Origin of the sequence: uncultured Phenylobacterium sp. (assembly GCF_902826855.1) — a bacterium.
Lineage (GTDB): Bacteria > Pseudomonadota > Alphaproteobacteria > Caulobacterales > Caulobacteraceae > Phenylobacterium.
In genome coordinates, this window is the sequence record NZ_CADEGK010000005.1 from 1 (window position 1) to 54990 (window position 54990).

A 54990-nucleotide genomic window follows, 5' to 3' on the forward strand; every position below is an offset into this window, starting at 1 on the left:
CGAAGTCTTCGCCGCCCAGGAAGGTGTCGCCGTTGGTCGACTTCACCTCGAAGACACCGTCGCCGATCTCCAGGATGGAGACGTCGAAGGTGCCGCCGCCCAGGTCGTAGACGGCGATCTTCTTGCCGTCGTTCTTCTCCAGGCCATAGGCGAGCGCGGCCGCAGTCGGCTCGTTGATGATCCGCAGGACCTCGAGGCCGGCGATCTTGCCGGCGTCCTTGGTCGCCTGCCGCTGGGCGTCGTTGAAGTAGGCCGGGACGGTGATGACCGCCTTCTCGACCTTCTCGCCGAGGTGCTGCTCGGCGGCTTCCTTCATCTTCTGCAGGGTGAAGGCGGAGATCTGCTGGGGCGAATAGTCCTTGCCGTGGGCGCGCACCCAGGCGTCGCCGTTCGGGCCCTTGACGATCTCATAGGGCACCATGCCCTTGTCCTTCGCCACCACGGGGTCGTCGAACTGACGGCCGATCAGCCGCTTGATCGCGAAGAAGGTGTTGGTCGGGTTGGTGACCGCCTGGCGTTTCGCGGGTTGGCCGACGACACGTTCGCCGTCCTCCATGAAGCCCACCACCGAGGGCGTGGTCCGCGCGCCTTCGGCGTTCTCGATCACTTTGGGCGTCTTGCCGTCCATGATGGCCACGCACGAGTTGGTCGTGCCGAGGTCGATGCCGATGATCTTGCTCATGCCTTGGTCTTGCTCGCTCCTGATTGGCGGACGCCGCGGGTGGGCCTTCTAGTGAAGCGCCCGAGGAAAAGCGACGCCCCCGGTTAGATGGAGATTCTTGCTGGCTCCGCTTTCCCTTCACGGAAGCCAGCGTCGAGAGCCGATATGGGGGAATTTGCCGGGGCTGCAAGGGTGAATGTCCCCAATCGTAGCAGGGACATGCTCAGCGGCGCCGCCGCCAATGGACGCTGGCACCGTCGTAGAGCTCCGGCGGGTGCGGCGCCACGCCGCCGCGGGAAAGCCGGAACGCGTCCTCCACCACCATGGCCTGCTGCTCGATGTTCATGGCCGGAAACGCGAGCCCGCTCGTCAGGTCGTAGGCATAGGACGCGGCGCTGTCGCCGGCCATCAGCTTGGCCAGCAGCAGCGCGACCCCGTTCTGCGCCTGCCAGACGTGAGTCAGCTCATGGACGAAGGTCGCCTGATCGTCGAGCGGCGTGGCGGGATCGGCGAAATCGGTTCGCGCCGCCGGGGCCGGCCAGACCATCAGCCGCCTGCCCGGCACGAACGCGCGGCCCCAGGCGGGTATGGCAAGAATCCAAACGCGGGCCGCGTCCAGCCCGCCCGCGAACACCTCTGCGGCCAGGGCGCGCTCGCCGGCCGTCAGGCGACGGAACGACATGGGCGGCATGAGGCCTGTCAACGAGGTCTCCGGGATATGGTCATCCGCGGCTCGGTGGCGCGGTAGCTACAAGGCGACGCCGCTAGAACACCGGCTCTTCCACCTTCGGCGGCGGAGGTGGCGGGGTCGCTGCGGCGGGCGCTTCGACCGCGGCGGGCGGGGCGGCGCTTGTGGCGGGCGCGACGGGCATGACGCCGGCCGCCTCGGCCTTGGCGATGGCGGCGGCCTCCTTGGCCTCCTTCTCCTCCGCCAGCCGGGCCTTCTCCTCGTCGGAGACCTCGGGCGGCGGGGGCGGTCCCTCGATCCGCTCGTCGGTAAGCGGGGTCGCGTCCTGGGCCTGGATCACCTGGCTGGTCACCCCGGTCGCGCGTTCGCCAGGCAACTTGCCGCGTGACGGCGCGGTGGCGACGCCGAGCGCGAAGGCGCCGACGCAGATCGCCACCAGGACGGCGGCGACCACCTGCAGGACGGGGCGGGGCATGGACCAGTTCATGGGCGGGAACCTAGTCCGCCTGCTTCCCCCGCGAAAGGTGCAAGCCGCGGCAGGCAATCACGGTAAACGCATGATTAACAGTCGCTGGCCCAGGATGGCCGGATCAGTGCTTCGGAGAGTGTGACGGATGGCGCGGGCGGCGCGGAAAACCGGGTGGGAGCTGGCCGCCCACATCGCCAAGCTCGCCTGGAGCCACCCGGCCACGGCGCGCCTGCGCGGGGGCGTGACCGCGGCCTTCGGCGCCGCACTCGCCGCCGCCTTCGCCACCTACGATCCCACCGACGCCAGCCTGAACGCCGCCGGGACAGGCGCGCCGGGCAACGCCCTGGGCGGGGCGGGGGCGGTTCTGGCCGACATGGCCATCCAGTCCTTGGGCGTGGGCGCAGGCCTGGCCGCCCTCCTGATCGTCACCAGCGGCCTCAGCCGGGCCGCCGACCCCGAGCCGGACGTGAACCGCGGCCGCCTCCGCCGGCGCGCCGCCCTTGGCGCCCTGGGCGTCCTGGCGCTGGCCGGCGCCCTGGCCTGGGCCCCGCCGCCGGCGGCCTGGCCGCTGGCCCGCCGGCTCGGGGGCTTCTGGGGCGACGCGCTGCTCTCGGGCCTGGGCGGCCTGGTGGAGTATGCGCGCCTGCCGTGGGGGGTGATCATCGCAGGCTCGATCCTGACCTTCGCTGGGATCCTGGCCTACGGCTATGGGCTGGGGCTGTCCCGTGTCGACCTGCGCGGCATCGCCAACGGCATGACCCATGCGCTGACGCCGAAGCCCAGGCTGAAGGCCGCCCGACCGGAGCCGCGCACCAAGGTCGGCCGCCGCAAGGGACTGGATCCCGTGATTCCCGAGGCTGCCCTTGATCCGGAGCCCGCAGTCACAACTGAGGCGGCAGGCCCCACTGTAAAGGCGCCCAAGTTCGCGCCCAAGGAGAGCGTGCGCGAGCAGAAGGAAGCCCAGTCCACCTTCGCCTTCGCCCAGGAGGGCGGCTTCAAGCTGCCGGAACTGGGAATGCTGACCAAGGCGCCGGCCCGCGCCGCCCAATACGACGAAGGCGCGCTGCGCCAGAACGCCCAGTTGCTGGAGAGCGTGCTGGCGGAGTTCGGCGTGCGCGGCCAGGTGGACCAGATCCGCCCCGGCCCGGTGGTCACGCTCTACGAGCTGGTCCCGGCCGCCGGCGTGAAGTCGGCCCGGGTCGTGGCGCTGAGCGACGACATCGCGCGCTCCATGAGCGTGGCCTCGGCCCGTGTATCGGTAGTGCCGGGCCGAAACGCCATCGGCATCGAGTTGCCCAACCAGCGCCGCGAGACGGTCTACCTGCGCGACCTGCTGGCGGCGCCGGAGTACGAGCGCGGCGGCCAGTCGGTGCCCGTGGCTCTGGGCGAGACCATCGGGGGCGAGCCCTACATTGCCGACCTGGCCAAGATGCCTCACCTGCTGATCGCCGGGACCACCGGCTCGGGCAAGTCGGTGGGCGTCAACGCCATGATCCTGTCGATCCTCTACAAGCTGCCGCCCGAGCAGTGCCGCCTGATCATGATCGACCCGAAGATGCTGGAGCTGTCGGTCTACGACGGCATTCCGCATCTGCTCGCGCCGGTGGTCACCGACCCCAAGAAGGCCATCGTCGCGCTGAAGTGGACGGTCCGCGAGATGGAGGACCGCTACCGCCGGATGTCGAAGATCGGCGTGCGCAACGTGGCCTCCTACAACGAGCGCGCCCGCGAAGCGCTGGCCAAGGGCGAGCACTTCGAGCGGACGGTCCAGACCGGCTTCGACGAAGCCGGCCGCGCCACCTATGAGAGCGAGAAGATCCGGCCCGAGCCGATGCCGTACCTGGTGGTGATCATCGACGAGGTCGCCGACCTGATGATGGTGGCCGGCAAGGACATCGAGGGCGCGGTCCAGCGACTGGCGCAGATGGCGCGGGCGGCCGGCATCCACCTGATCATGGCCACGCAACGCCCGTCGGTGGACGTGATCACCGGAACGATCAAGGCCAACTTCCCGACCCGGATCAGCTTCCAGGTCACCTCCAAGATCGACAGCCGCACCATCCTGGGCGAGCAGGGCGCCGAGCAGCTGCTGGGCCAGGGCGACATGCTCTACATGGCCGGCGGCGGGCGCATCACCCGCCTGCACGGCCCGTTCGTCAGCGACGGAGAGGTCGAGGCGGTCGCCAAGTTCCTGCGCGACCAGGGCACGCCCAGCTATCTCGACGAGGTCACTGCGGGCGGCGACGAGGAGGACGGCGACGAGAGTGCGTTCGGCGCGGGCGGGGACAGCGACGCCGGCAACGACCTCTACGACCGCGCCGTGGCCGTCGTCACGCGCGACGGCAAGGCCTCGACCAGCTACATCCAGCGCCGCCTGCAGATCGGCTACAACCGCGCCGCCTCGCTGATGGAGCGCATGGAGCAGGAGGGCGTGGTCGGCCCGGCGAACCACGCCGGCAAGCGCGAGATCCTGGTCTCGGCGGCGCCCTGAGGTCCTGTAGGCTAGCGCTTGCCGCGCGCTGGCTTGTGTCCGGTGGTCATCGGGTCGGGCTTCTTCGGCAGGCGCCGACGCTGGTCAGCGCCGACGTATCGCTCCTGGCTTGAGCCCAGGCCCATGCGGCCGGGCTGCTGCTCGCGCAGGTTCGACTGGCCGGTCCGAATCCGCTCGATCGCATCGCGTAGCAATTCGGCGGTTTCCGTGTCGCCGGCCTCGGCGGCTTCGCGCATCCGGCGCTGCAGGTCCTCGATCATGGCTACGGGAACGTCCCTCCGCGCCGCGGCGTTGCCTTCGGCCCTATTGCCGCCGCCCTGGCGCGATAGGTTAGGGACGGGTTACGGAGCAAGCATGAGCCTTACACGACGCAGCCTCGCCCTGGCGCTGGCCGCCGCCCCGGTAGCGGCGCCCGCATGGGCGCAGGCGGGGCTGACGCCGCAGGAGCAGGCGTTGGTCGCCCGCGCGGTAGCCTATCTGGAGGGCCTCACGGAGGCGCAGGCGAAGTTCGTCCAGACCGACGCACGCGGCCGCTCGACGTCCGGCCAGCTCTACCTGAAGCGGCCTGGCAAGGCCCGGTTCGCCTACGACCCGCCCTCGGGCCTGCTGGTGGTGTCGGACGGCGGCCTCGTATCGGTGCAGGACAAGCGGCTGAAGACCTTCGAGTCCTATCCGCTGGGCGTCACGCCGCTCAGCCTCTTCCTGGCCAGGACCATCCGCCTGGACAAGGGGGTGCAGGTGACCCGCGTGGCGCGGATGTCCGACGGCTTCGCGATCACCGCCCGCGACGGCCGCAAGGAGACCGCCGGGACCATCACCCTGACCTTCACCGACAATCCGGTCGCCCTGGCCGGCTGGACAGTGACCGATGCCCAGAGCCGGCCCACCCGCGTGCAGCTGGTCGGGCTTCAACGCGCCTCGGGCCTCGATAAGTCATTGTTCGTGTTGAAGGACCCTCGCCCCAAGAATGTCGGCCGAGGAAAAGTCTAGATCGTCAAAAGTGTGCCATTCACACCACATGCAAGCTTAACTATGAAAGATCTTTGACAAAAGGTCTCTGTGTGGCGATATTGCCACTACGTCGTTCGCGCGCCGGTCGTGCGGACGGAATCCGTGCCGGACCCAATCCCCTCCCGGCGGCGGCATGAGAGACAACTAAAACAGCCCGGGCGCACCCATGCGCCCGGGCTTTCTTTCACTGGAGAGGCCCGTGGCGCGGAAGCGCGGCGGCTCTTCTTCGTCTAGACAGACCCATGCGTCTTCGAATCTGCACCTGGAACGTCAACTCCGTTCGCCTGCGCGCCGAGCAGGCCGCTCGCTTCGTGGCGGAGCAGGCGCCGGACGTGCTGTGCCTGCAGGAGATCAAGTGCCGTGAAGGCGAGTTCCCGGTGAACGCCTTCAAGGAGATGGGGCTGCCGCACCTGAGGATCGCCGGCCAGAAGGGCTGGCACGGGGTGGCGATCGCCTCGCGCCTGCCCCTGGACCCCGCCCCGCCGCTGCAGGTCTGCCGCGAGGGCCACGCCCGCTGCGTCGGGGCCACGGTGGCCGGGGTGGAGATCCACAACTTCTACATCCCCGCCGGCGGGGATGCGCCCGACCGCGAGGCGAACCCCAAGTTCGACCACAAGCTGGACTTCTACGAGAAGCTCACGGCCGAACTGTCCCGCCGCGACCCCAAGGCGCCCCTGGCCATAGTCGGCGATCTGAACGTGGCGCCGGGCGAGTTCGACGTCTGGAACCACAAGTACATGTCGCGGATCGTCAGCCACACGCCGGCCGAGGTGGCGGCGTTCCGCGCCCTGGAGGCGTCGCTGGGCTTCATCGACCTGACCCGGGCCATGACGCCAGAGCCGCAGAAGCTGGCCTCCTGGTGGAGCTACCGCGCCCAGGATTTCCGCCTGTCCAACCGCGGCCTGAGGCTGGACCACATCCTGGTGACGCCCGGCCTGCGAGACGCCGCCTGGCGCCTCGGCGCGCCGGCCAGCCGCGTCCACGACGACGTGCGCGCCTGGGAACGCCCCAGCGACCACGCGCCCGTGAGCGCGGACCTGGTGCTTTAGGGGGGTGGGTCTGGCTCGCGCGGAGCTGGCTGCGCGGTGCGCGCCGCAGGCGCTGCGTTTCAACACCAAGACCACCAAGACCACCAAGACCACCAAGCGATCGGGGCAGTCGTTGGCTGCGGAGCTTCCCCGGCCTCTTCGTGGTCCTGGTGGTCTTGGTGTTTCAATCGGCGAGCTCTCTGTGGTTCGAGTGCGACGCCTGCGGCGTGTCTAAGCGACCGCCATCTCCTCAGGGATCACGTCGACCTCGACCGTCAGGTTCTGGTCACGGGCGCCCAGGATGATGCCGTCGATGGGCGCGACGTCGGAGTAGTCGCGCCCGACGCCCAGCTCGATGTGGTCGTTCTGGGCGAGGATGGCGTTGGTTGGGTCGAAGCCGACCCAGCCGACGTCCTTGCCGCACCAGACGGTGACCCAGGCGTGGGTCGCGTCGGCGCCCTCCAGCCGCGGCTGGCCCGGCGGTGGGATGGTGCGCAGGTATCCCGAGATGTAGCTGGTCGGCAGGCCCAGGCCGCGCAGGCCGCAAATCATGATGTGCGCGAAGTCCTGGCAGACTCCGTGGCGGGCCTTGAACGCCTCCAGCACCGGGGTGGAGACCTCGGTCGCGCCGGGGTCGTATTTGAATTCGCGGTGGATGCGGCGCATCAGGTCCGAGACCGCCTCGATGATCGGCCGACCAGGCGGGAAGCTGGCGCGCGCATACTCGGTGATCTCGGCCAGCTTGGGGGTGCGCCGGGTCGGATAGAGGAACACGGCCGGTCCGTTGGCCTCCATGCCCGTCGAGGCGAAGGCCGCGGCGCGGACCTGCTCCCACGGCAGGCTGGCCGAGGCGTCGGGCAGCGGCGGCGCGTGGACGTCGACGCGGGAGTTTGCCTCGATGACCAGGGTCTCGTGGCGCTTGTCGATCAGCACCGTGACCATGACCTCGCCGAACGGGCCCAGGCGCTCGTCGCGCAGCGTGGGGGCCGGGGTGACGGTCAGCTGGGTCGTCAACACCGTCTGGCCGGGCGAGGAATTGGGGGTGAGCCGCAGGACGCAGCGGGCAAAGCTGACCGTGTTGCCGTAGTTGTAGGTGGTGCGGTGACGCAGGGTGTAGATCACGCGAGCCCCATCAGCTTGACGGTGGGAACGGCGGTGGCGCCCTGCAGGAAGAAGCGGTCTCCGATGGCGCCGGAGAAGGCCATCAGCGCTTCCTCCAGTTCCTCCACCTTGGCGGCGTTCAGCGCCGCGGCGTCGATGGTCTCCACCTGCGCGGCCAGCGGCAGCAGAATCCGCCCCGGCGCCTCCAGCATACCGTCTTCGTGCAGGGTCGGCAGGACGGCGAGGTGCTCCTTCAGCGCCTCGACCTGGAAGGCCAGGGAGCGGGTGTTGTACGGGTCCAGCATCACCATGTCGCGCACCGGCCCCAGCGCCAGGCCCACCAGGTAGCGGGCGCGGTAGCTGATCTGGCTGTCGGCCAGGTCGAGCAGGAGGTCCAGGTCGTCGGTGGTGGCGTCGTCATGGGCCAGCAGCCGGGTGAGCTGGCAGGTGTTCACGCCCCGCTCGATGCGCCGGCCCATGTCCAGGAAGCGCCAGCCGGCCACCCGGTTCATGTTCTCCTGGGTCATACCTGAGAGCGCGGCCACCACGCGCAGCGCGGCTTCAACGTGGCGCAGCGCCTGGGCCTCAGACGTGATCGCCTCGGTCCGGTTCGCGAGCGTCCCCTCCAGGTCGAGCAACAGGGCCCAGAAATCGGCGCTGAGCCGCTCGCGCATGGACGACGCGGTGCGCTGGGCCGAGCGCACCAGGCTGACAACCGAGCCCCAGGACGACGTCTTGAGCAGGGCGTCACGGGCGGCCACCGCGGTTGAACTGCCCGCCGCATCCTTTTCCAGGGCGCCCCAGTCGATCAGCACATGCTGCAGGTGGTCGTAGCTGTCGCCCGTGGCGCTGACGGCGCCCTCGGCGTCCATCAGGCTGGTGCAGAGCGCACGGACCAGGCGCAGGGTCGCCTCGGTGCGCTCCAGGTAGCGGCCCAGCCAGAACAGGTTGTCGGCGGCGCGGCTCGGCAGGTGGCCCAGGATGCGGCGGACCTTCACGTCCTCGCGGCTGGCCATCAGCGAGATGCGTTCCACCGGCTTGTCGTCGATCACCCAGACGTCGGCGGTGTTGGCGCCCTCGCCCATTGAGATGGCGCGCACGTCGAGGCGGTCGGAGGTTCGGCAGAAGCCGCCGGGCATGATCTTGATGCCCTCCGGCGTGAAGGCCGCGAAGACGCGCAGCACGAAGGGGGCCGGCTCGAGGCGGCCGTCGCGCAGCACCGGCATGGTCGAGAGCTGCACCACCTCCTGGCCTACGAAGTCGACGGGACGGTCGGCCATGCGGCTGCGCACGCCGTCGCGCTCCTCGGGCGTCATGTCGCTGGTCAGCTTCGAGGCGGTGAGGCCCGCGCCCTGGATGCCGTTGAAGGCGGGGCCGAGCGCCAGATTGTCGAACTCCCGCAGCACACGCTCGTGCTCCCCGGGTTGGCCGCACCACCAGGTGGCGATGTTGGGCATCTTCAGGTCCTCGCCCAGCAGGCGGCGGCAGAGGCGCGGCAGGAAGCCGAGCAGCGCCTTGGACTCGATGACGCCGGAGCCGGGCATGTTCAACACCGTCACCCCGCCCTGGCGGATCGCCTCGAGCATGCCGGGCGTGCCCAGCCGCGACTGGCTGTTCAGTTCCAGCGGGTCGAGGAAATCGGCGTCGACGCGGCGGAGGATCGCGTCGGCCCGCTTCAGGCCCGCGATGGTGCGGACGTAGACCTTGCCCTCCCGGGCCACCAGGTCGTCGCCCTCCACCAGCAGGAAGCCCAGGTAGCGCGCAAGGTGTGCCTGCTCGAAATAGGTTTCCGAGAACCGTCCCGGGCTGAGCACGCAGATGCGCGGATCCTCACGCTCCGCCGCCTCGGAGAGCCCGCGACGCAGGCCGTCGAAGAAGGGCGCCAGGCGGTGGACGTTCATGGCGTTGTAGAGGTTCGGATAGGCTCGGCTGAGCACCAGCCGGTTCTCCAGCGCATAGCCCGCGCCGGACGGGGCCTGTGTGCGGTCGTCCAGCACCCACCAGCGGCCGTCGGGCCCACGGCCCAGGTCTGCGGCGTAGACGCCCATGTAGCGGCCGCCCGGCGGCTTCACCCCGCGCATCGCGCGAAGGAAGTCGATGGAGCCGGTGAGCGCGGCGGCCGGCAGGGCCCCCTCCGCCAGGAGACGGCCCTCGCCGTAGATGTCCTGCAACAAGGCCTCGACCAGCTCGGCGCGCTGGGTGACGCCGGCGGCGATCTCCTCCCACTCCTTCTGGTCCAGGATCAGCGGCAGCGGGTTCAGCGGCCATGTGCGCTCGTTCTCCTCGCCGTAGATGCGGTAGGAGGCGCCGCTGTCGCGGATATGGCGGTTGGCGAGGCCGAAGCGGGTCTTGAAATCTGCCTCTGGGTACTCTGCGAAGTCACCCAGGAAGGCCAGCCAGTGGTCGCGCGGCCGCCGCCCCGGATCGAACAGCTCGTCTGGCACGCCCCGCAGGGGATGGTAGCCCTTCAGCCAGCCCGACAGCCGGTGCGCCGCCGTCGGCTCCAGGTCCGCCCTGCGCTGCACCGCCGTGGATGTCTCCGCCGCCACGGTGTCGCTCTCCCTCACCCGCCCGTGGGCACCATAGGCGCGCTAACGTGAATCGGTCACGTCCCACTTGCGGGAGCGGGACCACCAGGGCGCTTATGCGCAATCTCCTGGCCGAGGCAGACTGGTCCGACAACACGGGCCATGCTGTCATGCCAATGCGCCACACCTCTGTTGCGGAGATGCAACTGTTCCCAAGGAAGCGACCGGGTCCACCGCAAGCACACTGGATATGGTGACGCCGTAAGATATAGGCCTGCCCGCTAATTGGGCAGCGGCTCTCGCTGCAGTTGTACGGGGAGTCCACAGTGACCCAACGCAAGATCGTCCTTTCCGCCGGCGTAAGCGCCCTGGCCGTGCTCATGGCCCTCCCGGCAGGCTCCGCCATGGCGGCCGACGCCGAGGTCGAGGAACTGGTCGTCACCGCGCGCAAGCGCGACGAAGCGCTGATCGACGTGCCCTTCTCCGTGGCCGCCCAGAGCGAGCAGGTGATGCGCAACCACGGGGTCACCAACGTCGAAGAGCTCTCGCGCACCGTCGCCAGCTTCAGCGTGCAGAACCTCGGTCCCGGCCAAAGCCAGGTGGCCATCCGGGGCATCTCCGCCGGCCAGATCGTCCGCGACCAGCCGGGCGTCAAGGAACAGGTCGGCGTCTACCTCGACGAGAGCGTGATCTCGCTCAGCCTGTTCACGCCAGACCTGGACCTCTTCGACCTGAACCGGGTGGAAGTGCTGCGCGGGCCGCAGGGCACGCTGTACGGCTCCGGCTCGCTGTCGGGCACCGTGCGCTACATCACCAACCAGCCCACCACCGACGCCTTCAAGGGCGTGGTCGAGGCCACCGTCTCGACGGTGGAGGGCGGCGGTACGGGCGGCAACATCAAGGGCGCGGTGAACATCCCGGTCAACGACGGGATCGCCCTGCGGGTCTCGGCCTACACCGAGAAGTTCCCGGGCTTCATCGATGCGGTCCAGCCCGGCGGCGTCGACAAGGACGTCAACGATGGCACCCGCACCGGCGTGCGCGCTGCCCTGCTCCTCAAGGCGTCCGAGAACTTCTCGATCACGCCGCGTCTCGTCTACCAGAAGATCAACGTCGACGGCTTCAACCGCGTCGACATCTACAATGTCCTCGCCAACGAATTCACCACGACCCGGCCTGCGGTGCGGCTGGGCGGGTTGAAGCAGTTCACCCAGCTCCAGGAGAAGTTCGAGGACAGGTTCATCCTCGGTGACCTCACCCTGCAGTACGATTCCGGCGACCACCGCTTCACGTCCATCTCCACCTTCAGCGACCGCGATGTGCTGGTCGTGCGCGACGCCACCGCGCTGACCGGATCCGTCACCGGCGGTTCCATCGGCCTGGGCGAGCCGATCTACACGCTCGACGCGCCGCTGATCGACACCACCGACGTGAAGTCCTTCACCCAGGAGGCCCGCATCTCCACGACCGGCGACCAGCGCCTCCAGTGGGTGGTCGGCGCCTTCTACTCGCGGATCGAGCGCGACTATTCGCAGGACCTGCCGGTGATCGGCTTCACCGCGCTGAGCGGCATCCCGACGGTCGGCGCGGCCGCACCGACGGACCACCTCTACTTCTCGACCGTGCCGTACGAGCAGACGCAGATCGCGGTGTTCGGCGAAGGCACGTTCTCGGTCACCGACCGCCTGGATGTCACGGCGGGCCTGCGCTACGCCGACTACGAGGAAAGCCGGTTCCTGACCTTCGACGGGATCTTCGCGGCGCCCACCATCAACGTGCCGGGCAAGACCGACGCCAGCAATCTCGCCCCGCGCGTGATCGTGGCCTACGAGGCGACCGACGACATCACGCTGAACGCCCAGGTATCCAAGGGCTTCCGGCTGGGCGGGATCAACGACCCGCTGAATGCGCCGCTCTGCACCCCGGCCGACCTGGCTTCCTTCACCGCGCTCTCCACCCCGGGCTTCAAGAACGAAACGGTGTGGAACTACGAAGCCGGCGCCAAGGCGCGGCTGGGCAGCGCCGGGTCGATCACGGTCGCGGGCTTCTACGCCGACATCAACAACCTGCAGGCCACCATCGACGCCGGCAGCTGCTCGTCGCGGATCATCGCCAACGTAAAGAGCGCCCGCTCGGTCGGCTTCGACGTCGAGCTCGCCTACCGCCTGACCGAGAACTTCGACGTGGCGGCGACCGCCTCCTACAACGACGCCCAGCTCACCTCGAGCCTGCGCGACTCCGCCGGGGTCCCGATCCAGGGCCTGGCGGACGGCAACCGCCTGCCCACCGTGCCGAAGTTCCAGGCCTCGGTGAGCCTGGGCTACGAGCGCGAGCTCAGCACGGGCATGGAGGTGTTCTCGAACCTCACCTTCCAGCACGTCGGCAAGCGCTTCACGCAGATCTCCGACCAGGAGAGCAACCCGCGCACCGTGCCGCTTTTCCCCAATATGGGCGGCGGCACGGCCAACTCGCTGATCTTCCCGCTGGAGCTGCCGTCCTACGACATCGTCAACCTGCGGGTCGGCATCCGCGCCGACGGCTTCGAGGCCGCCCTGTTCGTGAACAACCTCGGCGACGAGCGCGCCAAGCTCTCGATCGACCGCGAGCGCGGCCTGCGCGCCCGCTACGGCTTCATCACCAACCCGCCGCGCACCTACGGCGCGACGGTGCGCAAGGAGTTCTAGGCCAACCAGGCGTGTCATCCCCGACGGCCCGACGGTTCGATCGGGGATGACAACGTTTGTAGTTTCCTGAATCCGCAGTACGTCCAGCGCGATGGCCAAGCTCTCGCACTGGGGATGGCTGGCCGGCCTGGGCGCACTCGCCTGGGCCGCCGGCGCCTCGGCCCACAACATCGGCGGTACGGACGCGGCCTTCGTGGCGGCGACGCGCGGGCCCGACCCGGTCCCGTTCATCTACCTCGGCGCCAAGCACATGGTGACCGGCTACGACCACCTGGCCTTCCTGGTGGGCGTCATCTTCTTCCTGTTCCGGCTGCGCCAGATCGCGCTCTACGTGAGCCTTTTCTCGCTGGGCCACTCGATCACCCTCCTGGCGGGGGTGTTCTTCAAGCTGCATGTCGACCCGCACCTGGTGGATGCGGTGATCGGGCTTAGCGTGGCCTATAAGGCCTTCGACAACCTCTCGGGCTTCAAGACCCTGGCCGGCGTCCAGCCCGACCCGCGCGCGGCGGTGTTCGGCTTCGGCCTGATCCACGGCTTCGGCCTGGCCACCAAGCTGCAGGCGCTGAACCTCAATCCCGAGGGCCTCCTGGTGAACCTGGTCTCGTTCAACGTCGGGGTGGAGGTGGGCCAGGTGCTGGCGCTGACCTTGATCCTGGCGGCCATGACGCTCTGGCGGCGCACCGCCGCGTTCGAACCGATGGCGAAGGGCGCCAATGTGCTGCTGATGCTGGCCGGCTTCGTGCTCGCCGGGCACCAGATCGCGGGCTACGTCTACGGCGGAGCGGTTTCATGAGCCTGAACGATCAACCCACCCGTCCGATGAGGAAGGGCCCGCTGATCGCCGCCACCCTCGGCGCGCTGCTCATCGCCGTGCTGATCGTGCTGGGCGCCATCCTTCCCGCGGAGTTCAACAGGGACCCGCTGGGCCTGGGCCGGCACAGCGGCCTGTCGCGGCTGTGGGCGCCGGACGACAAGACCGTCGACGCCAACGCCGGTGGGGTGGCCCGCGCTCGCGAGTACGACATCGCCTTCCGCAGCGACGTCGTGGAAATCCCGCTGGGCGGCTTCCTGGACGGCGCGGACAAGTCGCAGCTGGAATACAAGGTGCGGATGGCCAAGGACGCGACCCTGACCTACGCGTGGGAGGTCACGGGTCTCAGCGATGCCCGCGACTTCCAGTTCGACCAGCACGGCCACACCCTCGCGAAGGCCGGCGAGGGCATGACGGTGGCCACGTACCGGAAGGGCAATGCGCTGAAGCAACAGGGCGCGCTCACGTCGCCCTTCGCCGGCATCCAGGGCTGGCAGTTCACCAACCTTGGCGACGGGCGCGCCATGGTTCGCTTGCGGCTGGCCGGCTTCTACGAGCTGATCCCGGCCGGGCAGCCCGGCAACGAGGCGGGCGTCGTGGCCAACGTGCCGGCCGCGCAGGCCCGGCCCGGCCTCAGCCTGGCGCCCTGAGCCCTACTTCTTCGGCAAGGCCGGCAAAGGGTTGGCCTGAGCCGGTCCGTTGGCCTTGAGCTCAGGTTCGATGATGAACTGCTCGTGGCAGGCGACGCAGGCCTCGTAGATGCGCCCGCCCTCGTCGAACACGGCCTGCTTGTCATGCTTCTCGGCGGCCGCGCGGGCGGTCATCGCGCGGTCGCTCAGCATCTGGGCGTGCCTGTTCCAGTCGGCCGCCGGCTCGCGGACGCGGTGGGGCAGCTGCAGCATGTTGCCCGCCTCCACCAGCGTCGAGGCGCCGGTGACCAGGACATCCCAGCCCTCGTCCGTCGTCGGATAGCGGTCCTTCTCGCCCTCCGCGGTGATCACCGAGCCGGAGTTGTTCCAGTACAGGAAGGCGGCGGGGTCGACGACGTGTCCCATGAACTCGGTCATCGGCAGGTCGGTGTTGAACTTCACGGCCGCGGCCCCCGTCGTAGCGGCGGGCTTACCGGGCGAGCAGGCGGCGAGGAGGGCCGCCGCGGCGGCCAGCAGCATCATGCGTCTCAAGCGAGCGAACTCCGTCGTGGTGAGGCAGCCTAGCCGGACCGCGCCGGGCGCGCACCGTACTGAACCGTAGCGGATCGCGTTACAGATTGCGCCCCGCCGGCGAAATTCCCGCTGCAGGCGAACATGGTTCACGGCTCCGGGGCGCCGCGCTAAGGCTGCGCTTGATGTCAACTTCGCCCGCTGACACGGGGCCGGCGACTCCGTGGGAGTAGCTACGAATGCGACGTTACCTGCTAGGCGCCCTGGCCGCTCTGGCCGTGGGCGGAAGCGCCTCCGCCGCCGATTATTTCGTTCTCGATGTCGCCGGCACAGCCATGCCGTGGCTCTGGGAAGACGGCGGCCTCAACACCGACTACCAGTTCGGGACCCAGGACGGCAGCGGCCCTGCGGTCTTCGACTTTTCCAATCTCGGCATCGGCGCGGGGGATAGCTACGGCATCCTGTTCGTCGGGGGGCTCACCAGCGCATTCGCGACGGACCCTGTGGTCAACAACAACGGCTACAACGGGGACACGAGCCCGGTCTTCCTGGCCAACGGCGATCCCGGTGCGAGCGGGATGCTCTTTCCCAGCGCCTACCTGTATTTCGGTGAGCGCTTCGAAGATGACCCGATGGACGACCCGGACCTTGGCCCGATCCTGGTGGGCTACGAGGACGAGTACCTGAACGCCCTGGTCGGCGCGTTTACCGACAGCACGGGGAGCGTCGTCTCGCCGTTCTCCCTGGGCACCACCTATTCCGGCCTCGACCGCGTCCCGAACGGCACCCTGTTCGGTTTTTCCGCCAGTCTGGGCGCGGGTATCACCCACGTTCAGTTCGGCCTGAACGATGACATCTTCGCGGACAACACGGGCTCGTTGCAGGTCTGCGTCGACCGTGGCGACGACAGCTGCTTCAGGCAGTTCTACGGCGGCGGCGCTGGGCCTGTTCCGGAACCGGCCGCCTGGGCGATGATGATCGCCGGCTTCGGCCTGTCCGGCGCGATGCTGCGCCGGCGGCGCACCCTTTTCGCCTGAACGACCCGACGACCCGACGAGGGCCGGCGTCCAATGGGCGCCGGCCCTTTTCGTTTGTGAGGTGTTCCTGCCCTCATTCGCGGCCGCGGCGCAAAAGCATCGCGGCTTGCGCCGGTCCTTCGGCTGATGTCTACCTCCTCGGGCTGAACCCAAAGCAATCCGGTTCCGTTTGCGAAGGGGCGTTCCGTCGCCAGCCGCGAGAGACCAGACTTGACCAGCCAGCCCCTGCCGCCCCCCGCGGCCTCCGCCCTCGACCTGATCGGCCGCACGCCGATGCTTGAACTCACCGGCTTCGACATCGGTCCCTGCCGCCTGTTCGTAAAGCTGGAGAGCGCCAATCCCGGCGGGTCGATCAAGGACCGCATCGCCCGCTCGATGATCGAGGCGGCCGAGAAGGATGGCTCCCTGAAACCCGGAGGAACCATCGTCGAGGCCACTGCCGGCAACACCGGCCTGGGCCTGGCGCAGGTGGGCCTGCTGAAGGGCTACAAGCTCCTGCTGGTGGTGCCGGACAAGATGGCGCGCGAGAAGATCCAGCACCTGCGGGCCATGGGGGTCGACGTTCGCATCACGCGCTCCGACGTCGGCAAGGGTCACGCCGAGTACTACCAGGACATGGCCCAGGCGATCGCGGCCAAGCTGCCCAACGCCGTCTACATCAACCAGTTCTCCAACCCGGCGAACCCGCTCGCCCACGAGACCACCACAGGCCCCGAGATCCTGGAGCAGATGGAGGGCGACGTGGACGCCGTGGTGGTCGGTGTGGGCTCCGGCGGCACGCTGACCGGGCTGGGTCGATTCTTCGCCAAGGCTTCGCCCAAGACCAGGATGGTGCTGGCCGACCCTGTGGGCTCGATCCTGGCGCCCCTGGTGGAACGCGGCGAGGAGGTCGAGCCCGGTTCGTGGGTGGTGGAGGGCATCGGCGAGGACTTCATCCCCGACAACTGCGACCTGACCCTTGTGTCCAAGGCCTACGAGATCACCGATGCGGAGAGCATCGCCACCGCACGGCTCCTGCTCACCAAGGCTGGCATCCTGGGCGGGTCATCGTCGGGCACCCTGCTGGCCGCCGCGCTGCGCTACTGCCGCGAGCAGACCGAGCCCAAGCGGGTGGTGACCCTCGTCTGCGACACCGGCTCTCGCTACCTGAGCAAGGTCTACAACGACAGCTGGGTCGCCGAGCAGGGCCTGGCCGATCGGGAGCTGCACGGCGACCTGCGCGACCTCATCGCCCGCACGCCCGGCGACGCCGTGACCGTGGGGCCGGAGGACACCCTGCTCACCGCCTACAATCGGATGCGCGCCGCCGACGTCAGCCAGCTGCCGGTGCTGGACGACGGGCGGCTGATCGGCCTGGTGGACGAGAGCGACCTCCTGGAGGCCGTCGAGGACCGCCGCCAGGACGCCCGGTTCCGCCAGCCGGTCTCCACGGCCATGACCGCCAAGCTGCACACGCTGCAGTCCGGCGAGCCGCTGGACACGCTGCTCCCCATATTCGAGCGCGACGAGGTGGCGATCGTGATGGAGGGCCGCGAGTTCCTCGGCCTGATCACTCGCATGGACCTGATCAACTACCTGAGGCGCGCAGCGTGAGCGACGAGACCGAACCCAAGGCCGGGGGCAAGAACCGGCTGGACTTCGCCACCCGGGCCATCCACGGCGGCCAGCAGCACGACCCTTCCACCGGGGCGGTGATGGTGCCGATCTACGCCACCTCGACCTACGCCCAGGCGAGCCCCGGGGTGCACCAGGGGTTCGAATACAGTCGCAGTCAGAACCCGACCCGCTTTGCGCTGGAACGGGGCTTGGCGGACCTGGAGAGCGGAACCAAGGGCTACGCCTTCGCCTCAGGGCTTGCGGCGATCTCGACCCTGCTGGAGACCTGCGACGCCGGCGACCACGCCATCGCCAGCGAGGACCTCTACGGCGGCTCGTTCCGGCTGTTCGAAAAGGTGCGCCAGCGCTCGGCGGGTCTGCAGTTCAGCTTCGTGGACCTCGCCGACCTCGCGGCCATCGAGGCCGCGATCACACCGAGGACCAGGATCGTCTGGGTGGAGACGCCCACCAACCCGCTGCTGCGGCTCTGCGACCTGGAAGCCATCGCCCAGCTGTGCAAACGCCGCGGCCTGATGGCGGCGGCCGACAACACCTTCGCCAGCCCCTACTGCCAGCGCCCGCTGGAGCTGGGCTTCGACGTGGTGATGCATTCGACCACCAAGTACATCGGCGGCCATTCCGACGTGGTGGGCGGCGCCCTGCTCGTGGGCGACAACGCGTCGCTCCGCGACGAGCTCACCTTCCTGCAGAACGCCATCGGCGCGGTCGCCTCGCCCTTCGACAGCTACCTGACGCTGCGCGGCATGAAGACGCTGGCGCTGCGCATGCAGCGGCACTGCGAGAACGGCCAGGTCATCGCGGAGTGGCTCGAGGGCCGCAGCGAGGTCGCCAAGGTCATCTACCCGGGCCTTTCAAGCCATCCCCAGCACGCCCTGGCCAAGCGCCAGATGTCGGGCTTCGGTGGCATGATCACCGTCGTCCTCGATCGCGACATGGACGGCGTGCGCCGGATGCTGGAGCGCACCCAGCTCTTCACCCTGGCCGAAAGCCTTGGCGGCGTGGAGAGCCTGATCGAACATCCCGCGATCATGACCCACGCCTCGATCCCGGCGGAAACCCGCGCCCGCATCGGCATCACCGACGGCCTGGTGCGGCTGTCGGTGGGTGTGGAGGATTCAGGCGACCTCATCGCCGACCTGGAGCAGGCGCTGGCCTGAAGGTGTCAGCGTCGAAACACAGGTACGATTGACGATAAACCTAGGTTAAGGCTTGCTGGCCTCCAGGCGCGCCGCAGAGTGCGTGGGAGGAAGGCCATGACCGACACCATCCCGCTTGGGCCAGCCGTGCCGGCCGCTCCCACCGCGCCCGTGGCGGCGGCTTCCACCGAGCTGCTGCCGCTCAAGACCAAGCTGGCCTTCGGGGTCGGCAGCGCCGCCGAGATGATCGCGATCTACACGGTCGCGACCTTCGCCATGCTCTTCTACAATCAGGTGCTGGGCGTGAATCCCGTCTGGGTAGGCTTGGCGCTCTCCGTCAGTCTGGTGTTCGACGCCATCACTGAGCCGCTGGTCGGCGCCTGGTCGGACCGCACCTTCTCCACGCGCTTCGGCCGCCGACATGGCTGGATGCTGGCGTCCCCGATCCCCATCGCGGTCTCATTCTACTGCATCTTCAATCCGCCGGACCTGGGGCCCCTGGGCCTGGCCATCTGGTGCGGGGTCAGCGTCGGGATGCTGCGGCAGGTGATGACCTTCTTCCACACGCCGCATCTGGCGTTGGGCGGGGAGTTGTCGCCGCACTACACCGAGCGGTCCAAGGTGATGGCCTATAACGCCTTCTTCCAATGGGTCGGCGGCTCGGCGACGGCGTGGATCGCGCTCACCTTCTTCTTCCCCAGGACCGAGCAGTTCCACAACGGCCTCCTGAACCCCGAGCCATGGCCGCAGTTCGCGCTCGCCGGGGCGATCGCCATCATCGTGATCCTGTACGCCTCGACGATCTTCACGATGGACCGCATCCCGCTGCTCCCGAAGACCGCGCCGAACACGCCGAAGTTCAGCCTCCGGGAGTTCTTCCGGGACATCGTCCGCGCGCTGGGCAATGTCAGCTACGCCTGGCTGCTGGCGGGCTACTTCTTCCTGTCGATGATGGTGGGGCTGCGCGAAGGCCTGCGGCTCTACATGGCCAGCTTCTACTGGCAGATCAATTCCAGCGACCTGCGCTGGTTCATCATCGGCAGCTTCATCGGCTACATCCTGGCCTTCTTCTTCGCCGCGCGCATGCACGGCCGGTTCGACAAGAAGGCGACGATGATCGCCGCGTGCCTCGGCTACGCGATCGTCCCCGCGATCGCGCCGACGCTAGGGATGATGGGCCTGCTGAAGGCGGACTCGCCGCTGCTGCTGCCGATCCTCATCGCGCTCGGCGCCTTCGGCTACCTGGCCATCAGCTTCCTTACCATCAGCGTCACCTCCGCGCTCGCAGACATCGCCGACGAGAACGAGCTGAAGCACGGCATCCGCCAGGAGGGAATCCTCTATTCGACCCGCGCCTTCGCCGGAAAGCTGGACCAGGCGGTGGGCGCGGCGCTGGCGGGGTTCGTGGTGTCGTTCATCGCCTTCCCGCGCAAGGCCACGCCCGGCCAGGTGCCGGAGGACGTGCTGTTCAATCTGGCGCTCTGGGACGGTGTGGTCACCATCGTCCCAGGCGTCCTCGCGGCGATCTGCTACGGCCGCTACCGCATCAACCACACGACGTACCTGGAAACGCGGCGGCTGTTGGCCGAGCGCCGCGGCTAGCCGGGATCGCCGGGCCGGAGCGCGTCCATCAGGCTGCCGGTGTAGGCGGCGTGACCCACGTGGGTGAGGCGCGCGGAGAAGTCGGCCCAGATATCACCGCCCAGGTCGCGCCAGCGGCGGCAGAAGGCATAGTCCTCCGATAGGTACTGGCCGGTCTCCGGCTCGATCATGGTGTCGAACACCATGGTCGCCACGGGCGCCTGGTTGTCGGCCATGTCGCCCATTTTGGCGCGCAGCTCGGGGTGAGCGTCGACCAGGCGCTGCATGGCCTGGCGTTTGATCAGCAGGAAGCCGGTGCCGCCGTACGCCACCTTGGCGATGCCGTCCTCGACCTCCACGCTGTTGTCCGCATTCGGCAGAAAGCGGACGACGTATCCGATAGCCGCGGCCTGCAGGTCGGCCACGCCGGCCTTGGCGGCCGCGCGCACCTTTTCCCAATCGATCTTCTTCAGCGGGCAGACGGCGGCGATCACGTCCTTGTCGGCGTCGATCAGCCGGAACACCTGCTCCGGCGGAAAGCCGATGTCAGCGTCGATGAACAGGATGTGGGTCGCCTGCTGGAAAGCCAGGAACGCGGCGGCCAGGCGCGAGCGGCCGCGCGTGATCAGCGCCTCACCGCCCATCATGTCGATGTGCAGGCCGACGCCGCGTTCGCGGCAGGCGTCCTGCAGCTTCAGCATCGACGACACGAAGTAGAGGTTCAGGTTGCCGCCGTAGCAAGGGACCGCGAGGTAGATGAACGGCTTGGGCGTCTCGGACATGGCGCGGACCATACTGGCGAGCTCAGGCTCCGTCGATCAGCGGCGCCACCAGCGCGTCGTAGAGCTCCAGGCGCTTGTAGGCTCGGAAGTCCGGGTGGGCCGTGCGCCAGGCTTGCGCGAACCGCGCCAGCCGCGAGAGATCGGCGGCGACATCACTGAGCGGGTTCACCCAGACGCGGATGGTGAAGACCACGCCACCGGTCGTCGGCAGCCGGCGCAGCGTTTGGCGCTCGCAGCGCACATGCAGCACCTGGGCGGCGCGGGCCGGGTCGATGGCCGGGATCGCGGCGCGCATCGGGCCGGGATCGGGCATGTGCAGTTCCGGCGTCGAGACCACACTCCAGTTGCGGCGCTCCAGCACCAGCCCATCGCGCAGGCCGTCGAAGATGCGGGTCACCCGCGCCAGCAGTCGGTCCTCGAAGCCGGTCACCGGGCGGTGGAGCTCCGAGAGGCTCCGCCCGATCACCTCGGCGGCGGTGAAGAAGCTTCCGGCGCTGAGGGACAGCGCGCTTAGCCGCCAATGGCCGTCGCGCTTTTCCATCAGGCACAGGTCGTCGGCTACGCAGCGGGCGGCGGCGTAGAGCGGCGGGCGGCCTTGCGTCTCGATCGGTCGGCCGATCGCCTCGGCGACCAGGGCCAAAACCTCGGCCTGAGCCGGGCGCGAGCCCCCGGTTTCCGCCCACACCAGCGGGGCGGCGGCGCCCTCGAACAGCGGATCCTTGCGCGCCGAGGGGTCGGTCTCGCCGCCTTCGAACCACGCGCTCGCCGCGATCGGCGCGAGGCCGATGCGGAACTCGCCCGCCTCCTCCCAGGGGGCGTGGCGCAGGGTCATGCGCGAGCGCGCCTCCGGCTTCCCAGCCAGCGGACCAGCAGGAACAGGACGACGCCCGTCGCCACCCCCTGGGCGTCGGCCAGCAGATCCAGCGGGTCGGCGTGGCGGCCGGAGGGCAGCACGCCCTGCAGGACTTCGATGAAAACGCCGTAGGCCAGGGCGAAGGCCGGAATCGCCAGGCGGCGGTTGGGCGCGAGCGCGTAGCCGGTCAGGGTCAGGACCAGCCAGGCGGCGAAGTGCTCGAAGCGGTCGCCGGTCCCGGGATCGGGCAGGTCGCGGCTGGGCAGGACACACAGCGCCAGCAGGATTGCGGCCGCCAAGGCGTAGAGGCCGAGGCGCGCGGGCCGTGGAAAGCGGTGGGGCAGCATCGGACCTTACTTGCACACCACACCTCGTCTCTCTAGCGTCCGCCGCGCTGAGTTTTGGTGCAGGAGATGTGCGTGGCGCTCGAGGCGGTGATCTGGGATTTCGGCGGGGTGTTCACCTCTTCGCCGTTCGAGGCCTTCAACCGGCTGGAGGCGGAGATGGGCGCGCCGAAGGATCACATCCGGCGGGTCAACGCGACCAACCACCATGAGAACGCCTGGGCCCTGTTCGAGCGCAACGAGATCGACGCCGCCCGCTTCGACCAGCTGTTCCTCGAGGAATCCACGGCGCTCGGCTTCCCGATCCGTGGCGGGGATGTGCTGCCGAAGCTCTCGGGCGAACTGCGACCGCGGATGGTGGCGGCGCTGAAGGCGTGCAAAGCCCGCTTCAAGGTCGGCTGCATCACCAACAATGTGGTCTCCATGCACAGCCCGGGTCAGAACGAGATCCAGCAGGCGGCCGGCGCCATGGGCCAGGTGATGCCGCTGTTCGACGCCATCATCGAGAGCTCCAAGGCGGGCGTGCGCAAGCCCGACCAGCGCATCTACCTGATGATGTGCGACCTCCTGGCGGTGAAGCCGGAGAACTGCATCTACCTCGACGACCTGGGCATCAACTGCAAGCCTGCCGCGGGCCTGGGGATGAAGGCGATCAAGGTGATCGACGAGGACCAGACGCTGAACGACCTGGCGGCCGCCACCGGCCTCACGTTCGCATGACGCGCCCGGCCAGGATCGGCGCGGAGACGGCGCTGACGCGGCTGACCGGCTGGGCCAAGGTGGAGGGCGGCCGCGACGCCATCTGCAAGACCTTCAAGTTCAAGGACTTCAACGCCGCGTTCGGGTTCATGACACGCGTGGCCCTGATGGCTGACAAGCTCGACCATCACCCGGAGTGGTTCAACGTCTACAACCGGGTCGAGATGACCCTGGCCACCCACGACGCAGGCGGGGTGACGGAGCTGGACGTGCAGCTGGCGACCTTCATGGACGAGGCCGCGGTCGCCTGACCGCTAGTTCGCGATGATGGCGCCCAGCAGCACCTTGGCGCCGGGGCGGCCGAGGATGGTGTCGGTCTGGCGCTGCAGGGTCAGGCCCAGATAGTCGGCGTTGGGCAGGGCCCCCTGGGGCAGGCCGGCCGCGTAGCCCTGGACCGTCTGGACATAGGCCGCGCGCAGGCGCGGCAACGACTGGTCGGCCAGCTTGTGCAGGGTCGGGTCGGGCACGTCGAGGCCGCAGTCGACCGACAGCACGCCGCGCTTGCCGCTGGCGCGGATCATGGTGCCCAAGAGCGTGTTCATCGGCAGGTAGGTGCCGCCACCCGACTTCTTCTTCTCACCCCCGCCCGAGTCGAGCGCCATGCCGGGCAGGGCGGTGAGGATGGCGACGGTGAGGAGCAGGCGGCGGTGCATGCTCGCATCCTCGCCGACCGTGGTTAGCGGTCTCTTTACGCGGCCCTGCGAAGAGTGGCCGGAGAGACGATCCGCGACGACGGGAGCCGCCCATTGGGCCGATTTGCACCGACCAACCTGGACCGGGACGGAAAGGTCATCCTGGTGACCGGGGGCACCGGCTCGTTCGGCCGCCGCTTTATCGAAACCGTGCTGAAGCAGGCTAAGCCGCGGAAGCTCATCGTCTATTCGCGCGACGAGTTGAAGCAGAGCGAGATGCAGATCGACTATGCCGAGCGCTTCAGCGCCGAGCAGCTGGCGGTCATGCGCTATTTCCTGGGCGACGTGCGCGACAGGGAACGGCTGAGCCTGGCCTTCCGCGGCGTCGACGTCGTGATCCATGCCGCGGCCCTGAAGCAGGTGCCGGCCGCCGAGTACAATCCGTCCGAGTGTATCGCCACCAATATCATGGGCGCCGAGAACGTAGTGCGCGCCTGCCTGGCCAATCGCGTGCGCAAGGTGGTGGCGCTCTCCACCGACAAGGCCTGCAACCCCATCAACCTCTATGGCGCCACCAAGCTCGCGTCGGACAAGACCTTCGTGGCGGCCAACAACCTGTCCGGCGACATCGGGACGCGGTTCTCGGTGGTGCGCTACGGCAACGTCGTGGGCAGCCGCGGCTCGGTTATCCCCTTCTTCCAGCGGTTGATCGCGCGCGGCGCCACCGAGCTGCCGATCACCGATCCGCGCATGACCCGCTTCCTGATCACCTTGGACGAGGGCGTCGAGTTCGTGCTGTCCTCCCTGGAGGCGATGCACGGCGGCGAGATCTTCGTGCCGAAGATCCCGTCCATGAAGATGACCGACATGGCCGCCGCCCTGGCGCCCGGCATGGCCACCAAGGTGGTCGGGATACGGCCCGGCGAGAAGCTGCATGAGATGATGATCAGCCAGGACGATGCGCGCAACACGGTGGACCTGGGTGACCGCTACGCCATCGAGCCGGCGTTCGTGGAGTATACCCGCGAGCCCCTGACCGGCGGGCGGCTGGCCGACGAGTTCAGCTATGCCAGCGACACGAACGACGCCTGGCTGGACGCGGCCGGCCTGATGGCGATGCTGGGCGAGGGCAGATCGCCGCGCCGGCGCCGGGCGACAGATTAGGCGACCATGGACGGCCCCATTCTTCCCTACGGCCGGCAGACCATCGAGGACGACGACATCGCCGCCGTGGTCGAGGCGCTGAAGGCCGACTTCCTGACCACCGGCCCCCGGGTCGAGGCCTTCGAGCGCGCCTTCGCCGAGACAGTGGGCGCGCGCCACGCGGTGGCGTGCTCCAACGGCACCGCGGCCCTGCACCTGGCCATGTTGGCGCTGGACGTGCAGCCCGGCGAGGTGGTGATTGCGCCATCGATCACCTTCCTGGCGACCGCCAACTGCGCCCGCTACGTGGGCGCCGACGTGGTCTTCGCCGACGTGGACCCCGACAGCGGCCTGATGACGCCGCAAACGCTGGCAGACGCGATCGAGCGGGTGGGCGAACGGAGGCTGCGAGCCGTGCTGCCCGTCCACCTGCGCGGTGACGCGCGCGATCTGCCGGCGCTGGCGGCCCTGGCGCGGGGGGCCGGCGCGGTGCTTGTCGAAGACGCGCCGCATGCGCTCGGAACGACGGCAAAGTTCGGCAATGTGACGCAAACGATCGGCGATGTGCGCCATTCGGCTATGGCCACCTTCTCCTTTCATCCCGTGAAGACCATCGCCACCGGCGAGGGCGGCATGGTCACCACCAACGACGACAGGCTCGAGGGGCGCCTCAGGAGCCTTCGCAGCCACGGCATGGTGCGGCCGCCGGACGCGGACCCCTGGTGGTACGAGATGCCCGAGCCGGGCTTCAACTACCGCCTCCCGGACATCCTCTGCGCGCTCGGCCAGTCGCAGCTGGCGAAGCTGCCGCGCTTCGCCGCGCGTCGCCGGACGCTGGCCTCGGCCTACGAAGCCGCGCTCGCCCCGCTTGCCCCGGTTGTCCGCATCGCGGCGCGCCCGGCCTGGAGCGACCCGGTGCTGCACCTGATGTGCGTGCTGATCGACTTTCCGGCGGTGGGCCGCACGCGGCGTCAGGTCGTGGACGACCTGCGGGCCCGAGGCGTCGGGACCCAGGTCCACTACATCCCGGTGCACCGCCAGCCCTACTACCGCGGCCTCTACGGCGACCTCAGCCTGCCCGGCGCAGAGGCGTGGTACGCCCGCTGTCTGTCGCTGCCGCTCTATCCGGGCATGGCCGACGGCGACGTGGAGGAGGTCGCCGACGCCCTGCGCGACGTGCTGGGCGCTTAAGTTCGCGTTCCGTCGCCCGGGGCCGCCGGGCCGCCCCTCCCGGGTCGGAGTGGCTCCAGGCGGGGGGCGTGGGCTGAAATCGGCAGCCGGCCAGTACACGCATGAAGAGTGCCAATCCGAGCGATTACGCCCGATAGGCGATTGGCTCGAAGAGACCGGACGATCGGGCTAACCCTCGGCGCTGCTTGGGAAACGAGGATATGGCTACTTGCGAGCACCCTCGCTGTGGCTCCTCGCTGTTCGCCCGAGCGACGGTCGCCGGAGCGTAGATTTGGTCAGCGTCGCGATACGAACCCACTTCCAGGAAATGATCGAGTCAGGAAGCGGGGACGCCGGTGCGCTGGCCAGGGGCCTTCATCGCGAGGTGACGGGCTTGGGCCTGCGCGCGCTTGCCTCCAAGGCTCTCAACGTCGCTGCCCTCACCCCGGAACGCCTGCCCGACGTCTATGACAACGCCGCAGCCGGCTGGTTGGGATTGCCGGTGTTTCCACCGAAGCTTCGGTTCCGAGACGAGTTGCGGCTCTCGCCAGCGTTCTGGGAGACGTTATGGGAGCTCGTGGCGCTGCCGGCGGATGTCCGGGACCAAGTGTTCCCCACCCGCGTCCTGGAGTTGGCCGGCGAGCTTGACCCGGGGATCAACGCTCGAATGGCCGAAGTGGCGAGCACATACCCGGGTGTGGCGGAGGCGGAGGCCCGCGGCCTCCCGGCGCCCTATGACCTCGATGCCCTAGCCGTCTATCGCCCCGGCTCGTTGGGCTACGCATTTCGTCAGGAACTGCTTCGCGGGGACGGCGTCGCCGCGCCGTTCAGCGAGACCCTGCTGCCCCTGATCCGGCATATGCCGCCGCCATTGGCCGCCATCAATTCCCACGTCATCCGATCCTGGCGGCTTTGGGCGTTGGTGGCGGGTCATGGCGGCGACTCGCGGGCCGACGTAGCCATGAGCGCCTTCCTGATGGGCCAGGTAGGTCACCACTACTCCGCCCTCGCCGTCGCCATCACCCTGGTGATCCAGAGCCTGGAACGACCGGCAGATCTGGGACTGACACTGGACTGCATCTTCAGGGGTTGGATGCACGGCCGCGAGACCCGGCCGTTGATTGCCGTTTCATGGAACCCGCTGTTGGACCTGGGGTTAGACGAAGTTCGAGAGGCGCTCGGCGTCGTCGCGTTTCAACCACCGTTGCTTAGCGTAGCCCCGAGGAGGCGAGATTGAACCGACCTTCGGTCAACTACACGCTGCGTTTGACCGTCGGCGGAATAGTTCCGAGATGGTCGAAAGTCACCTCTTACCCTGACGACCCCAGCGCCATCGCGGATTCAAAGCGTCTCCTGGCCACGGAAGTCGGAGCGCAGCGAGGCAGGACGTCGATTCTCGTCGGCCGCGGCTGTGAGCCCCACGTTCACTGGCTCGGAGCGTGGCATCTCGAGGAAGAGCCGGAGTGGATGCCAGCCGACTGAGGCCGAACCCTCCAGGACGTCATCGCGGCAGTGCGCGATCCGCGACGCGTCGAGGCCGACACCGCCGTCAATCAGCCAACTTCCAGATCCGCCGGGTCGGGCGTGCGCAAGAAGCCGGACATCTCGGCGCTGAGGAACGGGTTCATCACCGACGAGCGGCCGTGTTCGGTCCAGTAGTAGTTGTGGGCGCGCGGGTCGCTCCACGCCTTGGTCGCGTTGCGCTCGTCCACCAGGCGGTTGTAGCGCCAGTAGGCCTCGGGCTTGACCTCCATCGTCGCGCCGTTGCCCAGCACCAGCGTCTCCATGCACTGCAGCGCGTAGAGGGCCATCTTCTCGTGGAACGACGCGACGTTGAGCGCGCCGTTGGTGTTGGGGCCGTAGATCGACCATAGGTTCGGGAAGCCCGGCATCATGCAGCCGAGGTAGGCGCGCGCGCCGCCGTCCGCCCACAGGGCCTCGAGCGTCTGGCCGCCGCGACCGGTGATCGTCATCGGATAGAGGAACTCGGTGGCGTGGAAGCCGGTGGCGTAGACGATCACGTCGGCCTCGTGCAGCGTCCCGTCCTTGGCTACGACGCCGCCCGGCTCGATGCGCTGGATCCCGTTGGTGACCAGGGTGACGTTGTCGCGCTGGATCGCGTCCAGAATGGAGTATTCCGGGTCGACCACCACCGCACGGGCCGACCAGACCGGGTGGGCCGGGGTCATGGCCGCCACGAGATCCGGATCGCCCAGCTTGCTCTTCACGAAGGCGAGGCTGGCGTCGCGGGCGCGCTTGTTGAGCGGGCTGACGGCGTGAGGATCGTCGAAGTCCGGATCGATCTGCGCCAGGTTGGCGAGGCCATCGAGGGTGCAGGCCCGGGCGCGCATGAAGTTGGTGTGGAACGGCAGGTTGCGGTCCAGCCAGTTGACCTGCGGCGGGAACGGCGAGCGGTAGCCGGGCGTGGGGAACAGCCACTGCGGCGTGCGCTGGAACACGGTCACCTGCGCAGCCTCGAGGGCGAGTTCGGGGATCATCTGGTAGCCGGTGCAGCCGGTGCCGATCACCGCGATCTTCTTGCCCTTGGGGTCGAAGCGCTCCGGCCACCGCGCGGTGTGCCAAGCGGCGCCGGCGAAGGTCTCGGCGCCGGGTATCTCGGGAATGTTCGGTCGGCTGAGCAGGCCCACGGAGGTGATCACCGCGCGCGAGCGGATCGTGCGGGCGCCGTCCGGCCCCTCGATGTCGATCACCCACTCGCCCGCCGCCTCGTCCCAGGTCATCGTCTTGACCTCGGTTTCGAACTGGACATGGCGACGCAGGTCGAACTCGTCGGCGACCCAGTCGAAGTACTTCACATTCTCCCGCCACTCGCAGAACGGGTTGGGATAGGGGAAATCGACGCCGAAGATGTGCGTGTAGGAGCGGCTGGCCGTATCGACCCGGGCGCCCGGATAGCGGTTCTCCCACCAGGTCCCCCCGACGCCGGTGTTCTTCTCGATGACGGTGAAGGGGAACCCGGCCTGGCGCAGCTGGAGCGCGGCGTTCAGCCCGCCCATGCCGGCGCCGATGATGGTGACGGTGAAGTCCTTCAGCCGCTGGGGATCGGGCTGTTCGCGCCAGCGCAGCGACCGCGCCTGCGGGTCGATCGCCAGCTCTTCGATATGATGCTGCAGGTTCTCGCCCTCCAGCGTCTGCCCCAGCATCAGGCCCAGGCTGACTGGGAGCCGTTCGCGGGGCCCGATGCCCATGATGCCCGCCCCCGCGTCGCGATAGGTCTTCAGGAACTCCGCGCCCTTGCGCCGCAGCAGCGCCACGTCCGCGTCGCTCTCCGGCAGGATCGCGTCGCCCATGCCGGCCTGCAGCGTCCGCACGCGCGTCGCCGCCACCTCCGGATCGCCGGTGAGTTGGTAAAGGAGGCCCCGCAGGACCATGGGATCGGCGTAGGCGATCGCGTCCTCGATCGTCGCATCGTCGGCCGCCCGCAGCTCCGGCCGTGAAGATACCTCCAGCTTGGTCATGCGCCTTAGACTCCTCCGCATCGTGTTCTTGCCCGAATTGGGGGGTGCGGAGCGCGCAGAGTCGAGTCCAAAGCTGGAGGTGGGTCGGGCGGCGATGGCCGCGGGGGCGGCGAGGACGCGCTTCTCCCGGGGACGGCGCCGCTGCAGGCAGAGGTTTCCCCCTCTCAGGAACCAGCGGCCGCCGAACGGGCGCCTAATAGCGCTAGGCGGCCAGGCCGGCCTGCTGGATCAGGTCGCGCACCTGCTGCACCTGCTCGGGCGCGGCGGCAAGTTCGGCGCGGGTCTCGTCGGACTTCACCAGCCTGAGGGCCTCGGACTTGGCGCGCACGGACGCAGGACCCAGTGGACCGGATTCGCCCATCGCCAGCTTCAGCAGCACCGTCAGCCGATGGATGGCCGGCGCGTTGGCGCGAGCCACGCCCTGGGTCACCTTCGCGCGGTTGTCGATCTCGCCGCCGATCTCGCCCAGCTTTTCCTGCAGCGGCTGGAAATCCTCGGCCACCAGGCCGCAGCGCCCGACGGCGCGTTGAAGCTGGGCCAGGGTGGCGAGCTTGGCGGCCGGGCTCTCGTCGGCGGCCATTATGTCTTTCTCGAACCGCAGCGAAGTCACCACGGCCTTCAGCCAGCCGCCGGCCTTGCGCTTGTTGGCCGGGCCAATGACGTTCTCGGTGAGCCAGATCAGCGCCTCGACCTCCTCCTTGGAGCTCATGTCGTGGCCGAGGTAGGCCTCGACGAAGTCGCCGGTGGTGAGCATCTTCGAGCGCGCGGTGAAGGCGGCCTGCACCTGGTCCAGCGGCAGCAGGTTGCCGGCCGAGGCGGTCAGCGTCATGCCCAGCGCCCGGAGGATATCGATCTCGCCGGCCGCGTCGTTGGGGCGCAGCCGGCGGTTGCCCATCAATTCGCGCAGGATGCGGCGGCCGATGGCGGCGCGCGTGTCGAGGAAGGTCTCGTTCGCCAGCCAGACGGCCAGCCGTATGGCCAGACCCGAGAGCTCCGGCATGCACTTGGCGACCGCCGGCTCGCGCTTGGCCAGCTTGTCGACCGTGTCGTAGGCGGCGAGGCGCGTGAGGGCCGCGAGGTTCTCGCCCAGGTCGGCGCCGCGGCCGAGGATCTCGTTGATCCCCGGCTTGGCCTCGAGGATCTCGGCCAGGGGCTGCTGGATGGTGCCGAGCGCCAGGGCCCGGCCCTTGCCGTTTTCCGGCCACTCGTCAGCCAGATCCAGGAGCTTGGTGAGCTTCTCGCCCCAGCACTTGGCGTCGGCCAGCGCGCCGGCCACGCCTGCGCCCAGCAGGTAGGCGCGTTCCGGGTCGTTCGCCAGCCGATCGGCGGCCTTGGCGAAGCTCTCCTTCTTGAAGTTCGGCAGGACGCCTTTCTTGGCGTCGCTCATCAGCTTGTCGACGGCGCGCTCGATCAGCGTGTGGAAGGCGCGGATCATCTCGTGCACCGACATGCCGCGGGCGTGGGCCTCCGGAATGGCGATCTTCTGCAGGGCGTGCTGCAGCTCCGTGCCGGACGCCTCGAGGCTCTCCACCAGGTCGGGGCGGTGCAGCAGTTCGAACGGAGTGGCGTAGTTGCGCTCCAGCCAGGCTTCCAGGAGCCGGCCGATCCGTTCACGGGCATGGCCGGTGTAGAGGTCCTGCGGGGTGACGCAGAGGGGCTGGGGGTCAGCCTGCGGCTTGGACTTGGCGGCGCCGTCGGCGGAGCCCTGCTTCATGATGACGACGGCGCGATACTCACGCGCCTCTTCGTCGTAGGTTTCCTTTGTGACCTTGACGGCGGCGACACGGCCCTCGGCCATCAGCCGGTTGGCGGTCTCGATGGCCGTGGCCCGGCTCTCGGTGGCGGTGTCGAGCGTCCAGCCGGCCCCCGGGGTCTTCCGGACATAGACCTCGAAATGCACTTTGTGCCCATCCATCCCGGCATCCCCCAGCGGGTGGGACGTTGCCGTAACAAGCTTAAGGCCATGTTAGCCGTGGCGCCCGGCCCGCAGGCCCCATTGAGGCCACGGTGAAGGCTCACTAGGTTTACGCCACCGGGGTAAAGGAGAGATCAACTTCAGATGGCAAAGATAACCCTGGTGGACGACGACGAGAACATCGTCACCTCCGTCAGCCTGGCGCTGGAAAGCCACGGCCACACCGTAAAGGCCTACTACGACGGCGCCGCCGGGCTCGCGGCGCTGGAGAACGATCCGCCGGATCTGGCCATCCTGGACGTGAAGATGCCACGCATGGACGGAATGGAGGTCCTGCGCCGGCTGCGCCGCACCTCCGAGGTGCCGGTGATCATCCTGACGTCGAAGGACGAGGAGATCGACGAGATTCTGGGCTTCAACCTGGGCGCCGACGACTACATGCACAAGCCGTTCAGCCAGCGGCTGCTGATCGAGCGGGTGAAGGCGGTCCTGCGGCGTGGCCGGTCCTCGGAGGGTGAGGAGGCCATCGGCCCGGCGGCCTCGGCCGAAACCAACGCGCGGGCGCTGAAGCGCGGCAAGCTGACCCTCGACCCCGCCCGCCACGAGAGCCTGTGGGAGGGCAAGCCGGTCAAGCTCACGGTCACCGAGTTCCTGCTGCTGCAATCCCTGGCCCAGCGGCCGGGCTTCGTGAAGAGCCGCGACAACCTGATGGACGCGGCCTACGACGATCAGGTCTATGTCGACGACCGCACGATCGACAGCCACATCAAGCGGATGCGGAAGAAGTTCCGCGAGGTGGACCCCGATTTCGACGCGATCGAAACCCTCTATGGCGTCGGCTACAGATACCGCGAAAGCTGAGCGGGCGCGGGATCGGGCCAAGGACTGGATCTCGGCCTCATCGTCGAACTTCCGCTGGCTGCCGGGTTCTCGTCTCGGCCGGCTGATCCTGGCCCTGAACCTCCTGGGCTTGGCGATCCTGATCGGCGGGGCGCTGGTGCAGAACGAGATCAGCCGCGGCCTGGTCAACGCTCGGATCGACAGCCTGAACACCCAGGGCGAGCTGATTGCCTCGATTCTGGACCAGGCGGCGACGATCGGCGAGCCCGAGCCGCAGATGGACACCGCCTTAGCCACCGAACTGCTGCAGACGCTGTCCAACCCCACCGCCCAGCGGGCTCGCCTGTTCGACAGCCGCGGCCGGCTGGTGGCCGATTCGAACTGGATGGCCGACCGCGTCGACATCAAGGAACTGCCGCCCGCCCGCGCACGCGGCGAAAAGGACCCGGCCCCCAACCGCGACGCCCGTTCCCAGCGCGAGGCCCAGAAGGCCCTGACACAGGAGGTGGCGGCCGCCCTGCAGGGCCGCCACCTGGCCAAGATGCGGCGGACCGACTCGGGCGAGCGGGTGGTCTCGGTCTCGATCCCGATCCAGCACGTGCGCGCGGTCCTGGGCGTGATTACCCTGGAGGCCAGCGACGTCGACGCGATCATCGCGCGCCAGCGCCAGGCGCTGATCCCGTTCATCCTGATCGCCGTGGGGGTTACGCTGGCCTCTTCGCTGCTGCTGAACAGTCTGGTCGCTCAGCCCGTCCTGCGGCTGGCCCGCGCAGCCGACCGGGTGCGACAGGCGCGCGCTCGCGCCATCTCGCTGCCGGACCTGGCCAAGCGCGACGACGAGGTGGGCGCCCTGACCCGCAGCCTGGAAGACATGACCCATGCGCTGTCGGAGCGGATGGACGCCATCGAGAGCTTCGCCGCCGACGTCGCGCACGAGATCCGCAATCCGCTGACCTCGCTTCGCTCGGCGGTCGAGACCCTGGAGCTGGTGGCCGACCCCACGGCGCGCGATCGGTTGCAGGGCATCTTGAAGAACGACATCCAGCGGCTGGACCGCCTGGTGACCGACATCTCCAATGCATCGCGCCTGGACGCGGAACTCTCCAGGGACCAGCCGAAGATCGTCGACCTGGGCCGGCTGATTGGCGACATCGTCGCCCTCTACCAGGCCACCGCGCGACCCGGAGACGTGCGGGTCAACTTCGCGCCGCACGCGGGTATGGAGAGCGCCACCGTGATGGGCCGGGAAGGCCCCTTGGGGCAGATCCTGCGCAACCTGATCGACAACGCCCGCTCGTTCAGTCCCCCGGGCGACGAGGTGACCGTGGGCCTCCTGCGGGTGAAGGACGAGGTGATCGCCACGGTGTCCGACAACGGCCCCGGCATCCCGCCTGAGAACCTGGAGACGGTGTTCGAGCGGTTCTACACTTCGCGGCCGAAAGGTGCGGCGTTCGGCGGCAACTCGGGCCTGGGCCTCTCCATCGCCCGCCAGATCGCCGAAGCCCACGGAGGCTCGCTGCGCGCCGAGAACCGGCTCGGCCCGGAGGGCAAGGTGGAGGGCGCCCTGTTCGTCCTGACCCTCCCGGACGCCTTGCCGTGATGATCAAGCACGCGGGGCTGATCGCCCAGCGGGTCGGCGGCCGCTGGCGCGGCGTCCTGATCGAGGGACCCTCCGGCGCCGGCAAGAGCGACCTGGCGCTGCGATGCCTGGACCACGGGTTCCGGCTGGTGGCCGACGACCGGGTGCTGCTGTGGGCCGCGGACGGCGGGCTCTGGGGCCGGGCGCCGGACACGCTGGCCGGTCTCATCGAGGTGCGCGGCGTGGACGTGCTGCGGATCGAGCCCCTGATCTTCTGCGAGGTGGCGATGCTGGTGCGCCTGGGAGCCCCCGACCGCATCCCGCAGGACACAACCGAAACGATCCTTGGAATGGCGGTTCCACTCCTGGCGGCAGACCCCTTCGAGACGTCCGCGCCTGCGAAACTAAGCCGCGCGCTGACGGCCTTTGACGCGGCGCACAAGAGGCGTATCTAGCAACGCTCGCCCGCCTCCCTCGGGCGCCGCAGGGTGGGGATAACCCTTGGATTGTCAGGCATGATCGGCCTCGTGATCGTGACTCACGGCCGGCTCGCGCAAGAGTTCGTGTACGCCATGGAGCATGTGGTCGGGCCGCAAGCCGCGGTCGAGGCCATCTGCATCGGCCCCGAGGACGACATGGAAAAGCGCCGCCAGGACATCCTCGCCGCCTGCGGACAGGTGGAGCAGGGTGACGGCGTGGTCCTGCTCACCGACATGTTCGGCGGCACCCCGTCCAACCTCGCCATTTCGGTCATGGAGCAGACCAAGGCCGAGGTGATCGCCGGCCTGAACCTGCCGATGCTGATCAAGCTCGCGTCGGTTCGCAGCCGGGTCAGCCTCGAGGAGGCGGTGGCGGCTGCCCAGGAAGCCGGCCGAAAGTACATCTCCGTGGCCTCCTACGTCCTGGCCGGAGAGAAGTGAGCGAAGCCCAACGCACCGTTGAGATCGTCAACAAGCGGGGCCTGCACGCCCGCGCGTCGGCGAAGTTCGTCAAGCTGGCGGCTGCGTTCGACGCCGAGGTCCGCGTCTCCAAGGATGGCCACACCGTCGACGCCCGCTCGATCATGGGTCTGATGATGCTGGCCGCGGCGCCGGGCAGTGAGATCGAAATCGAGGCGGAAGGGGCTCAGGCGAAGGAGGCCGTGGAAGCGCTGGCGCAGCTGGTGGCCGGCAAGTTCGAGGAAGACGAGTAGGTCCGACTTCCTCGCGCAAGCGAGAGGAAGGTGGGCGCGTTAGGTCTTCAGCCGCCACCCCGTCCGGAATATCCAGGTCACCGCGGCCAGGCACGCGGCGAGGAAGCCCAGCGTGGCCGCCAGGCTTACCCACACGCCGACGTCGGACACGCCGTAGAAGCTCCAGCGGAAGCCTGAGACCAGGTAGACGACCGGGTTCACCAGCGCGATCTGTCGCCAGACGCCAGGCAGCATGTCGATGGAATAGAAGCTGCCGCCTAAGAACGTCAGCGGGGTGATCACCAGGGTCGGCATGATCGACAGCTTCTCCCAGCCGTCCGCCCAGATGCCGGTCAGGAAGCCGAACAGGCTGAAGGTCACCGAGGTCAGCACCAGGAAGGCCAGCGCCACGAAGGGATGCCCGATCTCGTAGGGCACGAAGATGCGGGCGGTGGCCAGGATCACCAGGCCCAGCATCACCGACTTGGACGCCGCCGCGCCCACGTAGCCCAGCACCACCTCGGCGGCCGACACCGGCGCAGACAGGACCTCGTAAATCGTGCCCGCGAACTTGGGCATGTAGATGCCGAACGAGCCGTTGGAGATGCTCTCGGTGAGGATCGAGAGCATCAGGAGGCCGGGCACGATGAAGGCGCCGTAGCTGACCCCTCCGATCGACGGCATGCGTGAGCCGATCGCCGCGCCGAAGACGATGAAATAGAGCGAGGTGGTGATCACCGGCGCCGCCACACTCTGCACGATGGTGCGGGCCCAGCGGTGCATCTCGAAGGCGTAGATGGCCCTCACGGCATTGAGGTTCATGCTCGGGCGCCCTGCACCAGGCTGACGAAGATGTCCTCCAGGCTCGATTCCTGGGTGCGCAGGTCCTTGAAGTCGACGCCGCGCTCGGTCAGGCGCTTCAGCAGCTCGGCGATGCCCGTGGATTCCGCCTGGGCGTCGAAGGAGTAGACCAGGTCGGCCCCGTCGGCGGCCAGCTCCAGCTGGTAATCCTCCAGGCCGGCGGGAACATGGGCCAGCGGCTCCTGCAGGTGCAGGGTCAGCTGCTTCTTGCCGAGCTTGCGCATCAGCACCGCCTTGTCCTCCACCAGGATCAGTTCACCGCGCGAGATCACGCCGATGCGGTCGGCCATCTCCTCGGCCTCCTCGATGTAGTGGGTGGTCAGGATGATCGTGACACCGTTGGCCCGCAGCCCCCGGACCATCTCCCACATGTCGCGACGCAGCTCGACGTCGACGCCGGCGGTGGGCTCGTCCAGGAAGAGAATGGTGGGCTCGTGCGACAGGGCCTTGGCGATCAGCACCCGGCGCTTCATGCCGCCGGAGAGCGCCTGGATCTTCTCGGACTTCTTGTCCCAGAGGCTCAGGTCCTTCAGCACCTTCTCCAGGTGCGCCGGGTTCGGCGGCTTGCCGAACAGGCCGCGGCTGAACTTCACCGTGTCCCAGACCGTCTCGAACGAGTCTGTGGAGATTTCCTGCGGCACCAGCCCGATCTTGGCGCGGGCGGCCCGGAAGTCCTTCAGTATGTCGTGGCCGTCGGCGACGACGCTCCCCGCGGTCATCCTGACAAGGCCACAAACGATGCCGATGAGGGTGGTCTTGCCGGCCCCGTTGGGGCCCAGGAGGGCGAAGATCTCACCCCGCTCGATGTCGAGATCGACGGTCTTGAGCGCCTGGAACCCCCCGGCGTAGGTCTTCGACAGGCCTCGAATGGATATGATCGGGTCCGGCACGCGCGCTCCCAAAAGGCGTTCCCACTGGGGAAGCGCCCCACATAGGGGCGGACGTCGCGCGGGGCTAGGCTCACGACGTCGCATATGGCCAAGCTGGTGAGGATGGCGGCGAAACCCGGGGGCACACAGCAGTCAGGGACATAAAGATTTCTTTATGTGATTGTTGCCGAACGGTCCCCGGACGGTTATACGGGCGCCCAATCCGAACATTCCGCCACCAGGGACGACCGATGACCGACTACGTCGTGAGAGACATTTCGCTGGCCGACTACGGCCGCAAGGAAATCAACATCGCCGAGACCGAGATGCCCGGCCTGATGGCGACGCGCGCCGAATACGGCAAGTCCCAGCCGCTGAAGGGCGCCCGCATCGCCGGCTCCCTGCACATGACCATCCAGACCGCGGTGCTGATCGAGACCCTGCAGGCGCTGGGCGCCGACGTGCGCTGGGCCTCGTGCAACATCTTCTCCACCCAGGACCACGCCGCCGCTGCAATCGCGGCCAAGGGCACGCCGGTGTTCGCCATCAAGGGCGAGACGCTGGTCGAGTACTGGGAGTACGCCCACAAGATCTTCGAGTGGTCCGATGGCGGCTACCCGAACCTGATCCTCGACGACGGCGGCGACGCCACCCTGCTCTGCGTGCTGGGGCCCAAGGCCGAGAAGGACCCGAGCGTCCTCAACAATCCGCAGAACGAGGAGGAGGAAGCCCTCTACGCGGTGATGAAGCGCTACCTGAAAGAGAAGCCCGGCTTTTATTCGGCGATCCGCGACGCCATTCGAGGCGTGTCCGAGGAGACCACCACGGGCGTGCACCGGCTCTACCAGATGCATGAGCGCGGCGAGTTGCCGTTCACCGCCATCAACGTCAACGACAGCGTCACCAAGTCGAAGTTCGACAACCTCTACGGCTGCCGCGAGAGCCTGGTGGACGCCATCCGCCGCGGCACCGACGTGATGCTGTCGGGCAAGGTCGCCGTGGTCCTGGGCTACGGCGACGTTGGCAAGGGCTCGGCCGCTTCCCTGCGAAACGGCGGCGCGCGGGTGATCGTCACCGAGATCGATCCGATCTGCGCCCTGCAGGCGGCCATGGAAGGCTATGACGTCCAGACCATGGAGGACGTGGCCGGCAAGGGCGACATCTTCGTCACCGCCACGGGCAACAAGGACGTGCTAACCGTCGAGCACATGCGGGCGATGAAGAACAACGCCATCGTCTGCAACATCGGCCACTTCGATTCCGAGATCCAGATCGCCGGCCTGCGCAACTTCAAGTGGGACGAGATCAAGCCGCAGGTCCACCACGTGGAATTCCCGGACGGCAAGAAGATCATCGTGCTGTCGGAAGGCCGTCTGGTGAACCTCGGCAACGCCACCGGCCACCCCAGCTTCGTGATGAGCGCCAGCTTCACCAACCAGACCCTGGCCCAGATCGAGCTCTGGCAGAACGGCGCCAAGTACGAGACCCGCGTCTACACCCTGCCCAAGCACCTGGACGAGAAGGTCGCCATGCTCCACCTGGAGAAGCTGGGCGCCAAGCTCACCAAGCTCTCGAAGGACCAGGCCGACTACATCGGCGTGCCCACCCACGGGCCGTTCAAGCCGGACCATTATCGGTACTGACCCTGGCCACGTAGCCTAGCAAAACACTACCAAGGATGGTTGATTCGGTATTATTCACCATTTTAGGTAGAATTGCGCTGGTTCCCTAGCCGGCGCTAAGCTAGGGCCGAACGGTGCCGCTTGCCCTGATCCTCTCCTCGTTCGTCGCCGCGAGCCGCATCGGCGGCGCAGCGCAGCAGTATGTGCTGGCTGCACACAAGATCGACCCTGTGCTGGCTCCGACGGTGATGTTCGGACGCACGCCGGCGCGCGGCGGGCGGGGCGAGGTGACCTCGCCGGACGTGTTCCGGCGCATGCTGGGCGACATCGAGGCTGACGCCCTGTTCGGCATGGTGGACCTGATCATCACTGGCCACTTCTCCGACCCGGAGCAGGTCGAGATCGCGGCCGGGGTAATCCAGCGGGTGCGCACGACCGAGCGCAGCCAGGCCTGGGGCCCGCGGCCGCTGGTGCTGGTGGATCCGGTGCTGGGGGACGCCCCGCGCGGCCTCTACGTGAAGTACGAGGTAGCCCAGGCGGTGGAGGAGCGGCTGGTCCCGTTGGCGGACTGGATCACGCCCAACCTATGGGAGCTGGCCTTCCTGACCGACCGCAAGATCGAGACCGCTGCCGACGCCCGCGACGCCGCGCGCGCGCTCGGCAAGCCGGCGCTGGTGACCTCGGTCCCGGCGCGCGATGGCGAGGTGGGCATCCTCTACGTCGACAAGGAGGAAGCGGTGCTGTTCGCCCACCCGCGCCGCGAGCGGGCGCCCAACGGCACGGGCGACCTGGTCACCGCCAGCTTCGGGGCCGGCCTGGTGGAGGGCAAGGACCCGCGCGACGCCGCCGAACGCGCCGCCCGCGCCGTGGCCGAGACCCTGCTGGTGGCCGAGGCATGGAAGTCCGTGGAACTGCCGATCGTGGCGCTGGCCGATCGGATCGTGAACCCGAAGGCCGAGGTGCGTATAGAGACGCTATGAGCGTCAACAAGGCTTTCGAGATCGGGGGGTTCGCCCCGTCCCGGTTCGCCCCGGTGAAGGACGCCTTCGCCGACAGTTTTTCCGAGGGCCTGGAACTGGGCGCCCGCTTCAGCCTGGTGGAGGCCGGCGAGGTGGTCCTCGACCTTTGGGCGGGCTCCGCCGACCGCAAGGGCGCGGTCGCCTGGGACGAGGCGACGCTGGCGCCGATCTTCTCGACGACCAAGGCCATCGCGGCCTTGATGATCGCCCGGCTCGTGGACGCGGGGAACCTGGACTACGGCCAGACTGTCGCCAGCGTCTGGCCCGAGTTCGCGCAGGGCGGCAAGGCCGAGGTCACCGTCGAGCAGGCGATCTCGCACCAGGCGGGGCTGCCGGGCTTCCCCGAGGCCACGGACCCGTCGATCTGGGTCGACTGGGACGCCGTCTGCGCGAAGCTGGCGGCCATGGCGCCCATGTGGCCGCCGGGAAGCGCCAGCGGGTATCATCCGGTGACCGTGGGCTACATCACGGGCGAGATCTTCCGCCGCGTCGATGGCCGCACTATCGGGACCGCGTTCCGGGAGGATATCGGCGCGCCATTCGGACTCGACGCCTGGATCGGCCTTCCGGCGGGCCTGGAGGATCGGGTCGCCGACCTGCAGCGACCGAACGCCCTGCCCGAATTCGGCGAGCACAACGCAGCCACCACCGCCGCCTTCCTGACCCCTTGGTCCTCGGCCGCCGGCAAGGCGGGGGCGGACTATCGGCGCATGGAGGTCCCTTCCACCAACGGCTACGCCACCGCCGAGGCGCTGGCGCGGCTGATGGGGGCGCTGGCCAACGACGGGTGGCTGGAAGGCGACGAGATCCTGTCGCCGGCCCTGATCGCAGAGGCCAGCCGTGAGCGCATCCGCGGCCAGGACCTGGTGCTGCCGTTCGATATGAGCTGGGCGGCGGGCTTCATGCGCAACCCGCCGAACTTCGTCTGGGGGCCCGGCGTGGAGACATTCGGCCACTCCGGCTGGGGCGGCTCGTGCGCCTTCGCCGACCCGCAGGTGAAGCTGGGCGGGGCATACGTGATGAACAGGCAGGGGACGGCCCTGATGGGCGACGTGCGCCCCCGGCGGCTCATCGCGGCCGCTTACGCGAGCCTCTAGCCACGAAAAAGGGCCCGCAAGGGGCCCTCATCCGGTGCTGGCTGTGGGTGGGGCGTTCAGAGACCCAGGCCAGCAGATCCGAAGGCGGCGACGAGGCCGAGGATGATCAGGAAGGTGGGGGCGAGGCGGTCGGCGGCGCGTTCGAAGGTCGAGAGGGTCATGATGCAGTTCCTGGCTCTGGTGGCGCCCGGGGGCGGGCTGTCCGTCTGGACACCGTTTAGATAGCATCATCTGAACACTGCATAGATCGGCAATTTCACAGACCGGCTATGCGGTTCTGCATGTCGGCGACGGCTACTTCGCTTCCGAGGCCGCAGCGATCTCGCGTGTTGCGCGCAGGACCACGCGGGATCGCTTCCAGGCGCCCCAGGCGAAGACCGCCGCGCCGGTCCAGATGAATGCGAACGAGACGGCGTGCAGGGACGTGAACGGCTCGTCCTGCGCGATCCCGATGCCGAAGCCGATCGTCGGGCCGATGAACTGCAGGAAGGCCATGACCGACATCGGCAGCCGCCGCGCGCACCACGAGAACAGCGCCAGCGGCAGCGCCGTGAGCGGCCCCGCGGCGATCAGCCAGAACATGGTCGCGCCCGACGCGGTGAAGTGCCCTGCCCCCTGACCGGCCAGCCACGCCAGGTAGAACGCGCTGGGAACCGACAGGATCAGGCACTCGACGAACAGACCGGTCTGGGCATCCGCCTGCACCTGTTTGCGTACGATACCGTAGCCGCCGAACGTGAGCGCCAGGGCGAGCGAGATCAGTGGCAGGTGGCCGAGCGCCCAACCCTGGAACGCCACGCCGATCGCCGCCAGGCCGATGGAGATCGCGCCGATGCGGTCGATGCGCTCGCGGAAGATCAGCGCGCCCGACGCCATGTTGACCAGCGGCGTGACGTAGTAGCCGAAGCTGCCTTCGAGCACTCGGCCCGAGTTCACCGCGGTGATGAAGATCGCCCAGTTCGCGGCGATCAGCGCCGACGACAGGCAAAGCCACGCCAGCACCTTAGGCTTGCCGACCACCGCCAGCACCTGGCGGCCCTGGTGCGCCAGCAGCACCAGCAGGAGCGCGGTGGGCGCGCCCCAGAGCGAGCGGTGGGCCAGGATCTCCCATGAGCCAACACCGAGGCGGCCCATGACCTGGAACGCCAGGGGCACGAAGCCCCAGATCAGGTAGCAGCCGATCCCCGCCATCAGCGCCAGGCGGGCTTCGGCCCCCGGCGCGGACGACGGGGGCATACTAGGCGATGGCCTTCTGGCGGATCAGGCCGCGGGCGTGGAGCAGTTCGGCGATCTGGACCGCGTTCAGCGCCGCGCCCTTGCGCAGGTTGTCGGCCACCACCCACAGGTTCAGGCCGTGCTCGACCGTGGGGTCGTTGCGGATGCGGCTGACGTAGACCGCGAACTCGCCCTGCGCTTCCTTCGGCGTCATGTAGCCGGTGGGCTCGCGCTTATCGATGACGATGATGCCCGGGCTCTCGCGCAGGATGTCGCGCGCATCGTCCTCGTCCAGCGGCTCGTGGAACTCGATGTTCACCGCCTCGGAGTGGCCGACCATCACCGGCGTGCGCACGCAGGTGACGGTAAGCGCGATGTCCGGGTCGAGCATCTTGTGGGTCTCGTTCCACATCTTGTGCTCTTCGTCGGTGTAGCCGTCGTCCTGGAAGGTCCCGATGTAGGGGATGATGTTGAAGGCGATCTGCTTGGGGAACTTCTTCGGGGGCGTGGCGCCCAGGACGAAGACGTTCTTGGTCTGGTCGAACAACTCGTCCATCCCCTCCTTGCCGGCCCCGGAGACCGACTGGTAGGTCGAGACCACCACCCGCTTGATGCGCGCCGCGTCGTGCAGCGGCTTCAGCGCGACCACCAGCTGGATGGTCGAGCAGTTCGGGTTGGCGATGATGTTCTTGCGGTTAGCCCACTCGACGTCGTCGGGATTCACCTCGGGCACCACCAGGGGCACGTCAGGGTCCATCCGCCAGGCCGAGGAGTTGTCGATCACGATCGCGCCGGCGGCGCCGATCTTCGGCGACCACTCCTTGGAGAAGGCGCCGGAGACGCTCATCAACACGAGGTCCACCGTGGAGAAATCGAACTGGGCGACGTCCTCGCACTTGAGGATGCGGTCGCCGAACTCGACTTCCAGGCCGATGGATTTGCGCGAGGCGATGGCGTGGATCTTCTCCACGGGGAAGTTCACTTCCTCGAGGATGTTCAGCATCTCGCGACCCACGTTGCCCGTGGCGCCGACGACGGCGACCCGGTAACCCATTGGCATACTCCTGAATTGGGGAGCGTTCCCCTACGCCGCAGAGCCTCCCGAGGCAAGGCGAGCGATCCTGATCCGCCCATCAGATAGGCTCTGACCGCGCTCGAGGAAGTCGGGCCGCTCGCCTTTAGGCCGCTTTCGGTTAGCATCGCCACCCGACGTGGCCGGGAGGTAGGCATGAACGCACAGGAGCTGCACCAGCTCGGTCGCCTGCTTCGGGAGTTCTTCGATCGAAACCCGGGCGAGGCGGCCTTCGTAATCACCCAGGACTCGGCCTCGGCGATCAGCTCGATGGTCTATCAGCTGCTGATGCAGCTGCCACCGGAGCGGCACCTGGCGACCCTGACCCACCTCGCCGACAACGCCCGGCGGGTACGCATCGGCCTCGTCGGCGAAGCCCTCGCCGAGGGACGCACAGTCGCCACGCTGGACGGACAGGTCGCCTTGCTGACCGAGGCGGCCGCCGGGGCTGTCAGCCTGCTCGAATCGTTCAGGACCTCGGGCTACTGATGGCCGCCGCCGTCCTGGATTGGCTGGAGCGCCTTCTATCCCCCGAGAAGAAGCCGCCGGCGGCGCCAAGCTGGTTCAACCAGCAGATCGAGCTAGCCAAGTGGCTGGTGGCGCTGGGCTCCGGTCTCACCGCGTTCGGGTTTTCGGCGCTGAAGGACGAACCCGTCGCGGCGCAGCTGATCCTCCTCCAGTGGGCCGGCGGCCTGCTGCTCGCGTCGTCGGCGCTCGCCCTCCTGTTCATCCTCAACTCGCACGCCTACGAGCGATTGCGCGAGCAGGGAGCGGTCCCAGGCGGATCGGCGCTTCGCGGGCCCGACCTTCTGCGCAAGCTGACCTATCCGCTGATGATGCTGACCTTCATCGCCGGCAACGCGGTGTTCCTGTTCTTCGCCCAGGGTCACCTTGCTGCGCTCGCCAGCGCGCCAGTCCCGGCGCCGATCGTTTCGGTCGCCGACGGCCCCGCCGGACCGATGCTCTTCGCCCAGCGCGGCGAGCAGCTATGGGTGCTACGCGGCTCGGACCCGGTCGCTGCGCGCTGGGAACCCCTGCACACCGTGCCGCCGTCGAAGCCGACCGCCAGGGTGAAGCCATGAGCCCGAGCGGCATGCCTTTCTCCGACCTGATGGGCGTGGAGGTCACCGAACGGACCAAGGACCGCGTGCGAGGCCGGCTGACCGTGCGCGAGGATCTTTGCACGGCCGGCGGCATCCTGCACGGCGGCGCCTACATGGCCTTCGCCGACACCCTAGGCGCCATCGCCGGGTCCCTGAACCTGGCGCCCGGCGCGGGGACCACGACGCTGGAGAGCAAGACCAACTTCCTGGGCTCGGCGCGGGTGGGGCAGGTGGTGGAGGCCGAGACCACGCCGCTGCACGTCGGCCGCCGCTCCTCGGTGTGGCAGACCCGGATCACCAACGCCGAGGGCAAGCTCCTCGCCCTGGTGATCCAGACGCAGATGACGCTACTGCCGGGGTGACGGCGCCGTCGTTGGTCAGCCTTCCGCCATCCGCAGGATCTCGGCCCACTCGTCGTCGGTGACCGGCGAGACCGAGAGGCGGCCCTGGCGGATAACCTGGAGGTCGGCCAGCTTCGGGTTGGCCTTCATCTCGGCCAGCGCGACCGGGCGCTTCAGCTCGCGTACGGGCGCCAGCTCCACCGCCACAAAGCGGCCGGATTCGTCGCTGGGGTCCGGGAACGCCTCCTTGACCACCTTGGCGATCCCCACCACCGCGAGGCCCTCCTGGGAGTGGTAGTAGAGCACCTCCTCGCCGGACTTCATGGCCTTGAGGTTGCCGCGCGCGGTGAAGTTGCGCACGCCGTCCCAGACGGTCCTGCCGTCCCGTTGCAGGTCGGCGAAGGCGTAGGTGTTGGGCTCGGACTTAACCAGCCAGTGGGACATGGGCGGCCTCCGTTGCGGTCGGCGGACCATGGCAAAAGGCGCGGGCCTCGCCCAGCCCCGTTCGCCCTGGCGCCGTTCAGGCGGCCTTGGGCTCGTCGTAGAGGTCGCGCACGGAGCGCAGACCGTCGATCAACTGCGCGCGCTCCTTCTGGTCGGGCTTTCGCGAGACCATGAAGCGCCAGGCGCGGACGTGCACCAGGAGCGCTTCCTTATCGATCTGCTGGTGGGCGATGAGGTCGTTCAGGAGGCCGATCAGGCTGGCCACGACCTCGCCGGCGCCATCGCGCCCGACATCGGGATAGCTGTCGACAACGCCGCGCAGGGTTTCGAGCCCGTCTCGGTCGTAGGTCTTACCCAGCATACCCACGAGACCCTCGGCGAGCGCGAGCACCTCGGCGTCGCCCGAGCGGGGAGGGGGTTTGGGCCTGGCGTCGGGGTCACTCATGGCTAGGCTATTGTCCGCCCCCGCCCATTAACGGGAGCCTACCGCCGGTTGCGGCGAAGCGGCCGGCGCCCTAGCCGAGCACCTCGATCTCCGGCCAGCGCGCCTTGGCCCCGGCGGCGACCTTGGCGAAGTTGGCGCTGTTGCGGTTGGGGTTGCGCCGCAGCCGCATGGCGAACAGGTCCTCCAGGCCGAACGGCGCGTGGATGGTCATCTCATCGCCCCCGCCCAGCCGCACGGCGACCGCGTGCGCCGGGCTGACGAAGCGCTCCAGGGCCTGCGCGCTGCAGGCCAGGGGCTCGTAGGGCTCGCCGAAGTGACCCTCGAACCAGATGTGCACGCGGGCCTGATTGCGCACTTCGACCATGTCGCGAAGCGGTGGCTCGAAGGCCGCGGCCACCCGACGGATCACCACGTCCTCGGCATCGTAGGAGAGGTCGGAGGCGTCGTAGTAGGCCACGTCGTAGTCCTTGATCCCGTAGTCCAGCGGCCGGCCGGTGAGATCGTTGAACACCCGCTGGTAGAGGGCCCCGGAGAAGATCATCCAGTCCGGCAGATCGAGATCGCGCAGCGTCCTCAGCACGTGCATCAGCGGCTGCGAGCGGCGCAGGATACCCTCCAGCCGCGCTTCGAGGGTCATGCGCGACCCCTCGCCCTGGCCTCACGCAACGGCCAGCCGTGGTCGAGCGGACCGTGGCCGGCGCCGAAGCCCGGGGCGCGCAGGATTGCTTCGTGCACATAGTCCCAGGCCCGCGCCACCGCTGCGGTCAGCGGCAGGCCCTGAGCCAGGCCCGCCGCGCAGGCCGAGGCCAGGGTGCAGCCGGTGCCGTGGGTGTGGCGGCTCTCGATCCGCTCGCCCTCGAAGGCGGTCTCGCCGTCCGGCGTCATCAGCAGGTCGATTACGCGCGGGCCCGGCACATGGCCGCCCTTCATCAACACCGCCCCGGCGCCGGCCGCCAGCAGGGCCGCTCCGGCGCGGCGCAGGTCGTCGGTGGTCTCGACGGCGAGCCCGGTCAGCGCCGTGGTCTCCGGCGCGTTCGGCGTCAGCAGGGCCGCACGAGGGATCAACAGCTCGCGCACCGCCGCGACGGCGGCGTCGGCCAGCAGCGAAGCCCCGCCCTTCGCCACCATCACGGGATCGATCACGGCGGGGACCGCCGCCTCGTCCAGGAGCTGGGCCACCAACGCGACGGTGGCCGCATCGCCCAGCATGCCGGTCTTGATCGCATCCGCCCCGATATCCGAGAGCACCGCGCGGGCCTGGGCGGCAATGACGTCGAGCGGGATGGGATGGACGCCGGTGACCCCCAGGGTGTTCTGCACGGTGACGGCCGTGATCGCGGTGGCCGCGTAGCCGCCGAGCGCTGTCACCGTCTTGACGTCGGCCTGGATTCCCGCGCCGCCGCCGCTGTCGGACCCCGCGATGATCAGGACTCGGCCAAGCGCATGCATCCGCTGGCGATAGCTTGGGCGGGCGACAATTGCACCGGCTTTGCGCGGGTCCCGGAAACTCGGCCCGCCCTGCGTCGGCCATCTATCCACTCGGGCGGTTGCCGGCGCCGGCCGCGTCACCGTAACTAGGCCTTCAGGGTGGCGGAGGGCGGGCGACTAGGATGGTCTTCAGCTCGATCGTCTTCATCTTCTACTTCCTGCCCGTGTTCCTGGTCGGCTACTACGTGGGCCGATGCCGGACAGGCCTGCTGCTGGCGGGCAGCGCCGCCTTCTACGTCTGGGGCGAAGGCGCCTACATCCTGCTGCTGGCGGCGCTGATCGGCCTGAACTACGCCGGAGCCCGGATCGTCGCGGCGGCCCGCGCGCCGGGGCGCAGGCGAGCCTTCGCGGCCGGGCTGATCACCCTCGACCTGGCGGTGCTGGGGCTGTTCAAATACGCCGGCTTCGTCGCGGCGAACCTGAACGCGATCCTGCCGGGCTCACCCCTTCCGGAGATCGCTCTCGCCCTGCCGCTGGGGATCTCCTTCTTCACGTTCCAGCTGATCAGCTACGTCCTCGACGTCCACTGGAAGCGGGTCGAGGTGGAGAAGGACGCCGCCCGCTTCGCCGCCTATATTCTGATGTTCCCGCACCTGATCGCCGGGCCGATCGTGCGGTTCGCCGCAATCCGCGACGAATTGCACGCCGACCGACGCCAGACGCGACGGTTGGGCCTGGGCATCCAGTATTTCATCGTCGGCCTCTGCCAGAAGGTGCTGGTGGCCAATTCGGTCGCGCCGCTTGCCGACCACGCCTTCGGCCTACCGGTGGCGGCCCTGGATCCCGCCACGGCCTGGGTTGGCGCCCTCAGCTACACGCTGCAGATCTATTTCGACTTCTGCGGCTATTCGAACATGGCGATCGGGCTCGCCTTCATGCTGGGCTTCACCTTCCCGAAGAACTTCGACTACCCGTACGCCGCAGCCTCGATCACCGAGTTCTGGCGGCGCTGGCACATGAGCCTGTCGTCCTGGTTCCGGGACTACGTCTACATCCCGCTTGGCGGCAATCGCGAGGGGGCCGCGAAGACCTTCCGGAACCTGCTGGTGGTGTTCCTGCTCACCGGCGTCTGGCATGGAGCGGCCTGGACCTTCGTGGTCTGGGGTCTCTTCCATGGCGGATTCCTCCTCCTGGAGCGAGCGGGCCTGGGTCGGCTCCTGGCCCGGGCGCCACGGCCGATAGGCCACCTCTATGCGCTCCTGGTGGTGATGGCCGGCTGGGTGCTGTTCCGGGCCGATACCCTGCCCCAGGCGGTTGGCTACCTGGCGGCGATGACGCGGCTGGGCCAGATGGCCCTCCCGCCGGTGGACCTGCTGGTCCTGCTGAACAACGAACGCCTCGCGGCGATCGCCGCCGGGCTGGTGTTCGCCGTCCCGACCCTGCCCTGGCTGCTCGATCGTCTGCGCACTCAGCGGCTGACAGCCGCGGCTTCGCTGGAGCCGCGGCTAGACACCCAGGGGGTTCACGTCCTTTCGACGCCGCTGCTGCTCGGTGGGCTGTTGCTCAGCGTGGCGGTCCTGGCCGGTACGACGCTCAACCCCTTCCTCTACTTCAGGTTCTGATGACCCGGCTTCGCGCGCATTGGGGGCGGCTGATCGCGGCGAGCGTCACCGTCCTGGCCGCGGCGTTCGTGGCGCCGCGGTTGGTCCCGGCGCCGGCGCTGACTGAGAACCGGGCTCTGGCCGGGCTGCCCACCCCGCCCGCAGGCCTCGCGGGCCTCGCCGAGTACCGCCGCGCCATGGACGCCTATGTGGCCGACCATTTCCCGCCCCGCGCGCACCTCATCGGAGCGCTGAACCGGCTGCGGCTCAGCGCGGGAGTTTCGGGCTCGCCGCGGGTGCTGGTCGGGCGCGAGGGCTGGCTGTTCCCCGACGACGGCTCCCACCTGGGCGCGGCGCGAGGCGATCCGCCGATGAGCGATGCGCAGGCGCAGGGCTGGCTGGCGGCGCTGGCCGGGCGGACCGAGGCGCTGGGCGCTGACGGCAAGGCCTACTTCATCCTGGTCCCGCCGACGAAGGCCGCGCAGGTCCCCCAGCGCGCGCCCTGGTGGTTCGCCCTGGACCGCAACCGCCCGGCGGTCACGCTCGCCCGCCTCGCCGAGGCGTCAAAGGCCGGCACGGTCCTGTACCTGGAAGGCGCCCTGGCGCGGCCGACGCTTTGGGGCCTGAAGACCTTCAGCGCGCACGACAGCCACTGGACCGGGCCGGGAGCCTATCTCGGCTACGTGGCCTTCATGCGCACGATGCACGCCCAGGGCCTGACGGCTGAAGGGCCGCGGCCGGTGGAGGACTTCAGCGACACACGTATCCGAGAGCTCAACCGGCCGCGGGACCTGGCGCTGATGCTGGGCGTGGCCAGCTTCGTGGACGTGGACTACCCGGAACTCTCCGACCCGTTCGCCGAGGAAGCCATCCAGGTTACCTACCTCACCGCGAGGCGGCACTGGACCGGCGCCCGCGTGATCGACACCGGACAGGCGGGCAAGCCGGTGCTGCTGATCACCGTCGATTCCTTCTCCAACGCCTTCCTTCCGTTCCTCTATGGCCATTTCAGCCGCATCGTCGTGGCCCATGTCGCCGAGGGGCCGTGGAGGCCGGACCTGATCGCGCGATTCGACCCGGACGTCGTCGTCACCGAGGTGATGGAGGCAGGCTTGCTGAGCGTGATGAGTGTTGCTCCGCCCGCCTCCCCGGACGCGATGGCGCGCATCCGCGGCGCCGTGGGGCAGCGCGAGCGCTTCGCCGCCGCCCCAGCCGACGCGAGCCGCCGCACGGCGTTCCACTATCAGGTCGGCACGGACGGACCCGACCGGCTCCGCGGCGGCCGCGACAGCGACGCCATCCAGGCTGGCCCCGGGGACGACCTGATCGAGGGCCTGGGAGGGCTGGATGAGCTTCGCGGCGGCCGCGGCGATGATCGGGTCGACGGTGGCGATGGCGACGATTGGGTCTCGGGTGACCGGGGCGACGACGTGCTGACGGGTGGGCGGGGGGGAGACACGTTCTACGGCTTCGCAGGCTGCGGAAGCGACGTGGTCACCGACTTCTTCGCCGAGGAGGGCGACCGCGTCGAGCTCGAGGCCGGGACAGCGCACACGGTGCGCCAGGTGGGCGCGGATACCGTGGTGGAGATGACCGGCGGGCGGCTGATCCTGAAGGGCGTGACGGCCGCGGCCCTGCCGCGCGGCTGGCTCCGCACCAAACGCCTCGTGCTGGCGCAGCCCTCCTGAAGGCCCTATGTGCGGACGGTCAAAAGCCGAGGTTTCCGCATGTCCCTGAAGGTCGCCGTCCAGATGGACCCCATCGAGGGAATCAATATCGAGGGCGACACCACCTTCCTGATGATGGAGACGGCCCAGGCGCGCGGGCACTCGCTGTTCGTCTATCTCACCGAAAGCCTGGCGATGGAGGACGGCCGCGTCTTCGCCCGCGGCCGCGACGTGACAGTGAAGCGGGTGAAGGGCGACCATGTTAAGGCGGGGCCCGTGCGGCAGGTCGAGCTCGCCGGCTTCGACGTGGTGCTGATGCGCCAGGATCCGCCTTTCGACATGCGCTACATCGACGCCACCTTCTTCCTGGAGGCGATCCATCCCGCCACCCTGGTGGTGAACAATCCGTCCGAGGTGCGCAGCGCGCCGGAGAAGCTGTTCGTCACCAAGTTCCCCGACCTGCAGCCGCCCACCCTGATCACCTGGGACCGCGAGGCGATCCGCGACTTCCGCGCCCGTCACGGCGACGTGGTGCTGAAGCCCCTGAACGGCCGCGGCGGCTCTGGCGTCACCCGCCACCTGGTCGACGACCCGAACATGAGCGCGCTGCTGGAGATCCACGCCGAACTCGGGCCCGAGCCGGTGATCGTGCAGAAGTTCCTGCCCTCGGTGACCAAGGGCGACAAGCGCATCCTGCTGATCGACGGAGAGCCGGTGGGCGCCATCAACCGGGTGCCGGAGAAGGGCCAGATCCGCTCCAACATGGCGGTGGGCGGCACGCCCGAGCCCATCGAGTTGTCTGCGCGGGACCGGGAAATCTGCGCGCGCATCGGGCCGGAGTTGAAGGCCCGCGGCCTGATCTTCGTCGGCATCGACGTGATCGGCGATCACCTGACTGAGATCAACGTCACCTCGCCGACCGGCGCGGTGGCGCTCAAGCGTTTCACGGGCATCGATGCCAGCGAGGTGATGTGGCAGCGGATTGAAGCGCTTCGGGCCGGGGCCTAGACTGTCGTCCAAGAGACGTTCAGAAGTCACGGAAACGTCTAGGTTTCCCCAAAGTTCATCATTTGTTCTTGATCTGAGCGCCGCTGCGTGGCAGCGTTGTGGATAACTTGTTGTCTGGACCTTAGGGGTAGGTATGGCGGCTCGGGTGGTGACCCTGGCGTTTCGGGGCGTTGAGGCGGTCCGCGTCGACGTCCAGGTGCAGTTCACTCGCGGCGAGTCGAAATTCTTCCTCGTGGGCATGGGCGACAAGGCCGTCTCGGAGAGCCGGGAGCGCGTGCGCGGGGCCTTCATGGGCCTGGGCCTGGCGCTTCCCTCCAAGCGCATCATCGCCAACCTCGCGCCGGCCGACCTGCCCAAGGAAGGCAGCCACTACGACCTGCCGATCGCGCTGGCGATCATGGCGGGCATGGGCATCATTCCGCCGGATGCGCTGGAGGAGTGGGCGGCGATCGGCGAGCTTGCGCTGGATGGGCGGATCACGCCGGTGGCCGGGGCGCTGCCCGCGGCGGTCGCCGCCGGCGCGCTGGGCCTGGGGCTGATCTGCCCGGAGGCCTGCGGGCCCGAGGCGGCCTGGGCCGGCGAGACTCGGGTGCTGGCCGCGCCGTCGCTGATCGCGCTCGTCAACCACTTCCGCGGCGCCCAGGTGCTGGCGCCGCCGAAGCCCGGCGAGATGCTGGAGGCCGGACGGGTTCCCGACCTGCGCGACGTGAAGGGCCAGGAGAACGCCAAGCGGGCGCTGGAGATCGCCGCGGCAGGCGGCCACAACCTCTCGTTCATCGGCCCGCCGGGATCGGGCAAATCGATGATGGCGGCGCGCCTGCCGGGGATCCTGCCGCCCCTCACGCCGGAGGAGTTGCTCGAGACGTCCATGATCCACTCGGTGGCCGGGCTGATCGCCAAGGGTCAGCTCACCCGCGCCCGGCCGTTCCGCAGCCCGCACCACTCCGCCAGCATGGCTGCGCTCACCGGCGGCGGCCTGAAGGCCAAGCCCGGCGAGGTCAGCCTGGCGCACAACGGGGTGCTGTTTCTCGACGAGCTACCGGAGTTCGGGACCCAGGCGCTGGACAGCCTGCGCCAGCCGCTCGAAACCGGCGAGGTGGTGGTGGCGCGCGCCAACGCCCACGTCCGCTATCCTTCGCGCTTCCAGCTGGTGGCGGCGATGAACCCTTGCCGCTGCGGCCTCGGCGGCGCGGGGCGCGGCGCATGCGGACGGGCGCCGCGGTGCCAAACTGACTACCAGGGCCGCATCTCCGGCCCGCTGATGGACCGCATCGATCTGCAGGTGGAGGTCCCGCCGGTCACCGCCGCCGACCTGGCCCTGCCCGCCCCCAGCGAAGGCACCGCCGAGGCGTCCGCGCGGGTCACCGCCGCACGGCGGCTGCAGGCGGAGCGCGCCGCCCAGGCCGGAGATGGCGTCCCGCTGCTGAATTCCCTGGCCGAGGGCGACTGGCTGGAGACCATCGCCGACCTCGACCCGCCCGCCCGGGCGCTGCTGTCGCGCGCCGCCGAGGCCGGTGGCCTCTCGGCCCGTGGCTGGACCCGCACCCTTCGCCTGGCCCGCACCATCGCCGACCTGGAGGGGACTGGTCCGGTTCGCCGCATCCACGTGGCCGAGGCGCTGATCTACCGCCGGATCGCCCCCGGGTCCTCGATGGGCGGTCCGATTGGGTCACCTGCGCTCACCGCATAGCAAGTCGTGGTTCGGGCCACTGGCGGAGCTTCCGGCGAGCCCGGATTGGTCACGCGTCGTGCAGCACGCGCCGCACACGGCAGACCGGCTCGTTCACCACACCTCCGCCATCCGCTGTCGTGCCTGCTGGCTCCGGCTCAGGCCTCCGCGGCTGGCGTCAGCGGGCGCGAGGCTACGCCTCGCAGACTTGAGAGGCGATCGATCTCGCCCCAGAACTCGGCGACCGTGTCGCGCACGATGTCGCCCGCCGGCTTGACCTTGTCGATCAGCACGGCGCTCTCGCCGCATCCGACCAGCGCCAGGTCGGTGCGGCCCTCGTAGAACAGCTTCATCGCGTCCCCCGCGTAGGGGTTGGACTTGTCGCCGGCTTCACCGCGGGCGACGGCTTCGGAGAAGGTATTGCGGACCGCGCGCATCTTCGGGATGAGCCGCGAACCGATGTCGATGCTGATGACCTCGTCCGCCTCGACGATGGCCTGCTTGTAGTTGTCATGCCAGGGGCACTCTTCCGAGGCGATGAAGCGGGTGCCCATCCACACGCCCTCGGCGCCCAGCGCGAAGGCCGCGGCCATGCCGTAGCCGTCGACGATGCCGCCGGTCGCCACAATGGGGATCGAGAGGCGTTTGCGGGCCTGCTGGAGCAGGGCGAAGGTGTGGAGGTTGTCGGCGCCGTTGCCGCCGCCTTTCTCCGCCCCGCCCAGAACGACGCCGTCAACGCCGGCGTCCTCCGCGCGTAGGGCCTCCTCCAGCGTCTCGGTCAGGTGGTAGGTGACCGCGCCGGCGTCCTTGATACGCTTGATGTAGCGCGTGGGGTCTCCGTAACCGGTGGTGATCAACTTGGTCCGGCCGTCCAGCGCCCAGTCCAGAGCCGCTTTCTCCTGTTCCGGGCGCCGCTCCAGGGCCGCGATCAGGAAGTGCAGGCCGAAGGGCCGGTTGGAGCGGTCGCGGACGATGTCGAACTCGGCCTGCAGCTGGGGGATCGGCAGCGAGCCGGTCTCCAGGAGGCCTACGCCCCCCGCCGCCGAGACGGCCCCCACCAGGGCGCCGCGGGAGATCAGGCCGATAGGCGCCTGGAAGACGGGGAACTCGGTCCCCGTATGCCGGGTGACCCGGTTGCCCTCGAACGAATGCATCTTGCCTGCTTCCCCTTGGGGCGCGCCCCCGGCGCCCGCCTTGGGGCGCCCGCGGTTTGCATCTTTGGGTATGGCCGCCAGGGCAATCAACGGCCAATTGAAGCGCCACTGGCTAGCGGGCTGGGGCCCCGGCTGCGGCGTGCCGATCGACGGCCTCGATCTCCGCGTAGCGCCGTGGCGCCGTCCAAGCGCCGTAGCCGATGGTGAGAAGCCCGAGAAAGCCCCAGATCAGGGCAGCTGTCAGATAGGCCCAGCCGCTGATCGTAGAATCCACCACCCGTCCCAGGTGGGTGACCACGACGAGCACCTGGAAGGCCGCAACGAAGAGTGGCCAGTAGCGGCCGCTGCGCAACGCCAACCAAAGATAGAGGCCCAGCAGGGCAACGTCGACGACAAGCATTCCCCACTGCGTCGCGCCACTGGCCGTCCCACCGGACATGCGAACGACGACCATCGTGAACGCCCAGTTGGCGAGCAGGCCGCCAGCCGCCAGCCGCTCGTCGTCACGACCGCGCCACACCGCAAGCGCGCAGACCGCCATGAGCGCCGTCGGCCAGATCCAGTGCGGAAGCTGATAGGCGGACAAGAGAAAGGCCCCCGGGAAGGTTTCCCGAGGGCCCAGCCTGTCAGACTTGAGCGCGTAAAGAAAGCTGAGCGGTCAGGCCGCGCGGACGGCGCGGATCTGGCGCATCTGATGTTCGCCCGCGCGCTCGATGGGCGCCGGCTTCGTCGTCATGGGGTCGCCGTTCAGCTTCACCGCGCCGAGGCCGATCTGGCCCTGGACGATGCTGAGTTCCTTGTGGGTCTCCACGATGGCGCGGCGGGCCTCAGCGAGCGCAAGGATGGCGGCGCTGGCGCGCTCCAGGGCGTCCTGTCCAATCAGGGCCGAGGCGCCGGCCTGCTGGCGCAGCTGCGGCATCATGCCGGTGAGATGTGCGGTCTTGCTGAGGGCGGCGTCGATCGCAGCTTCGGCGTCCCAGAGGGCGCCAGCAACCTGCTCGGCGACCATGCGGCGTTCTTTGAGCATAAGTTCTCTCCATGCGCGGCGGGGGTCCCGCGCGCTCTAAGGTTTCAATTGCTGGGTTTCCGGACCGTTGAGGTCCTTGGTTAACGGGGCCTAAACTCAGGCCTTGAGCAGGGTGCGCGCGAGGTCGCCCAGTTCGCCGAGACCCGCCAGCATGCCCCCGAAGGCGAGGGCGGTGATGACGGCAATCGCTGCAACGAGGCCCAGCCTCGCGGCTGGGCTCAGCTCATTTCGGCGGAGCCCACCTCCGTTTCGCCCTTGAAGTTCTCGTCCAGGAGAACCCAGGTGAGGCAGAGGATTTCGCGGAGCACCATCTCCGCCGGCTTGAACGGGGCCAGCTTGCGGGTCGCCGACACCAGGTGCCGGGCCATGTCCGCCTGCGCCGTCGTAGCCGACAGATCGACGAGCTGCCGCTCGAGCTGCGTCCAGGAGAAGTTGGGAAGAAGCTCCTCCCGCTTGGCCAGCGCCGGCCAGCGGGCCTCGAAGTCGTCGATCTCCCGGCGAAGGCGGAGGGCCTTGCCAATCACCGCCCTGTTCTCGAAGTTCGGCCAGTCGCCCATCGGAAGCCCCTTGTGTTGCCGGCTCATCGAGCCCGCAATCGGAGGCGGCGTCTGTCCTGATCGTGTCCTGTCCTGATGCGATCAGGACAGGATTAACCACGTCCACCTCGCGCAGAAGCTT

55 protein-coding genes are annotated in these 54990 nt (G+C 68.7%); 30 read left to right on the top strand and 25 right to left on the bottom strand.

Annotated elements, in window-relative coordinates; genetic code table 11:
• From QZV94_RS01435 to QZV94_RS01445, 3 genes are all read right to left on the bottom strand, one after another.
• Positions 1–682: Hsp70 family protein (locus QZV94_RS01435; RefSeq protein ID WP_293676015.1), on the bottom strand; the 682-nt coding region annotated here is incomplete at its 3' end.
• Positions 683–884: 202 nt separating this feature from the next.
• Entirely contained in the window at positions 885–1343 is a 459-nt protein-coding gene (locus QZV94_RS01440) for a hypothetical protein (RefSeq protein ID WP_293676016.1), read from the bottom strand.
• Positions 1344–1425: 82 nt separating this feature from the next.
• Positions 1426–1824 (bottom strand): hypothetical protein, encoded by a 399-nt coding sequence (locus tag QZV94_RS01445; RefSeq protein WP_293676017.1) that lies wholly within the window; start codon positions 1822–1824, stop codon positions 1426–1428.
• 139 nt (positions 1825–1963) lie between these two features.
• Here QZV94_RS01445 and QZV94_RS01450 point away from each other — a divergent pair, with 139 nt between their 5' ends.
• Complete coding sequence (locus tag QZV94_RS01450; RefSeq protein WP_293676018.1) at positions 1964–4309, top strand: DNA translocase FtsK; 2346 nt, start codon at positions 1964–1966, stop codon at positions 4307–4309.
• 11 nt (positions 4310–4320) lie between these two features.
• Here the strand turns inward: QZV94_RS01450 and QZV94_RS01455 are convergent, their stop codons facing one another.
• Positions 4321–4569 carry an excinuclease ABC subunit B gene (locus QZV94_RS01455; protein WP_293676019.1) on the bottom strand — a complete coding sequence of 83 codons (249 nt, stop codon included), beginning with the start codon at positions 4567–4569 and terminating at the stop codon, positions 4321–4323.
• Positions 4570–4663: 94 nt separating this feature from the next.
• Between QZV94_RS01455 and QZV94_RS01460 the strand changes: the two genes are divergently transcribed.
• Both QZV94_RS01460 and QZV94_RS01465 read left to right on the top strand, forming a co-directional pair.
• Complete coding sequence (locus QZV94_RS01460; RefSeq protein WP_293676020.1) at positions 4664–5299, top strand: outer-membrane lipoprotein carrier protein LolA; 636 nt, start codon at positions 4664–4666, stop codon at positions 5297–5299.
• A gap of 263 nt (positions 5300–5562) precedes the next feature.
• Positions 5563–6369, top strand: coding sequence for an exodeoxyribonuclease III (locus QZV94_RS01465; protein ID WP_293676021.1), 807 nt, complete (start codon positions 5563–5565; stop codon positions 6367–6369).
• 210 nt (positions 6370–6579) lie between these two features.
• Here the strand turns inward: QZV94_RS01465 and QZV94_RS01470 are convergent, their stop codons facing one another.
• Together QZV94_RS01470 and QZV94_RS01475 are read right to left on the bottom strand one after the other, a co-directional pair.
• Positions 6580–7470, bottom strand: coding sequence for a transglutaminase family protein (locus tag QZV94_RS01470; protein ID WP_293676022.1), 891 nt, complete (start codon positions 7468–7470; stop codon positions 6580–6582).
• The gene (locus QZV94_RS01475; RefSeq protein ID WP_293676023.1) at positions 7467–9998 is read right to left on the bottom strand and encodes a circularly permuted type 2 ATP-grasp protein; all 2532 of its coding nucleotides are present in this window, start codon (positions 9996–9998) and stop codon (positions 7467–7469) included. The genes QZV94_RS01470 and QZV94_RS01475 overlap by 4 nt, the downstream gene beginning before the upstream one ends.
• A 305-nt stretch (positions 9999–10303) precedes the next feature.
• Here QZV94_RS01475 and QZV94_RS01480 point away from each other — a divergent pair, with 305 nt between their 5' ends.
• The 3 genes from QZV94_RS01480 to QZV94_RS01490 all read left to right on the top strand — a co-directional run bounded on the left by QZV94_RS01480 (position 10304) and on the right by QZV94_RS01490 (position 14122).
• On the top strand, positions 10304–12661 hold the full coding sequence (locus tag QZV94_RS01480; protein WP_293676024.1) for a TonB-dependent receptor: 2358 nt from the start codon (positions 10304–10306) through the stop codon (positions 12659–12661).
• A 91-nt stretch (positions 12662–12752) separates the two neighbouring features.
• Positions 12753–13454 carry a HupE/UreJ family protein gene (locus tag QZV94_RS01485; protein ID WP_293676025.1) on the top strand — a complete coding sequence of 234 codons (702 nt, stop codon included), beginning with the start codon at positions 12753–12755 and terminating at the stop codon, positions 13452–13454.
• A complete protein-coding gene (locus tag QZV94_RS01490) occupies positions 13451–14122 on the top strand; it encodes a hypothetical protein (RefSeq protein WP_293676026.1) in 672 nt (223 codons plus the stop codon). Before QZV94_RS01485 ends, QZV94_RS01490 begins: the two co-directional genes overlap by 4 nt.
• Positions 14123–14125: 3 nt before the next feature.
• On the opposite strand, the gene QZV94_RS01495 is transcribed toward QZV94_RS01490, so the two are convergent.
• Entirely contained in the window at positions 14126–14653 is a 528-nt protein-coding gene (locus QZV94_RS01495; RefSeq protein ID WP_293676027.1) for a hypothetical protein, read from the bottom strand.
• Positions 14654–14871: 218 nt separating this feature from the next.
• On the opposite strand from QZV94_RS01495, the gene QZV94_RS01500 reads away from it, so the two are divergent.
• From QZV94_RS01500 to QZV94_RS01515, 4 genes are all read left to right on the top strand, one after another.
• Positions 14872–15669, top strand: a complete 798-nt coding sequence (locus QZV94_RS01500) for a PEPxxWA-CTERM sorting domain-containing protein (RefSeq protein ID WP_293676028.1) — start codon at positions 14872–14874, stop codon at positions 15667–15669.
• A gap of 210 nt (positions 15670–15879) precedes the next feature.
• Positions 15880–17262 (top strand): cystathionine beta-synthase, encoded by a 1383-nt coding sequence (locus QZV94_RS01505; RefSeq protein WP_293676029.1) that lies wholly within the window; start codon positions 15880–15882, stop codon positions 17260–17262.
• Positions 17259–18443: a cystathionine gamma-synthase gene (locus QZV94_RS01510; RefSeq protein WP_293676030.1), complete on the top strand. Its 1185-nt coding sequence runs from the start codon at positions 17259–17261 to the stop codon at positions 18441–18443. The genes QZV94_RS01505 and QZV94_RS01510 overlap by 4 nt, the downstream gene beginning before the upstream one ends.
• A 96-nt stretch (positions 18444–18539) precedes the next feature.
• A complete protein-coding gene (locus QZV94_RS01515; protein ID WP_293676031.1) occupies positions 18540–20024 on the top strand; it encodes an MFS transporter in 1485 nt (494 codons plus the stop codon).
• Here QZV94_RS01515 and QZV94_RS01520 read toward each other — a convergent pair.
• From QZV94_RS01520 to QZV94_RS01530, 3 genes are read right to left on the bottom strand one after another with little or no spacing between them, the layout of a single operon-like run.
• Positions 20021–20785, bottom strand: a complete 765-nt coding sequence (locus QZV94_RS01520) for a hypothetical protein (RefSeq protein ID WP_293676032.1) — start codon at positions 20783–20785, stop codon at positions 20021–20023. The two genes, QZV94_RS01515 and QZV94_RS01520, sit on opposite strands and share 4 nt — an antisense overlap.
• 22 nt (positions 20786–20807) lie before the next feature.
• Positions 20808–21617 carry a heme-dependent oxidative N-demethylase subunit alpha family protein gene (locus QZV94_RS01525; protein WP_293676033.1) on the bottom strand — a complete coding sequence of 270 codons (810 nt, stop codon included), beginning with the start codon at positions 21615–21617 and terminating at the stop codon, positions 20808–20810.
• The gene (locus QZV94_RS01530) at positions 21614–21985 is read right to left on the bottom strand and encodes a VanZ family protein (protein ID WP_293676034.1); all 372 of its coding nucleotides are present in this window, start codon (positions 21983–21985) and stop codon (positions 21614–21616) included. The genes QZV94_RS01525 and QZV94_RS01530 overlap by 4 nt, the downstream gene beginning before the upstream one ends.
• Before the next feature lie 72 nt (positions 21986–22057).
• Between QZV94_RS01530 and QZV94_RS01535 the strand changes: the two genes are divergently transcribed.
• Positions 22058–22702: an HAD-IA family hydrolase gene (locus QZV94_RS01535; RefSeq protein ID WP_293676035.1), complete on the top strand. Its 645-nt coding sequence runs from the start codon at positions 22058–22060 to the stop codon at positions 22700–22702.
• On the top strand, positions 22699–22992 hold the full coding sequence (locus QZV94_RS01540; RefSeq protein ID WP_293676036.1) for a 4a-hydroxytetrahydrobiopterin dehydratase: 294 nt from the start codon (positions 22699–22701) through the stop codon (positions 22990–22992). The genes QZV94_RS01535 and QZV94_RS01540 overlap by 4 nt, the downstream gene beginning before the upstream one ends.
• A 3-nt stretch (positions 22993–22995) precedes the next feature.
• On the opposite strand, the gene QZV94_RS01545 is transcribed toward QZV94_RS01540, so the two are convergent.
• The gene (locus tag QZV94_RS01545; protein WP_293676037.1) at positions 22996–23394 is read right to left on the bottom strand and encodes a hypothetical protein; all 399 of its coding nucleotides are present in this window, start codon (positions 23392–23394) and stop codon (positions 22996–22998) included.
• Between the two features lie 93 nt (positions 23395–23487).
• On the opposite strand from QZV94_RS01545, the gene pseB reads away from it, so the two are divergent.
• The 3 genes from pseB (at position 23488) to QZV94_RS01560 (ending at position 26923) form a co-directional block, all read left to right on the top strand.
• Positions 23488–24537 carry a UDP-N-acetylglucosamine 4,6-dehydratase (inverting) gene (pseB, locus tag QZV94_RS01550; protein WP_293676038.1) on the top strand — a complete coding sequence of 350 codons (1050 nt, stop codon included), beginning with the start codon at positions 23488–23490 and terminating at the stop codon, positions 24535–24537.
• A gap of 6 nt (positions 24538–24543) precedes the next feature.
• Positions 24544–25707 (top strand): UDP-4-amino-4,6-dideoxy-N-acetyl-beta-L-altrosamine transaminase, encoded by a 1164-nt coding sequence (pseC, locus tag QZV94_RS01555; RefSeq protein ID WP_293676039.1) that lies wholly within the window; start codon positions 24544–24546, stop codon positions 25705–25707.
• A gap of 271 nt (positions 25708–25978) precedes the next feature.
• On the top strand, positions 25979–26923 hold the full coding sequence (locus QZV94_RS01560; RefSeq protein ID WP_293676040.1) for a hypothetical protein: 945 nt from the start codon (positions 25979–25981) through the stop codon (positions 26921–26923).
• A 316-nt stretch (positions 26924–27239) separates the two neighbouring features.
• Here the strand turns inward: QZV94_RS01560 and QZV94_RS01565 are convergent, their stop codons facing one another.
• Positions 27240–29165, bottom strand: a complete 1926-nt coding sequence (locus QZV94_RS01565) for an NAD(P)/FAD-dependent oxidoreductase (protein ID WP_293676041.1) — start codon at positions 29163–29165, stop codon at positions 27240–27242.
• Between the two features lie 202 nt (positions 29166–29367).
• On the bottom strand, positions 29368–31080 hold the full coding sequence (locus QZV94_RS01570; protein ID WP_293676042.1) for a hypothetical protein: 1713 nt from the start codon (positions 31078–31080) through the stop codon (positions 29368–29370).
• 144 nt (positions 31081–31224) lie between these two features.
• On the opposite strand from QZV94_RS01570, the gene QZV94_RS01575 reads away from it, so the two are divergent.
• From QZV94_RS01575 to QZV94_RS01595, 5 genes are read left to right on the top strand one after another with little or no spacing between them, the layout of a single operon-like run.
• Positions 31225–31941, top strand: a complete 717-nt coding sequence (locus tag QZV94_RS01575) for a response regulator transcription factor (protein WP_293676043.1) — start codon at positions 31225–31227, stop codon at positions 31939–31941.
• Positions 31910–33520 carry a stimulus-sensing domain-containing protein gene (locus tag QZV94_RS01580; protein ID WP_293676044.1) on the top strand — a complete coding sequence of 537 codons (1611 nt, stop codon included), beginning with the start codon at positions 31910–31912 and terminating at the stop codon, positions 33518–33520. Before QZV94_RS01575 ends, QZV94_RS01580 begins: the two co-directional genes overlap by 32 nt.
• On the top strand, positions 33520–33954 hold the full coding sequence (locus QZV94_RS01585; protein ID WP_293676045.1) for an HPr kinase/phosphorylase: 435 nt from the start codon (positions 33520–33522) through the stop codon (positions 33952–33954). The genes QZV94_RS01580 and QZV94_RS01585 overlap by 1 nt, the downstream gene beginning before the upstream one ends.
• Before the next feature lie 60 nt (positions 33955–34014).
• Positions 34015–34419 carry a PTS sugar transporter subunit IIA gene (locus QZV94_RS01590; protein ID WP_293676046.1) on the top strand — a complete coding sequence of 135 codons (405 nt, stop codon included), beginning with the start codon at positions 34015–34017 and terminating at the stop codon, positions 34417–34419.
• Positions 34416–34691: an HPr family phosphocarrier protein gene (locus tag QZV94_RS01595; protein WP_293676047.1), complete on the top strand. Its 276-nt coding sequence runs from the start codon at positions 34416–34418 to the stop codon at positions 34689–34691. Before QZV94_RS01590 ends, QZV94_RS01595 begins: the two co-directional genes overlap by 4 nt.
• Before the next feature lie 39 nt (positions 34692–34730).
• Here the strand turns inward: QZV94_RS01595 and QZV94_RS01600 are convergent, their stop codons facing one another.
• Positions 34731–35492: an ABC transporter permease gene (locus tag QZV94_RS01600; protein ID WP_293676048.1), complete on the bottom strand. Its 762-nt coding sequence runs from the start codon at positions 35490–35492 to the stop codon at positions 34731–34733.
• Complete coding sequence (locus QZV94_RS01605) at positions 35489–36421, bottom strand: ABC transporter ATP-binding protein (RefSeq protein ID WP_293676049.1); 933 nt, start codon at positions 36419–36421, stop codon at positions 35489–35491. Before QZV94_RS01605 ends, QZV94_RS01600 begins: the two co-directional genes overlap by 4 nt.
• A gap of 230 nt (positions 36422–36651) precedes the next feature.
• Between QZV94_RS01605 and ahcY the strand changes: the two genes are divergently transcribed.
• From ahcY to QZV94_RS01620, 3 genes are all read left to right on the top strand, one after another.
• A complete protein-coding gene (gene ahcY / locus QZV94_RS01610) occupies positions 36652–38043 on the top strand; it encodes an adenosylhomocysteinase (protein ID WP_293676050.1) in 1392 nt (463 codons plus the stop codon).
• A gap of 113 nt (positions 38044–38156) precedes the next feature.
• Entirely contained in the window at positions 38157–39002 is an 846-nt protein-coding gene (locus QZV94_RS01615; RefSeq protein WP_293676051.1) for a PfkB family carbohydrate kinase, read from the top strand.
• Positions 38999–40138 (top strand): serine hydrolase domain-containing protein, encoded by a 1140-nt coding sequence (locus QZV94_RS01620; RefSeq protein ID WP_293676052.1) that lies wholly within the window; start codon positions 38999–39001, stop codon positions 40136–40138. The genes QZV94_RS01615 and QZV94_RS01620 overlap by 4 nt, the downstream gene beginning before the upstream one ends.
• Positions 40139–40432: 294 nt before the next feature.
• Here QZV94_RS01620 and rarD read toward each other — a convergent pair whose 3' ends face one another.
• Together rarD and QZV94_RS01630 are read right to left on the bottom strand one after the other, a co-directional pair.
• Positions 40433–41374 carry an EamA family transporter RarD gene (rarD, locus tag QZV94_RS01625; RefSeq protein ID WP_293676053.1) on the bottom strand — a complete coding sequence of 314 codons (942 nt, stop codon included), beginning with the start codon at positions 41372–41374 and terminating at the stop codon, positions 40433–40435.
• 1 nt (position 41375) lies between these two features.
• On the bottom strand, positions 41376–42407 hold the full coding sequence (locus QZV94_RS01630) for an aspartate-semialdehyde dehydrogenase (protein WP_293676054.1): 1032 nt from the start codon (positions 42405–42407) through the stop codon (positions 41376–41378).
• 174 nt (positions 42408–42581) lie between these two features.
• Here QZV94_RS01630 and QZV94_RS01635 point away from each other — a divergent pair, with 174 nt between their 5' ends.
• From QZV94_RS01635 to QZV94_RS01645, 3 genes are read left to right on the top strand one after another with little or no spacing between them, the layout of a single operon-like run.
• Entirely contained in the window at positions 42582–42914 is a 333-nt protein-coding gene (locus QZV94_RS01635; RefSeq protein WP_293676055.1) for a hypothetical protein, read from the top strand.
• The gene (locus QZV94_RS01640) at positions 42914–43507 is read left to right on the top strand and encodes a hypothetical protein (RefSeq protein ID WP_293676056.1); all 594 of its coding nucleotides are present in this window, start codon (positions 42914–42916) and stop codon (positions 43505–43507) included. The genes QZV94_RS01635 and QZV94_RS01640 overlap by 1 nt, the downstream gene beginning before the upstream one ends.
• Positions 43504–43890 carry a PaaI family thioesterase gene (locus tag QZV94_RS01645; RefSeq protein WP_293676057.1) on the top strand — a complete coding sequence of 129 codons (387 nt, stop codon included), beginning with the start codon at positions 43504–43506 and terminating at the stop codon, positions 43888–43890. The genes QZV94_RS01640 and QZV94_RS01645 overlap by 4 nt, the downstream gene beginning before the upstream one ends.
• 15 nt (positions 43891–43905) lie before the next feature.
• On the opposite strand, the gene QZV94_RS01650 is transcribed toward QZV94_RS01645, so the two are convergent.
• The 4 genes from QZV94_RS01650 to thiD form a co-directional block, all read right to left on the bottom strand.
• Entirely contained in the window at positions 43906–44313 is a 408-nt protein-coding gene (locus tag QZV94_RS01650; RefSeq protein ID WP_293676058.1) for an EVE domain-containing protein, read from the bottom strand.
• Between the two features lie 76 nt (positions 44314–44389).
• Positions 44390–44758, bottom strand: coding sequence for a hypothetical protein (locus QZV94_RS01655; RefSeq protein ID WP_293676059.1), 369 nt, complete (start codon positions 44756–44758; stop codon positions 44390–44392).
• 70 nt (positions 44759–44828) lie between these two features.
• Complete coding sequence (locus QZV94_RS01660) at positions 44829–45395, bottom strand: nucleotidyltransferase family protein (RefSeq protein ID WP_293676060.1); 567 nt, start codon at positions 45393–45395, stop codon at positions 44829–44831.
• Positions 45392–46207 carry a bifunctional hydroxymethylpyrimidine kinase/phosphomethylpyrimidine kinase gene (gene thiD / locus QZV94_RS01665; RefSeq protein WP_293676061.1) on the bottom strand — a complete coding sequence of 272 codons (816 nt, stop codon included), beginning with the start codon at positions 46205–46207 and terminating at the stop codon, positions 45392–45394. Before thiD ends, QZV94_RS01660 begins: the two co-directional genes overlap by 4 nt.
• A gap of 161 nt (positions 46208–46368) precedes the next feature.
• On the opposite strand from thiD, the gene QZV94_RS01670 reads away from it, so the two are divergent.
• The 4 genes from QZV94_RS01670 (at position 46369) to QZV94_RS01685 (ending at position 52152) form a co-directional block, all read left to right on the top strand.
• Complete coding sequence (locus QZV94_RS01670) at positions 46369–47808, top strand: MBOAT family protein (RefSeq protein WP_293676062.1); 1440 nt, start codon at positions 46369–46371, stop codon at positions 47806–47808.
• Positions 47808–49475, top strand: coding sequence for a hypothetical protein (locus QZV94_RS01675; protein WP_293676063.1), 1668 nt, complete (start codon positions 47808–47810; stop codon positions 49473–49475). The genes QZV94_RS01670 and QZV94_RS01675 overlap by 1 nt, the downstream gene beginning before the upstream one ends.
• A gap of 39 nt (positions 49476–49514) precedes the next feature.
• Positions 49515–50462 (top strand): glutathione synthase, encoded by a 948-nt coding sequence (gene gshB / locus QZV94_RS01680; RefSeq protein ID WP_293676064.1) that lies wholly within the window; start codon positions 49515–49517, stop codon positions 50460–50462.
• 133 nt (positions 50463–50595) lie between these two features.
• Positions 50596–52152, top strand: coding sequence for a YifB family Mg chelatase-like AAA ATPase (locus QZV94_RS01685; RefSeq protein ID WP_293676065.1), 1557 nt, complete (start codon positions 50596–50598; stop codon positions 52150–52152).
• A gap of 137 nt (positions 52153–52289) precedes the next feature.
• Here the strand turns inward: QZV94_RS01685 and QZV94_RS01690 are convergent, their stop codons facing one another.
• From QZV94_RS01690 to QZV94_RS01705, 4 genes are all read right to left on the bottom strand, one after another.
• Positions 52290–53285 carry a nitronate monooxygenase family protein gene (locus tag QZV94_RS01690; RefSeq protein ID WP_293676066.1) on the bottom strand — a complete coding sequence of 332 codons (996 nt, stop codon included), beginning with the start codon at positions 53283–53285 and terminating at the stop codon, positions 52290–52292.
• Positions 53286–53397: 112 nt separating this feature from the next.
• A complete protein-coding gene (locus QZV94_RS01695; RefSeq protein WP_293676067.1) occupies positions 53398–53871 on the bottom strand; it encodes a hypothetical protein in 474 nt (157 codons plus the stop codon).
• Positions 53872–53943: 72 nt separating this feature from the next.
• Positions 53944–54312 (bottom strand): hypothetical protein, encoded by a 369-nt coding sequence (locus QZV94_RS01700; RefSeq protein ID WP_293676068.1) that lies wholly within the window; start codon positions 54310–54312, stop codon positions 53944–53946.
• A gap of 218 nt (positions 54313–54530) precedes the next feature.
• Positions 54531–54896: a hypothetical protein gene (locus QZV94_RS01705; RefSeq protein ID WP_293676069.1), complete on the bottom strand. Its 366-nt coding sequence runs from the start codon at positions 54894–54896 to the stop codon at positions 54531–54533.
• Positions 54897–54990 lie beyond the last annotated feature (94 nt).

What these genes read in the sequence shown, in the direction of transcription:
- QZV94_RS01440 (WP_293676016.1), bottom strand. Translation starts at nt 1,343, where the DNA reads ATGTCGTTCCGTCGCCTGACGGCCGGCGAGCGCGCCCTGGCCGCAGAG.
- QZV94_RS01445 (WP_293676017.1), bottom strand. Translation starts at nt 1,824, where the DNA reads ATGCCCCGCCCCGTCCTGCAGGTGGTCGCCGCCGTCCTGGTGGCGATC.
- QZV94_RS01450 (WP_293676018.1), top strand. Translation starts at nt 1,964, where the DNA reads ATGGCGCGGGCGGCGCGGAAAACCGGGTGGGAGCTGGCCGCCCACATC.
- QZV94_RS01455 (WP_293676019.1), bottom strand. Translation starts at nt 4,569, where the DNA reads ATGATCGAGGACCTGCAGCGCCGGATGCGCGAAGCCGCCGAGGCCGGC.
- QZV94_RS01460 (WP_293676020.1), top strand. Translation starts at nt 4,664, where the DNA reads ATGAGCCTTACACGACGCAGCCTCGCCCTGGCGCTGGCCGCCGCCCCG.
- QZV94_RS01465 (WP_293676021.1), top strand. Translation starts at nt 5,563, where the DNA reads ATGCGTCTTCGAATCTGCACCTGGAACGTCAACTCCGTTCGCCTGCGC.
- QZV94_RS01485 (WP_293676025.1), top strand. Translation starts at nt 12,753, where the DNA reads ATGGCCAAGCTCTCGCACTGGGGATGGCTGGCCGGCCTGGGCGCACTC.
- QZV94_RS01490 (WP_293676026.1), top strand. Translation starts at nt 13,451, where the DNA reads ATGAGCCTGAACGATCAACCCACCCGTCCGATGAGGAAGGGCCCGCTG.
- QZV94_RS01500 (WP_293676028.1), top strand. Translation starts at nt 14,872, where the DNA reads ATGCGACGTTACCTGCTAGGCGCCCTGGCCGCTCTGGCCGTGGGCGGA.
- QZV94_RS01515 (WP_293676031.1), top strand. Translation starts at nt 18,540, where the DNA reads ATGACCGACACCATCCCGCTTGGGCCAGCCGTGCCGGCCGCTCCCACC.
- QZV94_RS01520 (WP_293676032.1), bottom strand. Translation starts at nt 20,785, where the DNA reads ATGTCCGAGACGCCCAAGCCGTTCATCTACCTCGCGGTCCCTTGCTAC.
- QZV94_RS01525 (WP_293676033.1), bottom strand. Translation starts at nt 21,617, where the DNA reads ATGACCCTGCGCCACGCCCCCTGGGAGGAGGCGGGCGAGTTCCGCATC.
- QZV94_RS01530 (WP_293676034.1), bottom strand. Translation starts at nt 21,985, where the DNA reads ATGCTGCCCCACCGCTTTCCACGGCCCGCGCGCCTCGGCCTCTACGCC.
- QZV94_RS01540 (WP_293676036.1), top strand. Translation starts at nt 22,699, where the DNA reads ATGACGCGCCCGGCCAGGATCGGCGCGGAGACGGCGCTGACGCGGCTG.
- QZV94_RS01545 (WP_293676037.1), bottom strand. Translation starts at nt 23,394, where the DNA reads ATGCACCGCCGCCTGCTCCTCACCGTCGCCATCCTCACCGCCCTGCCC.
- pseC (WP_293676039.1), top strand. Translation starts at nt 24,544, where the DNA reads ATGGACGGCCCCATTCTTCCCTACGGCCGGCAGACCATCGAGGACGAC.
- QZV94_RS01565 (WP_293676041.1), bottom strand. Translation starts at nt 29,165, where the DNA reads ATGACCAAGCTGGAGGTATCTTCACGGCCGGAGCTGCGGGCGGCCGAC.
- QZV94_RS01570 (WP_293676042.1), bottom strand. Translation starts at nt 31,080, where the DNA reads ATGGATGGGCACAAAGTGCATTTCGAGGTCTATGTCCGGAAGACCCCG.
- QZV94_RS01575 (WP_293676043.1), top strand. Translation starts at nt 31,225, where the DNA reads ATGGCAAAGATAACCCTGGTGGACGACGACGAGAACATCGTCACCTCC.
- QZV94_RS01580 (WP_293676044.1), top strand. Translation starts at nt 31,910, where the DNA reads ATGGCGTCGGCTACAGATACCGCGAAAGCTGAGCGGGCGCGGGATCGG.
- QZV94_RS01585 (WP_293676045.1), top strand. Translation starts at nt 33,520, where the DNA reads ATGATCAAGCACGCGGGGCTGATCGCCCAGCGGGTCGGCGGCCGCTGG.
- QZV94_RS01590 (WP_293676046.1), top strand. Translation starts at nt 34,015, where the DNA reads ATGATCGGCCTCGTGATCGTGACTCACGGCCGGCTCGCGCAAGAGTTC.
- QZV94_RS01600 (WP_293676048.1), bottom strand. Translation starts at nt 35,492, where the DNA reads ATGAACCTCAATGCCGTGAGGGCCATCTACGCCTTCGAGATGCACCGC.
- ahcY (WP_293676050.1), top strand. Translation starts at nt 36,652, where the DNA reads ATGACCGACTACGTCGTGAGAGACATTTCGCTGGCCGACTACGGCCGC.
- QZV94_RS01620 (WP_293676052.1), top strand. Translation starts at nt 38,999, where the DNA reads ATGAGCGTCAACAAGGCTTTCGAGATCGGGGGGTTCGCCCCGTCCCGG.
- rarD (WP_293676053.1), bottom strand. Translation starts at nt 41,374, where the DNA reads ATGCCCCCGTCGTCCGCGCCGGGGGCCGAAGCCCGCCTGGCGCTGATG.
- QZV94_RS01630 (WP_293676054.1), bottom strand. Translation starts at nt 42,407, where the DNA reads ATGGGTTACCGGGTCGCCGTCGTCGGCGCCACGGGCAACGTGGGTCGC.
- QZV94_RS01635 (WP_293676055.1), top strand. Translation starts at nt 42,582, where the DNA reads ATGAACGCACAGGAGCTGCACCAGCTCGGTCGCCTGCTTCGGGAGTTC.
- QZV94_RS01640 (WP_293676056.1), top strand. Translation starts at nt 42,914, where the DNA reads ATGGCCGCCGCCGTCCTGGATTGGCTGGAGCGCCTTCTATCCCCCGAG.
- QZV94_RS01645 (WP_293676057.1), top strand. Translation starts at nt 43,504, where the DNA reads ATGAGCCCGAGCGGCATGCCTTTCTCCGACCTGATGGGCGTGGAGGTC.
- QZV94_RS01650 (WP_293676058.1), bottom strand. Translation starts at nt 44,313, where the DNA reads ATGTCCCACTGGCTGGTTAAGTCCGAGCCCAACACCTACGCCTTCGCC.
- QZV94_RS01655 (WP_293676059.1), bottom strand. Translation starts at nt 44,758, where the DNA reads ATGAGTGACCCCGACGCCAGGCCCAAACCCCCTCCCCGCTCGGGCGAC.
- QZV94_RS01660 (WP_293676060.1), bottom strand. Translation starts at nt 45,395, where the DNA reads ATGACCCTCGAAGCGCGGCTGGAGGGTATCCTGCGCCGCTCGCAGCCG.
- thiD (WP_293676061.1), bottom strand. Translation starts at nt 46,207, where the DNA reads ATGCATGCGCTTGGCCGAGTCCTGATCATCGCGGGGTCCGACAGCGGC.
- QZV94_RS01670 (WP_293676062.1), top strand. Translation starts at nt 46,369, where the DNA reads ATGGTCTTCAGCTCGATCGTCTTCATCTTCTACTTCCTGCCCGTGTTC.
- QZV94_RS01675 (WP_293676063.1), top strand. Translation starts at nt 47,808, where the DNA reads ATGACCCGGCTTCGCGCGCATTGGGGGCGGCTGATCGCGGCGAGCGTC.
- gshB (WP_293676064.1), top strand. Translation starts at nt 49,515, where the DNA reads ATGTCCCTGAAGGTCGCCGTCCAGATGGACCCCATCGAGGGAATCAAT.
- QZV94_RS01685 (WP_293676065.1), top strand. Translation starts at nt 50,596, where the DNA reads ATGGCGGCTCGGGTGGTGACCCTGGCGTTTCGGGGCGTTGAGGCGGTC.
- QZV94_RS01690 (WP_293676066.1), bottom strand. Translation starts at nt 53,285, where the DNA reads ATGCATTCGTTCGAGGGCAACCGGGTCACCCGGCATACGGGGACCGAG.
- QZV94_RS01700 (WP_293676068.1), bottom strand. Translation starts at nt 54,312, where the DNA reads ATGCTCAAAGAACGCCGCATGGTCGCCGAGCAGGTTGCTGGCGCCCTC.
- QZV94_RS01705 (WP_293676069.1), bottom strand. Translation starts at nt 54,896, where the DNA reads ATGAGCCGGCAACACAAGGGGCTTCCGATGGGCGACTGGCCGAACTTC.